This window comes from Nocardiopsis akebiae, from assembly GCF_018316795.1.
GTDB classification, from domain to species: domain Bacteria; phylum Actinomycetota; class Actinomycetes; order Streptosporangiales; family Streptosporangiaceae; genus Nocardiopsis; species Nocardiopsis dassonvillei.
Genome location: NZ_CP074132.1, coordinates 1492107 through 1549777, shown reverse-complemented (window position 1 = coordinate 1549777; position 57671 = coordinate 1492107). Strand labels below are relative to the sequence as shown.

The 57671-nt window shown below is 72.5% G+C and carries 42 protein-coding genes, 1 other RNA gene and 1 pseudogene (2 of these 44 cut by a window edge); 13 read left to right on the top strand and 31 right to left on the bottom strand.

Annotation, left to right across the window (positions count from 1 at the left end):
- The 7 genes from KGD83_RS06685 to KGD83_RS06655 all read right to left on the bottom strand — a co-directional run.
- Positions 1–352 carry the start of an SOS response-associated peptidase gene (locus KGD83_RS06685; protein WP_212643008.1) on the bottom strand. The gene continues 500 nt to the left of window position 1, outside the view, so 352 of the gene's 852 nt are visible here — the first part of the coding sequence; it begins with the start codon at positions 350–352; the stop codon falls past the left edge of the window.
- A 108-nt stretch (positions 353–460) separates the two neighbouring features.
- The gene (locus KGD83_RS06680; protein ID WP_212643007.1) at positions 461–1486 is read right to left on the bottom strand and encodes a DUF3068 domain-containing protein; all 1026 of its coding nucleotides are present in this window, start codon (positions 1484–1486) and stop codon (positions 461–463) included.
- A complete protein-coding gene (locus KGD83_RS06675; RefSeq protein WP_212643006.1) occupies positions 1483–6135 on the bottom strand; it encodes an alpha-(1->3)-arabinofuranosyltransferase in 4653 nt (1550 codons plus the stop codon). Before KGD83_RS06675 ends, KGD83_RS06680 begins: the two co-directional genes overlap by 4 nt.
- Positions 6132–7538: a glycosyltransferase family 4 protein gene (locus KGD83_RS06670; protein ID WP_212643005.1), complete on the bottom strand. Its 1407-nt coding sequence runs from the start codon at positions 7536–7538 to the stop codon at positions 6132–6134. The genes KGD83_RS06675 and KGD83_RS06670 overlap by 4 nt, the downstream gene beginning before the upstream one ends.
- Before the next feature lie 232 nt (positions 7539–7770).
- Positions 7771–7911: a hypothetical protein gene (locus KGD83_RS06665; RefSeq protein WP_013154713.1), complete on the bottom strand. Its 141-nt coding sequence runs from the start codon at positions 7909–7911 to the stop codon at positions 7771–7773.
- The gene (locus tag KGD83_RS06660; protein WP_249352185.1) at positions 7908–9755 is read right to left on the bottom strand and encodes a hypothetical protein; all 1848 of its coding nucleotides are present in this window, start codon (positions 9753–9755) and stop codon (positions 7908–7910) included. The genes KGD83_RS06665 and KGD83_RS06660 overlap by 4 nt, the downstream gene beginning before the upstream one ends.
- 38 nt (positions 9756–9793) lie before the next feature.
- Positions 9794–11356 carry an SGNH/GDSL hydrolase family protein gene (locus tag KGD83_RS06655; RefSeq protein WP_249352183.1) on the bottom strand — a complete coding sequence of 521 codons (1563 nt, stop codon included), beginning with the start codon at positions 11354–11356 and terminating at the stop codon, positions 9794–9796.
- Between the two features lie 435 nt (positions 11357–11791).
- Here KGD83_RS06655 and KGD83_RS06650 point away from each other — a divergent pair, with 435 nt between their 5' ends.
- Complete coding sequence (locus KGD83_RS06650) at positions 11792–12685, top strand: hypothetical protein (RefSeq protein ID WP_212643003.1); 894 nt, start codon at positions 11792–11794, stop codon at positions 12683–12685.
- A 34-nt stretch (positions 12686–12719) separates the two neighbouring features.
- On the opposite strand, the gene KGD83_RS06645 is transcribed toward KGD83_RS06650, so the two are convergent.
- On the bottom strand, positions 12720–13235 hold the full coding sequence (locus KGD83_RS06645; protein ID WP_212643002.1) for an NADPH-dependent FMN reductase: 516 nt from the start codon (positions 13233–13235) through the stop codon (positions 12720–12722).
- A gap of 578 nt (positions 13236–13813) precedes the next feature.
- On the opposite strand from KGD83_RS06645, the gene nagA reads away from it, so the two are divergent.
- The 3 genes from nagA (at position 13814) to KGD83_RS06630 (ending at position 16498) form a co-directional block, all read left to right on the top strand.
- A complete protein-coding gene (nagA, locus tag KGD83_RS06640; RefSeq protein WP_212643001.1) occupies positions 13814–14947 on the top strand; it encodes an N-acetylglucosamine-6-phosphate deacetylase in 1134 nt (377 codons plus the stop codon).
- A 104-nt stretch (positions 14948–15051) separates the two neighbouring features.
- On the top strand, positions 15052–15363 hold the full coding sequence (locus KGD83_RS06635) for a hypothetical protein (RefSeq protein ID WP_212643000.1): 312 nt from the start codon (positions 15052–15054) through the stop codon (positions 15361–15363).
- A gap of 166 nt (positions 15364–15529) precedes the next feature.
- A complete protein-coding gene (locus tag KGD83_RS06630; protein WP_212642999.1) occupies positions 15530–16498 on the top strand; it encodes an aldo/keto reductase in 969 nt (322 codons plus the stop codon).
- 51 nt (positions 16499–16549) lie between these two features.
- On the opposite strand, the gene KGD83_RS06625 is transcribed toward KGD83_RS06630, so the two are convergent.
- From KGD83_RS06625 to KGD83_RS06555, 15 genes and pseudogenes are all read right to left on the bottom strand, one after another.
- Entirely contained in the window at positions 16550–17335 is a 786-nt protein-coding gene (locus tag KGD83_RS06625) for a class I SAM-dependent methyltransferase (protein WP_212642998.1), read from the bottom strand.
- Between the two features lie 342 nt (positions 17336–17677).
- Positions 17678–18049: a transfer-messenger RNA gene (gene ssrA / locus KGD83_RS06620) on the bottom strand.
- 416 nt (positions 18050–18465) lie between these two features.
- Positions 18466–20484, bottom strand: a complete 2019-nt coding sequence (locus KGD83_RS06615) for a penicillin-binding transpeptidase domain-containing protein (protein ID WP_212642997.1) — start codon at positions 20482–20484, stop codon at positions 18466–18468.
- 23 nt (positions 20485–20507) lie between these two features.
- Positions 20508–20972 (bottom strand): SsrA-binding protein SmpB, encoded by a 465-nt coding sequence (gene smpB / locus KGD83_RS06610; protein WP_013154726.1) that lies wholly within the window; start codon positions 20970–20972, stop codon positions 20508–20510.
- A gap of 74 nt (positions 20973–21046) precedes the next feature.
- Complete coding sequence (gene ftsX, locus KGD83_RS06605; RefSeq protein WP_212642996.1) at positions 21047–21958, bottom strand: permease-like cell division protein FtsX; 912 nt, start codon at positions 21956–21958, stop codon at positions 21047–21049.
- A 57-nt stretch (positions 21959–22015) separates the two neighbouring features.
- Entirely contained in the window at positions 22016–22705 is a 690-nt protein-coding gene (gene ftsE / locus KGD83_RS06600; RefSeq protein ID WP_013154728.1) for a cell division ATP-binding protein FtsE, read from the bottom strand.
- A 480-nt stretch (positions 22706–23185) separates the two neighbouring features.
- Positions 23186–24304, bottom strand: a complete 1119-nt coding sequence (gene prfB, locus KGD83_RS06595) for a peptide chain release factor 2 (RefSeq protein WP_212642995.1) — start codon at positions 24302–24304, stop codon at positions 23186–23188.
- A 110-nt stretch (positions 24305–24414) separates the two neighbouring features.
- Positions 24415–29283 (bottom strand): NAD-glutamate dehydrogenase, encoded by a 4869-nt coding sequence (locus tag KGD83_RS06590; RefSeq protein WP_212642994.1) that lies wholly within the window; start codon positions 29281–29283, stop codon positions 24415–24417.
- Positions 29284–29611: 328 nt separating this feature from the next.
- Positions 29612–30307, bottom strand: coding sequence for an HAD family hydrolase (locus KGD83_RS06585; protein WP_212642993.1), 696 nt, complete (start codon positions 30305–30307; stop codon positions 29612–29614).
- 166 nt (positions 30308–30473) lie between these two features.
- Positions 30474–30941, bottom strand: coding sequence for a DUF6912 family protein (locus KGD83_RS06580; RefSeq protein WP_212642992.1), 468 nt, complete (start codon positions 30939–30941; stop codon positions 30474–30476).
- A gap of 55 nt (positions 30942–30996) precedes the next feature.
- A complete protein-coding gene (locus tag KGD83_RS06575; protein ID WP_212642991.1) occupies positions 30997–31671 on the bottom strand; it encodes an HAD family hydrolase in 675 nt (224 codons plus the stop codon).
- Positions 31672–31783: 112 nt separating this feature from the next.
- Positions 31784–33460 carry a glycoside hydrolase family 3 protein gene (locus tag KGD83_RS06570; RefSeq protein ID WP_212642990.1) on the bottom strand — a complete coding sequence of 559 codons (1677 nt, stop codon included), beginning with the start codon at positions 33458–33460 and terminating at the stop codon, positions 31784–31786.
- Positions 33461–33612: 152 nt separating this feature from the next.
- Positions 33613–34101, bottom strand: a complete 489-nt coding sequence (locus KGD83_RS06565) for a PTS sugar transporter subunit IIA (protein ID WP_212642989.1) — start codon at positions 34099–34101, stop codon at positions 33613–33615.
- A gap of 50 nt (positions 34102–34151) precedes the next feature.
- A pseudogene (locus KGD83_RS06560) lies at positions 34152–34397 on the bottom strand (glucose PTS transporter subunit EIIB); the annotation flags it as partial.
- 100 nt (positions 34398–34497) lie between these two features.
- Positions 34498–35538: an SIS domain-containing protein gene (locus KGD83_RS06555; RefSeq protein WP_249352181.1), complete on the bottom strand. Its 1041-nt coding sequence runs from the start codon at positions 35536–35538 to the stop codon at positions 34498–34500.
- 314 nt (positions 35539–35852) lie between these two features.
- Here KGD83_RS06555 and KGD83_RS06550 point away from each other — a divergent pair, with 314 nt between their 5' ends.
- Both KGD83_RS06550 and KGD83_RS06545 read left to right on the top strand, forming a co-directional pair.
- Positions 35853–36590 (top strand): GntR family transcriptional regulator, encoded by a 738-nt coding sequence (locus tag KGD83_RS06550; RefSeq protein ID WP_013154738.1) that lies wholly within the window; start codon positions 35853–35855, stop codon positions 36588–36590.
- Between the two features lie 42 nt (positions 36591–36632).
- Positions 36633–38108 (top strand): PTS transporter subunit EIIC, encoded by a 1476-nt coding sequence (locus tag KGD83_RS06545; RefSeq protein WP_212642987.1) that lies wholly within the window; start codon positions 36633–36635, stop codon positions 38106–38108.
- Positions 38109–38359: 251 nt separating this feature from the next.
- Here the strand turns inward: KGD83_RS06545 and KGD83_RS06540 are convergent, their stop codons facing one another.
- Positions 38360–38974 carry a LysE family translocator gene (locus KGD83_RS06540; protein ID WP_249352179.1) on the bottom strand — a complete coding sequence of 205 codons (615 nt, stop codon included), beginning with the start codon at positions 38972–38974 and terminating at the stop codon, positions 38360–38362.
- 112 nt (positions 38975–39086) lie between these two features.
- On the opposite strand from KGD83_RS06540, the gene KGD83_RS06535 reads away from it, so the two are divergent.
- A complete protein-coding gene (locus KGD83_RS06535) occupies positions 39087–39539 on the top strand; it encodes an Lrp/AsnC family transcriptional regulator (RefSeq protein WP_013154742.1) in 453 nt (150 codons plus the stop codon).
- Between the two features lie 143 nt (positions 39540–39682).
- Here the strand turns inward: KGD83_RS06535 and secA are convergent, their stop codons facing one another.
- Positions 39683–42526, bottom strand: a complete 2844-nt coding sequence (gene secA / locus KGD83_RS06530; protein ID WP_212642985.1) for a preprotein translocase subunit SecA — start codon at positions 42524–42526, stop codon at positions 39683–39685.
- Between the two features lie 458 nt (positions 42527–42984).
- On the opposite strand from secA, the gene KGD83_RS06525 reads away from it, so the two are divergent.
- Positions 42985–43509 carry a hypothetical protein gene (locus KGD83_RS06525; RefSeq protein ID WP_212642984.1) on the top strand — a complete coding sequence of 175 codons (525 nt, stop codon included), beginning with the start codon at positions 42985–42987 and terminating at the stop codon, positions 43507–43509.
- Positions 43510–43823: 314 nt separating this feature from the next.
- Here the strand turns inward: KGD83_RS06525 and hpf are convergent, their stop codons facing one another.
- From hpf to mtrA, 6 genes are all read right to left on the bottom strand, one after another.
- Entirely contained in the window at positions 43824–44501 is a 678-nt protein-coding gene (gene hpf, locus KGD83_RS06520; RefSeq protein ID WP_212642983.1) for a ribosome hibernation-promoting factor, HPF/YfiA family, read from the bottom strand.
- 748 nt (positions 44502–45249) lie between these two features.
- On the bottom strand, positions 45250–45396 hold the full coding sequence (locus KGD83_RS28475) for a hypothetical protein (RefSeq protein WP_249352407.1): 147 nt from the start codon (positions 45394–45396) through the stop codon (positions 45250–45252).
- An 826-nt stretch (positions 45397–46222) separates the two neighbouring features.
- Positions 46223–47065 carry a maleylpyruvate isomerase family mycothiol-dependent enzyme gene (locus KGD83_RS06510; RefSeq protein WP_212642982.1) on the bottom strand — a complete coding sequence of 281 codons (843 nt, stop codon included), beginning with the start codon at positions 47063–47065 and terminating at the stop codon, positions 46223–46225.
- Positions 47066–47149: 84 nt separating this feature from the next.
- Positions 47150–49024, bottom strand: coding sequence for an LpqB family beta-propeller domain-containing protein (locus tag KGD83_RS06505; protein ID WP_212642981.1), 1875 nt, complete (start codon positions 49022–49024; stop codon positions 47150–47152).
- A complete protein-coding gene (gene mtrB, locus KGD83_RS06500) occupies positions 49021–50838 on the bottom strand; it encodes an MtrAB system histidine kinase MtrB (protein ID WP_212642980.1) in 1818 nt (605 codons plus the stop codon). Before mtrB ends, KGD83_RS06505 begins: the two co-directional genes overlap by 4 nt.
- A gap of 16 nt (positions 50839–50854) precedes the next feature.
- Positions 50855–51532 (bottom strand): MtrAB system response regulator MtrA, encoded by a 678-nt coding sequence (gene mtrA / locus KGD83_RS06495; protein ID WP_013154750.1) that lies wholly within the window; start codon positions 51530–51532, stop codon positions 50855–50857.
- A 424-nt stretch (positions 51533–51956) separates the two neighbouring features.
- Here mtrA and KGD83_RS06490 point away from each other — a divergent pair, with 424 nt between their 5' ends.
- The 5 genes in view from KGD83_RS06490 to KGD83_RS06470 are tightly spaced (at most 58 nt apart) and all read left to right on the top strand, a layout consistent with a single transcriptional unit that may run on beyond the window.
- Positions 51957–53507 (top strand): glycerophosphoryl diester phosphodiesterase membrane domain-containing protein, encoded by a 1551-nt coding sequence (locus tag KGD83_RS06490; RefSeq protein ID WP_212642979.1) that lies wholly within the window; start codon positions 51957–51959, stop codon positions 53505–53507.
- Positions 53504–54127, top strand: coding sequence for a DUF4129 domain-containing protein (locus KGD83_RS06485; protein WP_212642978.1), 624 nt, complete (start codon positions 53504–53506; stop codon positions 54125–54127). The genes KGD83_RS06490 and KGD83_RS06485 overlap by 4 nt, the downstream gene beginning before the upstream one ends.
- Positions 54124–55338 carry a DUF4350 domain-containing protein gene (locus tag KGD83_RS06480; protein ID WP_212642977.1) on the top strand — a complete coding sequence of 405 codons (1215 nt, stop codon included), beginning with the start codon at positions 54124–54126 and terminating at the stop codon, positions 55336–55338. The genes KGD83_RS06485 and KGD83_RS06480 overlap by 4 nt, the downstream gene beginning before the upstream one ends.
- A 58-nt stretch (positions 55339–55396) precedes the next feature.
- Positions 55397–56380 (top strand): AAA family ATPase, encoded by a 984-nt coding sequence (locus KGD83_RS06475; RefSeq protein WP_212642976.1) that lies wholly within the window; start codon positions 55397–55399, stop codon positions 56378–56380.
- Positions 56380–57671, top strand: the 5' portion of a protein-coding gene (locus KGD83_RS06470) for a DUF58 domain-containing protein (protein ID WP_212642975.1). 13 nt of this gene lie beyond the right edge of the window; the window shows 1292 of its 1305 coding nt (coding positions 1–1292); its start codon is at positions 56380–56382; the stop codon falls past the right edge of the window. Before KGD83_RS06475 ends, KGD83_RS06470 begins: the two co-directional genes overlap by 1 nt.

Genomic DNA, 57671 nt, shown 5'->3' with positions numbered 1-57671 from the left:
GGCAGCGGCGGCGCCGGAAGGCCGTGCGGAAGGCCGGCTTGTCGGCGATGGTCTCGCTGCGGGCGTTGATCATCCGGTAGCCGATGTTGCGGTCCTTGGCCCAGGAGGGCACCAGGCCCCAGCGCATGGTGTGCAGGGAGCGGGGCCCCGGCTCACCCCGGTCCTCGGCCTGCGGGGGCGGGCCGAGCACGGCGTACACCGGCCTGCCCGGGGAGATGTTGTAGTCCGGGTCCAGCTCCTCCAGCGGCGGCCACGCACGGGGATCGGTCTCCTCGGGAAGGGCCTGCTCGGGCAGGCCGAAGGCGAGCTGCAACTGGTGCACGTTCCTGGACTGGGCATAACGACCGCACATGGGTGTGATCCTACGGTCGAAACAGCTCCTTCTCTCCCGGAACACCCGTATCCGCCGGTGTTTCCCACCCCTGGAGCACCGGGGACGGCCCGCCGGTTGCGCCGGGTATCAGCTAGGCGCCGGTGCGGCGGGCTCCTCCTCCGCACGGCCGGTGCCCCGCTCCGCTCCCCCGTCCCGCCGTGCCCGGAACAGGCCGGCCAGCACGACCAGGCCGCCGAGCGGGGCCAGCGTCCACGGAGCCCACGAGGAGAGGGCGCGCAGCAGCACCGAGCGCACGCGGGCCTGCTCGGCCCGGGCCGCGACCTGCTGCTCGGCCAGGACCAGCCGCGCGTACAGCAGGGGCGCCTCACCGCTGTCGTTCTGCGGGCGCAGGGTCTCCGCGCGGGTCTCGTGGGCGTTGACCACGATCCCGCTGACCGGCTCCACCCAGAACGTCCGGCTGACCTCCAGCCAGCGGGTGGCGGTGACCGTGCCCGTGGCCCCGGAACGGAACAGGGAGGCGGGAACCGGGCGGGCCGAGTCGGGCACCTGGGTGGACTCGATCCACTGGCTGTACCGGCGCACCCGCACCCCCGCCACCTCCTCCCACTCCTGGAACTCCAGCATCGGCGCGGACCGCACCTCTGCGTCGTAGAAGGGGTACTCGCCCTGCTCGTCGCCGGGCGGCCAGAAGTGCACCAGCCCCGCCTGCCGGACCGCCCGGTCGCCGTCGACGTGCTCACCGCAGCAGTTGACCGCCCGGCCGGTCTCCCGGTCGACGATGACGCGGCGGCTCCAGTGGTCGATCATCCGGTCGGGCACGGAGGTGTCCACCGACACCTCCCACGCCGACCAGCCGCCGCCGTGCGCGGAGGCGTCCACCCGGGTGACCCGGCTGAGCTCGGCCGACTCCACCCACGACCACGTGGAGGTGTCCAGGTAACCGGCGTCCTCGTCCAGCATTCGGATGTCGAACTCGGCCCCGGCGGGCAGCAGGGCCATCCGCTCGTACACGTGGAGCGGGAGCAGGGCGGCCAGGGTGAGCAGGAAGGCGCCCACGGCCACCAGCAGGGTGCCGCGGGGCAGGGAGCGCCCCGGTCGGCGCTCGGGGCCGACCTGGCTGGGGGCGGCCTCACCGACGCCGGGCGCGCTCATGTCCGGGCCTCCTCGGGGTCGTTCTCCCAGCGGTCCTCGTCCGGGGAACCCCCGCTGCGGGGAACGCCGTCGACCTCACCATTCACAGGGGGCGCCGAACCCCCGGCGGCGCCGTTGGCCCCAACGGCCTCGGCATCACCAGCCCCGTATCCCCCGGGAGCCGCGTCGGCACCGGCAGCCTCCACGGCCGCAGTCCCCTTCCCCTCAGGGGCCGCATGGGACCCGGAGGCCCTGCCCGCCCCGAGAACGACAGCACCATTGGCCCCACAGGCCGCATCGGTCGCACCGTCGGATGGAGCGGACCCGCCCGCCCCTCCACCACCGGCGTTCGCGGCGGCAGCCCGGGCGCGGACCGACGGCGGATCGGCGTCGGGGTCCTCACCGTCGCCCGGCTGGCCCAGGGCCAGCACGAGCCGGGCCAGCGCGGGCAGGCACAGCAGCTGGGAGACCCAGCCGCGCAGCGCTCCCCCGAGCACCTCGGTCACGTCGTGGAAGGGCATGTACAGCGCCAGGTAGGTGCCCGCGCCCATGGCGAGTCCGGCCAGCGCCAACGACACCGCCACCGGCCAGGGCCCCGCCAGGAGCGGCAGCGTCCGCCCGCCCATGGAGGGCCTTCCCGGCTTGGCGTGCCGCAGCCTCCGGGGTGCCCGACGCCCCAGCCACCACACGCACACCAGGATCACCGCGACCAGGGCGGCTCCGACCGCACCGGCCACCCACACGCCGTAGGCCAGGCCCAGCGGCAGCACGACCCGCCTTCCCAGCCACGCGGGCCCGGCGTCGGGCAGGGCGCGGGCGCCCCGAGGGGCCGCGGCCCGGGCCGCCGCTCCCCCGGGCAGCAGGCGCCTGGGCCACAGGGCGGCGACCACCAGCACCGCGGCCAGCGCGGCGCCCACGGCCAGGGCCCGGTGGTAGGCGGTGTCGGGCGCGTAGGTCAGGGTGACGGTGCCCGCGCTGCCCGCGGGCAGCACCCAGGCCTGTTTCCAGCCCTCCAGCCGGACCGGCTCCAGGACCGCGTCCGCCCCCTCCAGGCGGGCCTGCCAGCCCTCGTTGAAGTTCTCGTTGACCACCAGGAGGCTGTCCTCGGCCGCGTCCACGTCGAAGCGGCGCTCGCCCGGACCCCAGACGTGCACCTCCTCCACCTCGGCCATGGTGACCTCGGGGCGGTCCGAGACGGGGTCGGCGGACTCCACCAGGGCCGAGCGCACCTCGTAGCGGTTGCCCGGATCGACCACGATCCGGTTCTCGCCCCCGACCAGGTCCAGGTCGGTGCAGCTCTCGTAGCGCAGCGGGCGGCCGGTGAGCTGGTCGGCGAGGGTGCCCCGGCTGATCCGCGTCTCCACCCGCTGGTCGTTGACCCGCAGCGTGGGGCCCAGGCCGCAGGCGGTGGAGGCGTCGCCCTCGGGCAGCGGCTCCACCGGGTCCACCCCGGGCAGGGTGACGGTGCCGATCTCCAGGGCCTGCCCCTCGGGGCGTTCGAAGGTCACCCGCAGCGACTCCGCGGTGAACTCGGCGAAGTCCATCCGGCCGCTGCCGTCCAGCCACCCCTCGCGCACCGTGCCGCCGCCCTCGACGGTCACCCGGATCGGCCGCAGCACGCTGTCGGCGCGGGGGAACTCCACCTCCAGGTGCCCGATCTCGGCGGGCGCGCCCAGCTCGATGTCGAGCCAGGGGTTCTTCTCCTCCGGGTCCGGGTACCAGACGGTGCCCTCGTCGTCGTCCAGCGCGCCCCGGCCCATCGCGGCGGGGTGCTGCACGGCCGTGGAGGAGGCCGTCACACGCGGGTGCGGGCTGGCCCGGTTGGCGGCGTTCTCCGCCTCCCGGGGGTCGGTGAGCACGACCTCGCCCGAGACCGTGTGCGGGGCCGAGGCCGACTCCGCCGACAGCTCGAACGTGCGGTCCAGGCGGCGCGCGTCCTCGCCCTGCACTTGGAGGTCGGGGTTGCACACCCACACGTGCGAGCCCTCCATGCAGCCGGGGGCGGTGCCGGTGGAGCCGGTGAACAGCAGCGTTCCGGCGTCGGCGGGACCGGGGACCCGCAGAGTGCGGGCCGGTTCCAGGCCGGGCACGGAGATCGAGGCGACGCCCACCCGGGTGCCGAACCGGTACTCCGGTTCCCAGGCCAGCTCGTCCACGCGCACGCGCAGCGTGGTGGTCGCGCCGGGCGGGGCCGTCAGCTCCTGGGGCTCCTCGGTCTCGGCGACGGGCACCTGCGCCTCGCCGCCGTCGGTGACGAGCGTGACCCGGGAGGGCGGCGGCTCACCTGGCAGGTGCTCGAAGGCGACGCTGAGCCCGGTGAGGTCCTGGGGCTCCTCGAACTCGACCTCGATCCACTCCCCCAGCGCTCCGGTGAAGGCGCTGGACCGCCAGGAGGTGGTGAGGTCGTCGTCGAGCGCGGCGTGCGGGGCGTGCCCCGGGTCGCGGTCGGCGGCGCGCGCGCCCGCACCGCTCTCGGCGGAGGAGGCGCTCACCGAGGCGATCCCGATGTCCTCGGCGTGGGCGACGTGGTCCTCCCAGGCCGGGTCGAGGACGTCGGGGGCCGGGACGTCTCGTTCGAGCTCCTGGTCCTCGGTGAGGGTGGCCGACGCGTTGCGGCGCACGTCGGAGTAGACCACCTCGCGGCGGCGGGCGGTGTCGGTGACGATCGTGTCCCGGGCGGCGACCTCCCCGGCCCCGGGGTCGTCCCCGAGCAGGATCGGGCGGTCGTCGTCGACCACCCCCTGTTCGGCCAGGTGGAGCACGGACTCGGGGCCGCCGGTGACCCGCAGCACCTCGTCGGCGGGCACGGTGCCGACGGTGGGCGCGGCGTCCTCCACCTCGTAGACGCTCAGCGCCCGGTAGGGCTGGTCGAACCACTGGGAGGCGGACTGGTGGTCCAGCGAGCCGATGACCGGGCCGAACTCGGCGGCCGGGGCGATGCCAGGCGAGTCGGCCAGGGCCTGGTGGACGCGGGCGGGCCAGCCGCCGTTGTTGCCGGTGCGCTGGAGGTCGTTGCGTACGAGGAGGTGGGTGACGCCCATGCGCGCGAAGGTGTCGGCGAGCCCGGCGGAGCCGCGGCCCGAGGAGACGCGCTGGTCGATCTCGTGGGTGATGCGGGAGACGCCCGCCGAGCCCCACGGGATGATCTGGTGGTTGGTCCAGGCCCCCTCGAAGAGCGGTTGCAGGGGTTCGTCCATGGGGCGGCCCCACTCGTACTCGCCGCGCGCCGAACCGGGCAGGGCCATGGTCATGCCGCGCTCGTCGGCGCGCGCCTCCAGCCAGTCGGAGGCCTCGTGCCAGTAGTCGGGGATCCGCGCGAAGCCGCCCGCGGGGGCGATCCCGACGGTGCCGACGGGCACGAGGGTGACCGCGAAGACGGCGGCGGTGGCGCCCGCGACGGCGCGGCGCACGCGTCCGGGCACGGGCGTGCCCCTGCGGTCGGCCAGGTCCCGGGCCACGACCACGGGCAGGTGGGCCAGGCCCAGCACCAGGGGCAGGCGCACGAGCGCGTCGAACTTGTGCACGTTGCGGAACGGGGAGAGGAGGCCGTCGAACAGCTCGCGCACGGCCCCCGCGAGGGGGCCCGTGAGGTCGCCGGTGAAGCCCGCGACGATGACGGCGGTGCCGGTGAGGAGGCTGGCGATGAGGAAGAGCCGTTCGGGGGTGCGCCGGTTGACCAGCCCGGCCAGGCCCAGGCCCGCCACCAGCGCGGTGACCGCGATCAGCCAGGGGGTGGTGGACAGCTCCGCCCCCGAGGGCAGCGCGGTGTTGCCCTGGTCGGGCAGGAAGCCCATCCAGTTGGAGGTGCCGCGGAGCGCGTTGAGCAGCGAGGTGACGCCGGTGGTGACGGCGGCGTCCTCGGTGTAGGGCATGAACGAGAACACGTACCGCGCCATGAGGAGCAGCGGCGCGACGTACCAGAACGAGGCGAGGACCAGCGCGGCCGTCCACCAGGCGATCAGGCGCCACTTGCGCGGACCGTTCGCCCGGGTGAGCAGGTAGAGCCCCGGGACGACCAGGACGGCCAGTTCGGAGGCGGCGTTGGTGCCGCCGCACAGCAGGAAGGCCAGACCCGAGAGCATGGCCATGCGGGCGGGCGAACGGCCGTGCCGGGCCCCGAGCACGAGCGGCAGCAGGATCCACGGCATGAGCAGCATGGGCTGCAACTCGGCGGAGTTGTAGGACAGCAGCGTCAGCACGCGGGGGGCCAGCGCGTAGGCGACCCCGGCCAGGATGCGGGTGTTGACGGTGCCGACGCCCAACGCCCCGGCGACCTTGTACACGCCGGTGAACGCGGCGACGAGCAGAGCGGCCATCCACAGGCGCTGGATGAGCCAGTCGGGCATGCCGAGCAGGTCGAACAGCAGGTGGAAGGGACCGTTGGGGAAGAAGTACCCGTAGGCCTGGTTCTGGATCTGGCCGAAGTAGGAGGCGTCCCACAGGTGCAGGGCGCGCTCCATGAACCCCAGGGGGTCGGCCGTCAGGTCGAGCTTGGTGTCGCTGACGACTCTGCCGGGGTCGATGCTGGCGGCCAGCGCTCCCAGGAGCAGGCACACCGTGAGGACCTTGAGCCGGGCCAGGAGGCGGGGATCGGCGCCGCCGGGGCCGGTGGAAGGTGGTGTGCGGGAATCCTCCGGTTCGCGCCTGGCGGTGGATTCCGTCGGTGTCACGTCTTCGCTTTCCTGCCTGCTGCCGTGTTCCGGACGGCGGGGGCGCCCGGGTGGTCGGAGGTGAGGGGGTCGGGGGCGGGGGCGCCCGGCGCGGGGGCGTCCGGTTCCGCGGCGCCGGGCAGGCCCAACTCCCTGGCGACGAGCCGGGTCATCCGCGCGCCGCTGGCCTCCCACGTGAACCGGGACGCCCACGCGCGGCAGGCGCGGCGGACGGCTTCGGCCCGGCGGGGGTCGGACAGCTCCTCCAGGGCGCGCGCGACCACGTCGGCGAGTTCCTCGCCCTCGCGCACGAGCCACCCGGTCTCGCCGTCGCGGACCGAGTCGCGCAGTCCGTCCACATCGTAGGCCACGGTGGGCACGCCGAGGCGGGCCGCCTCGATGACGGTCAGGCCCCACCCCTCGAACTCGGAGGCGGTGACGTGGAGGTGGCACGAGGCCAGGACGCTGTTCTTGTCCTGCTCGGGCAGGAAGCCGTGCAGGCGCACGCGGTCGCCCGTGCCGTCGCGCGCGACCTGCTCCGCCAGGGATTCGCCCTCGGGGCCGCGGCCGATGATGTGCACCTTCAGGTCGGGGTGCTCCTCGCGCAGCGCGCGGGCGAGGCCGACCACCCGCGAGACGCGCTTCTGGACGACCAGGCGGCCCAGGCTGACCACGGCCGGGCGGCCCATGTCGGCGGGGGCGGGCGCGTCGTCGAGGGGCTTCTGCGGCCCGGGGAGTCCGCCGTTGTGGATGATCTCGATCGGCGCGCGCCAGCCCAGCTTCTCGCGCATGGCCCGGCGGGAGGACTCCGAGACGGTGACGGTGGTGCAGCGGCGGTAGACGCGCGAGGCCACGGCCGACTCCAGCGTGCGGCCCAGCCAGGCGACGGGCGCCGGGAAGTAGGCGTTGAACTGGAGGTCGTGGACGTGGTGGACGACGCTGACCACCCGCGTGCTGCGGCGCAGGACGAGGCGGCACAGGAAGGGGACGCCGTTCATGCAGTCGAAGGCGAGCTGGTACTCGCGGCGCCACAGGGCCAACCACGCCATGACGCGCGGGTAGACGGTGAATCTGCCGCCCATGCGGCGGATGACGATCCCGTCCCTGGTCTCCACGCGCGCCTGGTGGGGCTCGCGGCTGGTGAGGAAGGTGACGATGGCGCCGCGTTCGGCCAGGTGGCGGCTGATCCGCCAGGAGTACTCCTCGGCGCCCCCCGCGGCGGACTGCCAGGGGTCGCGCCAGTTGACCATGACCAGGCGGACCCCGTCCAGGCGCGGCCCGAGGTCGGCGGGGGCGTCCGGGGCGGCGGGGGCGCCCGGGCCGGTCGGAACCTGGACGGGGACGACGGCGGCCGGGGACCCGGTGACCGCGGGCAGGCCCGGCTCCGCCTCCTGGCGGATCCGGTGGACCTTCTGGAAGACCACACGCTCTCCTTCCGCGCGGTGTCCGGCCGGACCGCGTGCCGCCACCTCACGCGTGCGGGTGAACACGCACGGCGATCCCCTGAGGGAAGGGTGGAGCGCACGCCGAACGGGCCCGTGGGCCGGACGTCGGTGGTGGTGGGCGGCCGGGGGAGGGTACCCGGGGCCGCGGGAGTCGGGGGTGGGGCGCCCCGCAGGGGGCGGAGCGCCCGCGAACCTCCGCCGTACGGCCGCCCTAGCGGTCGCCGTAGTTGTAGAGGGTTTCGTTCACCGGTTCCGCGGTGGCGGTCGAGTCCGTGGCGAGGCTGGTGGCCACGAAGGTGGCGCCTCCCGCCAGGGCCGCGCCGATGACGCAGGCGGCGATTACCTTGATCACTTGGGGATCTCCTTCCGCGCGCCCGATCCCGCGCTGGGTCCGGAGCGCTGGAAAACGAGACTAGAACCTGATCTAGCCATAGACCAGATGATTGCCCCAACTGTAACTAACCCGCCGGTAACTTCCAACCCCGGAATGCCAGCTTTGTCGGCCTTTACATGCTGGTCCTGCACCCGAAGAAGCACCATGTCGGAGCCCTCCACCACCACGGATAGGCCCTCCACACCTGACCAGAACTGGTTATCGACCGGCGCGGACACCGCCACGTACCGCACCCCCAGCCCGCCCAGCGCAGCGGCGTCCAACCGCTCGGGCAGGCCCGTCGCCGGATCAGGCCCGAGCACCCCGGCGACCCGCCGCGCCCGCGCGTCCTCCCCGGTCACGACCACCTCTCCCCCGCCCGGGGTGCCCACCACCAGGTCGTCGTTCCACAGGGCGCGCCGGTCGAAGAGCTTGGTCGCCGGGTCCAGGACGACCGTGGCCCGCCCCGACCAGTCGGGGCCGCGGTAGGCGCTCCAGGGCAGCACCAGCACCGCCCCGGGCCGATCGTCGGCGGCCACCGCCTCCTGGGCCGCCAACCACTCCCCGGGGTAGTGCGCCGGGGCCAGCCGACCGCTCGCGCCCCACAACAATCCCGGAAGCACCACCACCGGCAGCAGCGCCACGAACACCGCGAGCCCCGTCCGCAGCGCGGCGCCCCGCCATCCGGCCAGCCACCGCACGCACGCGCCGAGGCCGAGCGCCTGGACCAGCGACAGCGGAGCCACGTAGAGCTGGCCGTCGCGCAGCGGCCCGAACCCCGGCCAGGCGGAGACCAGCCAGACCAGCAGCGCGCGCCCCGGTCCGGTGGCACCCAGCAGGGCGATCAGCAGCCCCAGGGCGGCGGCCGCCGACAGGCCGGGGCCGAACCCCGGCCGCTCCCGGCGCAGCAACCACACCCAGCCCGCCAACGCCAGCAGACACAGCAGCAGGCGGGCCGCGGCCGTCACCGGCTCGCCGTAGCCCGCCGGAACCGCACCGGAGTTCCACACCCCGCCCAGGAGCAGCAGGGAGCCGAGGACCCCGAACGGGGTGTCCGAACGGGCCGCGAACGCCGCCGCCCCGGCCGGGTCCGTGCCCGCCCCGCTGGCCAGGGACGGAAGCAGCCAGGGCAGGGAGACCACCACCAGCGCCAGCGCGAAGAGCGCCGCCCGCACCCACCGGCGCGGCCCGCGCGAGCGGGCGGTGAGGACGACGGGACCGGCGGTGAGGGCGGTCAGCACCACCGACGAGAACCCCCCGACCGCCGCGGGCACCAGAGCGCGCACCAGCCCGGCGAACCCCGCGCCCGGCCGCACCCGCGCCAGACGGACGGCGGCCCACACCACCCACGGCAGTCCCGCGTAACCCAGCAGCATCGCCCACTGGCCCAACAGCAGCCGCTCGGCCACGAACGGGTTCCACACGTAGGACGTCCCGGCGGCGGCCGACGCCACCAGGGCCCCGGCGCCGCCGCGGGGCAGCGCCCGCAGCGCCAGGCGCGCGGCACCGGCACCGCCCACGGCGAACACCGCCAGCAGAGCCAGCGACTGCACCGCGTCCCCGGGCAGGACCTCGGACAGCGCCGCCACCACGGCGTCGCTGGGGATCGCTCGGGGGAACCCGTCCGCGCCCCGCAGCACCGTGGCCAGCGACAGGCCGGGCACGAACACCATGTCGTAGCGCAGCACGTACCCGGGCCCCAGAGCGGGACCGAGCGCCAGCACACCGGCGAGCAGTCCCACAACCCACGGCAGCAGCCGGACGCCCCATCCTCCCCGGACGTCCCCTCCTCCCCGCGCCGTCAGCCCCGTGACCGACACCATCGACCTCCGCCCCTGGAAAGCAGTCCCTCGACCCTGCGTCAGCCCCGCGCGAGCAGAACGCTGTCGGAGTAGCCGCCCTCCACGTAGTCGCGGTAGGAGCGGACCACGAGTTCGTAGGGACCCGACACCGTCACCGACCAGCGCGGCTCCTCCCCCGCCGGGCCCAGTGTGCGCCACTCCCGCCCGTCCCCGGGGCCGAGACCGTCGCGGCGCTCGCAGTCCGGACCGGGCGCGACGGGCTCGGGTTCGGGCACGGACGGCGTGGGAGCGGGGGTCGGCGTGGGAGCGGGCCGCGGACCGGGGTCCGCGTCGGGAGCGGGGTCGGACGGTCCCCCGGTGGGCACGGGGGACTCCACGGGCGCCTCCGAGGCGCGGTCGCCGTCCGGGGACGCGGGCGCGCGCCGGTCGTCGGCGGCCCCGCAGTCCAGCGCGCGCACCCACACCTCGTAGTGGGAGGCCTCCTCGACGTCCTCCCACTCCACTGTCGCCCCGCCGTCGACCACGCGCAGCCAGGACGGCCCCGGAGGCGGATCGTCGTCCCACACCCACCGGAGGGGCTCGGACTCCGCCCCCTCGTCCCGGCCCTTGAAAGAGCGCACCGCGAACTCGTAGCGGGCTCCGCTGAAGAGCGCCTCCACCAGCACGGAACGGCTGTCCCCGTCGGCGCGCACGTCCACCGGGAGCACGGCGGCCTCGTCCGGGTCCGGCCCCACGCGCCGCTGCACCACCCGGTAGCCGGTCGCGCCGGGCACGGCGTCCCAACTGAGCACGAGGCCGTCCTCGGACTCCTCCGCCACCGGTTCGGGCGCGGTCGTCGGCCCCACCGTCGCCTCCGGCAGCGGCCGCCGGTAGGCCGCGCCGACCCCCAGCGGTTCGGCGAGCGCGTCGGCGAAGGCCGCCGCGATCCTCAGCTCGCCGCGCGCGTTGGGGTGCGCCTCGTCCCAGTTGTCACTGGCCGGGGCGTACCCGTCGGCGACCCGCGCGACCACCACGGGCGAGTCGCTGGAGGTGAGCTGCGCGGCGAGGTCGACAAGGCCCATGTTGAAACGGTCGATCTCGGCGTTGGCCCGGGGGTCCTCCACCGGCGGAAGCTCCCCGAGGACGAACCGGGTCTGCCCCCGCACGACGCGCACCGTGGACACCGTCTCGCCCACCCCCTCCAGCGCGCTGTCGGCGTCCCCGCCCGACAGGATGTCCTCGGTACCGGCCAGGAGGAGCAGGTAGTGCGGCCGGTACTCGGCGGCCATCAGCGCGGCCCCGGTGGACAGGTCCTGCGCGGTGGTGCCCCAGCGGGCGGCGTGGTCGGTGTCGAAGTCGGGGTCGGCGTAGTCCTGGTTGCCGAACTCCCGGTCCGCCAGACCGTACATGCCGTCGTAGGGGCCGACGAAGTCCACCTCCACCCCGGCCCCCCGCAGGTGGGACCACAGGCGGTAGCGCCAGGTGTAGTCGCCGCTGCTGCCCTGGGAGAGCGAGTCGCCGACGACCATGACGCGCAGTTCGCCGTCCGGCGGCCCCGGCACGGTGACGGGCTCCTCGGCGCGCCCCTCCTGCGCGGCTCCTCCCCCGGAACCGCTCTGGACCAGCAGCAGGGTGACCGCCATCGCCGAGAGCATGACGCCGAGCAGCCCGAGGGGCCCGGGTTCGAAACGGGAATGGCTGTCCCAGCGGGGCCGGAGCAGCGGGAGGCGGAGCCGTCGGGGCCACCGGTCCAGGAGCGACGCCCAACGCGGCGGTCGCGGGTGCTCCGGCCCCGGTTCGCCGGGCCGAGCCCCGCCCGGACGGGGCAAGCGGAACCCAAGCCTGCCGAAGCGGTGGGCCACGCGCGACCACCACACGGAGCGTTCGTCGGATCCGCGCACCGCGCCCCCTGCGTTCCCAGAACGGGTTCTACCCCCCACAGGGGGTTCGTCAGACAAGACTAGAACTGGTTATATATAATTCGTCAACTCGTTGCGGCCGAGCGGAACCGCCTACACCGACGTTAGCGGCCGCCCCCGCGCTCTCGACTCCGCGCCCCGACGGAAAGCAGGACCCCCGTGACCGGACTCCTGGTGGCCCTGCTGTCCGCGGTGGTCTACACCGTCGGCCTGACCGTGGAACAGCGCGCCCTGCACGGCGCGGAGTCGATCTCGATCAACCGCCCCCTCCACCTGGCCCGGGTCCTGCTCACCAACCCCCGCTGGGTGCTCGGCTGCCTCTTCGCCGCCCTGGGCAGCGTCGGCCTGATCGTCTCCCTCGGCCTCGCACCCGTGTCCGTGGCCCAGCCCGCCTTCGCCGCCGGGGTCGCGTGCGGCATCCTCGCCATCACCCTCGTCCTGGGCGAGCGCGTCACGCGGGGCGAGTACGCGGCCCTCGGCGTCATGCCGGTGGCGCTCGGCCTGCTCAGCCTGTCCACCGCCGGGGGCGCCGAGACCGGGACCACCGCCGACACGCCGCTGCTCATCACCGTCAGCCTGCTCACCGTGGCGGCGTGCCTGGTCGTCGTGGGCCTGGTCGGCGGCCGCGGTCGCTACGTGTCCGCCGCCGCCCTGGGCGCGGCCGCGGGCTTCGCCCAGGGCAGCGCGGGCCTCCAGGGCAAGGGGCTGGGCGGCCTGCTGGCCGACCACGGCCTGTGGGACGCGGTCGTCCCCGCGCTGCTCTCGCCCTACCCCTACCTGTACGCGGTGGGCTGGGCGGTGGGCATCGTCCTCTTCCAGACCTCGCTCCAGCGCTCGCGGGCCTCCATCACCGCCCCGGTGTCCAACGTCGTGGGCAACGTGTTCATGGTCGTCATGGGCACGATCCTGTTCGGCGAGCGCCTGCCCGACGACCCGGTCATGCTGGCCCTGCGCGTGGGCGGGTTCGCGCTCACCCTCGTCGTGGTCGTCCTGGTCCGCGGCAACGTGGCCGCCGCCGAGGCGGAGACGAGCCGCAGACGCGCCCACGCGTAGCGCGCACGCGGCGGGACCGCCCCGGCGGGCCCGGTCAGACGGCCACCGACACGGCCTCGCGCAGGCCCGGGGCGGCGACGTCGGCCCATGCCCGCACCACGCTGTCGGGCTGGCCGGTCTCCCCCTCCGCCAGGATCAGGCCGGGCTCGGCCACCCAGGCGCCCAGGTCGGCCAGCAGGATACGCAGGTCCTCCTCGATGCCCCGGCTGTTGCGCAGGTCCTCCACGACCGCCAGCGGAACCGCGACCGTGTGGCCCAGCCCCAGCTCGGGCAGGCGGTCGAGGAAGACCTTCAACAGCCCGGTGTAGGTGCCGTGCGCCTGCGGGGAGGCCACGAGGAGCACGTCGCTCTCGCGCACCTTCGCCAGCGCCGCGTCGACGGCGGCGGAGGACTCCGAGAGCAGCTCGGCGCCCAGTTCGGCGATGTCGATGACGTCGGGACGGGAATCGACACCCGCGCGGGTGGCGACCTCGGAGGCCGCGCGCAGGGCGGCGTCGCGGACGGAGGAGCGGATTCGGGGGGCGGCGACGAGCACGGTGAAGCGGGTCATGCGAGAACTCCTGGGTTCGAACAGAGCGAGCCGGGATCGGAGGAGACACCAGCCGGAGAGGACGGCGGGGTGGTTGACACCGGAAGGAGGGGTGACGAACGTCCTGGGACTCTCGCGGTTCCCCGCATCCGACACTGGGGCGGACCACGCTGTCCGAGAACCGCCTGTGTCGGGCCTGGCAGGTCTGCTTCGGCGACCGCGGGGCGGTCCCCACAGAACCCAGGGGAGGAGATGAGCGTCCGGTGTCTGCGACAGGGCACGTGCGACGGGGCACGAGGGGCGCGGGGCGAAACCCCGCAGGGCGCTAGCTACGACAGAGCGCGCTCGCCTGCTGTCTCAGATCGACATGCAGGCGCTGGACAAGCAGCTCACCGGCGGACATGTCTCCATCATGAAGCGCCCCGGCCGTTATCGTCAATGCGTGCGCGCGCCACGGTGGGCGGTCCACCCCTCGGACAGCCGTCCCAGGAAGCGGGATCACCCAGCTCCGCAGGCAATACGGAAGCCCGCGGTGACGGCCCCGAAGGCCTGTGTAATGTGCGACACACACCGACGAGACGACACGAGGAACCCCTCACATGGCCCACACCCCCGTCACACTCACCAACGCGCGCGTCGTGACCCCCGACGGGGTCCACGAAGGATGGCTGAGGATCGAGAACGGCCGTGTGGCCGCGCTCGGATCGGACGGACCCGTCCCCGACGGCCGCGACCTCGGCGGCGCCTGGGTCGTCCCCGGCATGGTGGACACCCACATCCACGGCGGCGCGGGGCACGCGTTCACCGAGACCGACCCCGAGGCCGTCCGCAAGACGATCGCGTTCAACCGCTCCCGGGGCGTGACCGCGCTGGTGGGCGGTCTCGTGGCGGCCACCCCGGAGGACACCCTGCGCCAGGTGGCGGCGCTGGCCGAACTTTGCGACGCGGGCGAACTGGCGGGCATCTACCTGGAGGGCCCCTTCATCTCCCGGGCAAGGTGCGGGGCGCACGACCCCGGACTGCTCCGCGACCCCGACACCGCCGAGTTCGACCGCTGGCTCAAGGCCGGGCGGGGGCACGTGCGCATGGTCACGGTGGCCCCGGAGCTGCCCGGGGCGCTGGACCTGATCGGCGCGGCGGCCTCCTCCGGCGTGGTGGCGGCGGTGGGGCACACCGAGGCCACCTACGAGCAGACGCTGGCGGCCTTCGACGCGGGGGCGTCGGTGGCCACCCACCTGTACAACGCGATGCGCCCGCTGGGCCACCGCGACCCGGGACCGATCGCCGCCGCGCTGGGCGACGAGCGCGTGACGGTCGAGCTGATCGTGGACAACGTGCACGTCCACCCGGGCGCGGCCGGGCTGGTCTTCGACGCCGCGGGCGCGGGCAGGGTGTCGCTGGTGACGGACGCGATGTCGGCGACGGGCCTGGGCGACGGCGAGTACACGCTGGGCGACCTGCGGGTGCGGGTGAGCGGCGGCGAGGCGCGCCTGGCGGAGAGCGGCACGATCGCCTCCAGCACGATCGTCCTGCCCCAGGCCGTGCGCAACGCCGTGCGGGGTCTGGGCGTCGGCTTGCCCGAGGCCGTTCGGTCGGCGTCGTCGGTTCCGGCCGCGGCGCTGGGGCTGGACGGGGTGGGCCGGATCGAGGTCGGAGGGCGCGCCGACCTCGTCGTGCTCGACGAGGACCTCGGGGTCCGCGAGGTGGTGTACGAAGGCGCCCGGGTGGAGTAACGGCGTGTCGTAACCGCGTTACGGACTAGTAATATAACCCTGGGTGACAATGGCGGCAGGGCATCGAGGAGAGCCACCACGCTCGACACGAAAGGATCTGCGCCATGGCCAAGTCGAGACAGACGAGGGGCGAGCAGCCGACCCGTGTGCCCTCCGAGGAGCACGAGCACCTCGGCAAACTAGCCGCGGAACTGTCCCGGTACGACGTACGGGCCGACGTGGTCGACGAACAGTCGTCGCCGCGCCTGCGCGTGCGCAACCCGTCATCCGCGTGTGCGGTCGAGGACGTGATCTGTGAGCGCCGGGAGCACGACTACGCGTTCATCGCCTCGTTCGGGGTCTACCTCGGCAGCAGTGGGAGCCTCGGCGTCACGGCCCACAAGGTCGCCTGGCTCGTGGGGGCCACCGAGGCGTGACGGCCGCGCGGGACGGGTGCGGTACCACCGGTACCGCACCCGTCCGTGTATCGTCCCGCCGCCCCCACGGAGCTTTACGGCGTAGATTCCTGGAGGGCGTGCGGTGAGCCCGCGGCCCGGCACCCTAGAGTCGTGCCGATCCCACCCCTCGACGGAAGGCGAGCCCGTGGACTACGTCAAGCTGGGCCGGACCGGACTGGACGTCTCCCGCGTCACCCTCGGCTGCATGAGTTACGGAGACCCCGCCAGGGGCACCCACGACTGGACCCTGGACGAGGAGGCCAGCAGGCCCTTCATCCGCCAGGCGGTCGAGGCGGGCGTCAACTTCTTCGACACCGCCAACACCTACTCGGACGGCAGCAGCGAGGAGATCGTGGGCCGCGCCCTGGCCGAGTACGCCGACCGCGACGAGATCGTGCTGGCCACCAAGGTGTTCGGCCGCGCCCGGCCGGGCCCCAACGGCGGCGGGCTCTCGCGCAAGGCGATCCTCGCCGAGATCGACCACAGTCTGAGGCGCCTGGGCACCGACTACGTTGACCTGTACCAGATCCACCGCTGGGATCCCACCACGCCGATCGAGGAGACCGTCGAGGCCCTGCACGACGTGGTCAGGGCGGGCAAGGCGCGCTACGTGGGCGCCTCATCGATGCACGCCTGGCAGTTCGCCAAGGCGCTGCGGGTCGCCGACGTCAACGGCTGGACCCGGTTCGCCACCATGCAGAACCACTACAACCTGCTCTACCGCGAGGAGGAGCGGGAGATGCTGCCCCTGTGCGCGGACGAGGGCATCGGGGTCATCCCGTGGAGCCCCCTGGCCCGCGGTCGGCTCACCCGCGCGTGGGATGAGGAGACGGCGCGCAGCCGCGGCGACGCGTTCGGCGCACGGCTGTACGCGGAGGCGGACCGGTCGATCGCGGACGCCGTCGGCGCGATCGCCCGGAGGCGCGGGGTCCCCCGCGCACGGATCGCCCTGGCCTGGGTGTCGCGCAACCCCGCGGTGACCTCGCCGATCATCGGCGCCACCAGACCGCACCACCTGGACGACGCGATCGCGTCGCTGTCCCTGGAGCTGACCGACGACGAGGTGGAGGAACTGGAGCGCCACTACACGCCGCGCCCGGTCGCGGGTTTCTGAGACCGCCCCGCGCGGGGCCGTCCGCGGCCCCGCGCCCGCGCAGGCAACCGGTCAGCCGCGCGCGGTGACGCGGATCTTGGACTGGCCGTGCGGGCGCTCCTCCCAGTCCTGCATGAACCGGGCCGACAGCCCGTGCTTCTCCGCGAGGGTGATCAGCGTTTCGGTCCGGTAGTAGAAGTCCTCCCGCAGCACCTGGTGCTCGACCCCCTCGGTCCGGTCGTAGGTGAAGTCGAAGAACCCGCCCGGCGCCAGGACCCGCTCGACGTTGGCCAGGCACTCGTCGATCACCTCGATGGGCGAGTGCGAGAACACGCTGTGCGCGTGGACGACGTCGAAGTACCCCTCCGGCAGGAAGGAGAAGGTCAGGTCCCGCGTGATGGTCAGGTGCGGCAGCTTCTCCTGCAACCCGCGCTCGGCCAGCACGCCCTTGGCGGCGATGAGGATGTCCGGGGAGATGTCGATCCCGTAGTAGCCGCCCGGGTCGAGGTAGTCGATCAGCCGCCACCCGGCGCGCAGGTTCCCGCAGCCGATGTCGAGCATCCGGTGCTCCGGTCTGAGACCGTGCTCTACCAGGTAGTCGAACTGCATCCGCCCCAGCGCCAACCAGCGCTCCTGGCTCCGGCTGCCCACCGCCGACCTGGGGTCGCGGGCGGCGTCGGAGGCCATCACCGCCCGGTAGTAGTCCACGTGGTCGCGGTGGGCCAGGCGCAGCCGCAGGTCGCGGGCGGAGCGGCGCACGAACGGCACCACCTTGCCGGGGTTGCGCAGCGCGTAGCGCACCTTGTGGACGAGGGAGGATCGGTTGGCGTTGAGGGAGGCGGCTGTCTTCTTCGGCATCGGAAGGCTTTCGGTCGAAGGCTCTCGCTCACCCGCGGACACGGGGTCGGGGGGCAAAGAGGATAACGCTTTCGTCGCGGCCCCGGTTCACCGCCTCGGGTCCGACCGTATCCGGAAAGTCACCGTGAGCGCGGTACCCCGCCCTTGCGAAGCGACCGGTTGCCGCCGCTCCGAGCCAAGAGGCCAAGCCCCGCGTCGTCAGGGGCCGCCGCGCCAACCCCGCCGAGCGGCACGACCCAAACCGCAGGGGGGTACCTCGGGGGGTTCGGGGGGTCTGCCCCCGGAAAGCAACGCGGGCTGCGGCGAGCCGGTCGAAGACCGGCGAGCAGCAGCCCGCGCGACATGTGGAGGTGGCGGGAATCGAACCCGCGTCCTTCAGCACCGAGCCAGGGCTTCTCCGGGTGCAGTCCGCGCTGTCGTTCTACTCGGCCTCAGCGCTTGCACGGACACATCGCTGACAGGCCCAGCCACGAAGATGTCCCGCTCAGGCCCCGTGGCCTGATCTGAGCGGTAAGTCATCTAGCTGATGCCGGGATCTGGGCCGATGACGAGCCCAGGCCGACAGAGACGCTATCGCTTAGGCAGCGAGAGCGAACTCAGTGCGCTTGGAATTGGCACTTGTGTTTACGCGAATGCAGGATTAACGAGGTCACAAACGCAACCCTCGACCCGCTTCCCCTGGAACGACTACCGAAGTCGAAACCGATCACCCCCTGTGGAATTTTCACGGCCTCCCCGCTGGGCGGAGCGGCCGACATGCGAGCGGCGAACGCTCGCGCGTGCGTCACTCTACCTGTTCAACGGTGCGGGGGCCAAGCTGATTCCCGGTCGCGGAGGGGAATCCGCGGGCACCGGGTCCGGACGGGGAGAAACCCCCGCGGGCGCGGACGCAAGAGGTGGTCGACGCGGCCCGCGGGGGCGGTCGGCAGGGTCGGGCCGACCTTGGGAAACGACAGGATCTCCCCCGAGATGAGGTCCTGCCCCTCACTGGTCCGCTACCCCCTGTCGCGGCCCAGTCATAGGGGAAGACGCGGGCGGACCCCCGGGGGGTTGCCCGGGGGTCCGCTCTTTGCCTGGTCCTGTCCTGTCCGGAGGGAGCGGTGACCGTAGCCGCCGCCGTCCGGCCGGCCCTACCAGCCGGTCTCCTCCGTGCCCGTCAGGTCGGCCTGGTTGGTCGGCCCCGTCTGCTCCGAGGGCAGGCCCACGCCCTCGGTGGTCGTGGGGCCGCCGGGCACCTGCTCGCCGGTGGCCGTCCCGGCGGGGGCCTCCTCGGGCACCCCGTTGGCCATGCCGTCGAGGAAGGAGCCCGCGGCGTTCACCGCGTGCTGCGACACCAGGGTCGTCGCCGGGTCCGCCTCGGCCAGGACGGCGAAGGCCACGTCGTCCTTGTAACCGACGAACCAGTGCAGCGAGGTGTCGCCCTGCTCCACGCGGGCCGCCTGCCCGTGGACCTCTCCCCCGGTGGCGAGCAGCTCGGGCATGCGGTTGAGCACCGCGTCGCGCAGCCCGGTGCGGACCACCTCCAGGTGGGCGTCGTCCAGGGTGGTGGCCCCGATCGGGTTGGGCCCCTCCTCCGGTACCAGGGTCGGCGCGTTCCACGTGCCGTCCGCGACCGCGGCGGCGATCAGGGCCATGGACAGTGGGCTGACCCGCACTCCGTGCTCGCCGATCATGGCCGCGGCCACGTTCTCCTCGCCGTCCTCCACGGCGACCGAACCCGAGGAGGCCGGGACGGGCAGCTGCCAGTCGGCGCCGACGCCCATCCGCACGGCGGTCTCGGCGATGGCCTCCGGCCCCACCTCGGCGCCCAGGCCCGCGAAGCCGACGTCGCAGCTGAAGGTGATGTTGCGGGCCAGGGTGGCCTGGTCGAGCAGTGCCCCGCCGCCCGGGTTGACGAAGGTGCGTCCGCCGATCTCCGCGGAGTAGCCGCAGGGCACCTCGCTCTCGGGCGTGGCCGCGCCCGACTCCAGGGCGGCCAGGGCGGTGACCATGCCGAAGGTGCTGCCCGGCAGGTAGGAGCCGGTGAAGGCGTTGTCGTCCGCGGTGCTGCCCGAGGCGCTGGCCGCGGCCAGGACCTCGCCGCTGCCGGTGTCGACCGCCACCAGGTAGCCGTTGCCCGGTACCGTCGTCAGCGCGTTCTCGGCGGCCCGCTGCACCTCCAGGTCCAGGGTGGTGTCGATGGCCCCGCTGAGCGAACCCTCCCACGCCTCCAGGACGTCGGTGACCTGTCCGTCCTGGTCCAGGGAGACCACCTGGGTGGTGCCCGAACCGGCCAGCTCGTGCTGGAAGATGTTCTGGAGGCCGTTCAGGCCGACGGTGTCGCCCGCCTGGTAGGAGCCGGGCACGCGGGAGGAGACCCGGTGCTCGGCGGTCCCGGCGACCTCGCCGAGCAGGAACGGCGACACCGAGGGCGTCAGGTTGACCTGGACCTCCTGGGTGTCCACCCCGGAGATCCGCGAGGCCTCGCCCAGCAGCGTCCCGTCCACGCTGGAGCCGCGCATGAGCACCAGCGGCTGGAACTGTTCGGGCGGCGCGGAGCGCACCCGGTTCAGGAGCGGGTCGGGGTCCTCGTCGAGGAGTTCGGCGAGCTGGGTGACCCCGGTCTCCTTGTCCTCCATGTCCGCGGGGTAGACGCCGAAGGCCGTCACGCTGTCCGCGGTGACCAGCGGCTGCCCCTCGCGGTCGAGGATCTGGCCGCGCTCCTGGCTCTCGTAGCTGACCGCGAGGCGCTCCTCCTCGCTCAGGTCGGGGTGCAGCACGCTCGTGGACCAGGAGATGCGCCAGCCGTCGGGGCCCCACTCCAGGGGCATGCGGCCGGTGTAGTTCCAGGTCGGGTCGCCGATGCCGAGGTCGGCGTTGACGCCGAACTCGGCCTCGGCCGAATCTCCCTCGCGGGAGATGGGTCCGAGCTGGAACCGCAGGGAGGCGAGGTCGAGCTGCTCGCGCATGTCCGTGAGGGCCGCGGACACCTGTGCTGGGTCGCCGTCGGTGTAGGCGGCGGCGGTCTCGTGGTCACCGTCCTGCCAGGCGAGCAGGAAGGACCTGACCGCCACCTCGGGACTGGGGTGCGGTGTGCACGCGACCAGGGCTGCGGCGAGGAGCAGGCCGCTGCCGGCGGCCGTGAACCGGCCGAGGGGACGGGGGGACACCGTGTGTGTTCCTTTCGGCTGCCTCATCGACGGCGGCGCAGGGCGCGTTCCATGTCGCGTTTCGCCTCGCGCTCGGCGATGTCGTGGCGCTTGTCGTACTCACGCTTACCGCGGGCCAGAGCGATCTCCACCTTGGCGCGCCCGTCACTGAAGTACAGGGACAGCGGGACGAGCGTGAAGCCGGGTTCCCGGGTCTTGCCGATCAGCCGTGAGATCTGCTCGCGGTGCAGGAGTAGCTTACGCGATCGTCGGGCGGCGTGGTTTGTCCACGTTCCCTGGGAGTACTCGGGGATGTGGACGTTCTCCAGCCACACCTCGCCGTCGTTGATGTGCGCGAAGCCGTCCACCAGGGAGGCGCGGCCCTGCCGCAGCGACTTGACCTCGGTACCGGTGAGGACGAGGCCCGCCTCGTAGGTCTCGTCGATGTGGTAGTCGTGCCGGGCCCGGCGGTTCTGCGCGATGAGCTTGCGCCCGGTCTCCCGTGCCACAGGTGTGTCCCTTCATACGTCCGGGGGGCACGAGGCCCCCCGGTGTCGAATCCTCCCCGCCCCAGGCGGCCGCGTCAGATCTTGAGGTAGCGGCGCAGGGTGAGGAACGAGGTGATGGTGCACAGCAGGATGCCGAGGATCATCGAGACGCCGATGACGTACATCAGCGAACCCGCGCCCAGGGCCACGTCGAACTGGAACCAGTCCTCGATCTGCGTGAGCAGGGTGTAGCGGGTGGCCACGATGAAGCCGGAGGCGATCAGACCGCCGATGAGGCCGGCGACCGCGCCCTCCAGCAGGAACGGCAGCTGGATGTAGAAGTTCGACGCGCCGACCAGCCGCATGATGCCGGTCTCCCGGCGGCGGCTGTAGGCCGACAGCCGGATGGTGTTGCCGATCAGCAGCGCGGCGGCGGCCAGCTGGACCCCCGCGAGCACGAGGGCGGCCGCGCGCAGACCGTCCAGCAGCCCGAAGAACTGCTCCAGCACGATCTCGTCGTCGGAGATGCTGTCGACGCCCGGGGCGCCCTCCACCGCGGAGCGCACGGTCTGGTAATGGGAGGGGTCGGTGAGCTGCACCCGGTAGTTGTCCGGGATGTCACCCTCCTGCGCGGCGTTGGCCAGCGCCTCGTTGGAGGGGCCCAGCCGGTCCTGGAAGTCCTGCCAGGCCTCGGCCGAGGTGAGGTAGGTGTACTCCTGTACCTGGGCCAGTCCGTCGAGGGTCTGCTCCACTGCCTGGCGGTCCTCGTCGGTGGCCGGACCGTTCTCCTGGCAGGCCGTGGTGGGCGAGATCTCGGTGCACATGTAGACGGTGAGCGTGATCCGCTCGTCCCAGTAACTGCGCATCTCGGAGACCTGCTGGTTGACCAGTAGACCGGCGCCGAAAAGAGTCAGTGAGATGGCCACCGTCGTGATGACCGCGATGGTCATCGTCAGGTTTCGGCGAAGGCCGATCCACGTCTCGGAGAGAACGAATTGTGCTCGCATGATCTGTTAAAGGTCCATCCTTCGGGGCTTCGCCGCGCCGGTCCTCGCAGCGGGAGGTCAGTACGCCTGGCCGTAGACGCCGCGCGTCTGGTCGCGCACTACCAAGCCCTCTTCAAGCTCGATCACGCGCTTGCGCATCGAGTCGACGATGGCGGCGTCGTGGGTCGCCATGACGACGGTGGTGCCCGTGCGGTTGATTCGGTCCAGCACCTTCATGATGCCGATGGAGGTCGCGGGGTCGATGTTGCCCGTGGGCTCGTCGGCCAGCAGGATCTGGGGGCGGTTGACGAACGCGCGGGCGATGGCCACGCGCTGCTGCTCGCCGCCGGAGAGTTCGTTGGGCATCCGCCCGGCCTTGCCCTCCAGGCCGACGAGTTCGACGACCTCGGGGACGACCTTGCGGATGAAGCGGCGGGGCTTGCCGATGACCTCCAGCGCGAAGGCGACGTTCTCGAAGACGTTCTTGTTCGGCAGCAGGCGAAAGTCCTGGAAGACGCAGCCGATACGGCGGCGCAGGTGGGGGACCTTCCAGTTGGACAGGCGCGCCAGGTCCTTGCCGGCGACGTGCACACGTCCCTTGTCGGGCTTCTCCTCCTTGAGGACCAAGCGGAGGAAGGTCGACTTGCCGGAGCCGGACGGGCCGACCAGGAAGACGAACTCGCCCTTGTCTACGTCAATGGAAACGCCGTCGAGCGCGGGGCGCTTCTGGGTCGGGTAGACCTTGGTGACGTTATCGAAGTGGATCACAGGCGCATCACAAGGTTCTCGAAGGTATGGGCACCCGCAGTGGAGGGCACTCCGCGCGGGATCGTACCGGCCACATGGCCAACCGACAGTGTAGAGGGGGGAGCGGCCCGGATTGTCCCGGTCGCCTCGCACCCGATAGATCAGTGCACCATCGGACAACAGCCTCGAGCATATCGGAGGCGTCAACCGATGATAACGTTCACATATAGCAGTTTCGGTAAAACTGCGGAGACGTGATCATCACCATTGGGACACAACAACCACATCTGTCCCACCGGCTGACCCGGGGTGCCGCCGCTGCCACCGGGCGTGTCCGCGCCCCTCGCCGGAACGGGTCCGGCGGAGGAAGGCCCCGGCGCCCGAGGGCTCCGGGGCTCGCGTTCCGCTCGCCGGGTGTGGCGCCCCCCGGGGCCGCGCGGTGGCCGCCCCGCGGCGCGCGCGTGCGGGAGCACCGCCTCGGGGCCGCCGGGGAGGGCGCCGCTAGGCGTCCTCGGAGCGCTCCCGGCTGCGCATCCAGCGGATCTCGGCGTCGATGAACTCGTCGATGTCCCCGTCCAGCACACCCGAGGTGTTGCCGGTCTCGGCGCCGGTGCGCACGTCCTTGACGCTCTGGTAGGGGTGCAGGACGTAGTTGCGCATCTGCGTGCCCCAACTGCTCACCGAGTCGCCGCGGATCTCGTCCAGCGCCGCCTGCTCCTCCTCGCGCTTGCGCGCCAGCAGCTTGGCCTGGAGCATCGACATGGCCGTGGCCTTGTTCTGCAGCTGCGACCGCTCGTTCTGGCAGGACACCACGATGCCGGTCGGCAGGTGGGTGATGCGCACCGCCGAGTCGGTGGTGTTGACGCCCTGGCCGCCGGGGCCGCTGGAGCGGTACACGTCCACCCGCAGGTCGCCGTCGTCGATCTCGATGTGGTCGCTCTGCTCCACCACCGGGACGACGTCCACGCCGGCGAACGAGGTCTGGCGCCGGTTCTGGTTGTCGAACGGCGAGATGCGCACCAGGCGGTGCGTGCCGTGCTCGCCGCGCAGGGTGCCGTAGGCGAACGGGGTCTTGACGGCGAAGGAGGTTGACTTGATGCCCGCCTCCTCGGCGTAGGAGGTCTCGTAGACGTCGGTGGGGTAGCCGTGCCGCTCGGCCCAGCGCAGGTACATGCGCTGGAGCATCTGCGCCCAGTCCGCGGCGTCCACGCCGCCCGCCTGGGAGTTGATCGTGACGATGGCCTCGCGCTCGTCGTGCGGCCCGTTGAGGAGGGTGCGCACCTCCAGCTCGCCGATCTCCTTGCGCAGCTGGTCGAGCTCGCGGTCGGCCTCGGCCCTGGTGTCGGCGTCGTCCTCGGCCTCGGCCAGCTCGTAGAGCACGCCGAGGTCGTCGAGCCGCTGGCCGATGCCGTTGACCTTGTTGACCATGGACTCCAGGCTGGAGAGCTGGCGCGTCACCTTCTGCGCGTTGTCCTGGTCGGCCCACAGCTCGGGGTCCGCGGACTGCTCGCGCAGCTCGGCGATCTGCGTGTGCATGGCCTCCAGGTCCAACACGGCGCTGACGCTCGCCAGGGTCGCCGCGAGGTCCTTGATCTTCTCTGCTGGGTCCAGTTCTGCCACGGACCCCAGTGTAGGCCCCAAACGGGGGCGGGCTCCCCGCGCGCGCCGGCGCGGGGAGCCCGTCGGGACCGGACCGGGGGTGGGCCCGGGCGGGCCTGACCCCCCGGACCCTAGCCCACCAGGCCGCGGAAGGACCGCAGCGCCACGGACAGCGTGGCCAGGTCGAAGCGCTCGTTCTCCTGGATCTCCGACAGCGTGATCCCGGCGCGCTGCACCCGGTCGCCGTTCTGTTCGATCCACGCGGCGATCAGCTCGGAGGGCTCCTGCCCCGGACCGCTCTCCAGCACCCGAGCGGTCAGGTCGGCGTGCGCCGCGTAGAGGTCGTCGCGCAGCGAGGCGCGCGCCGTCGTCACCCACCGGTCGTCGCGCGGCAGGTCGATGACGCGCTCGCGCCACCAGCTGATGTTGAGCCGGTCGGCGAGCTCGAAGTAGAGCTCGGCGACCTTCTCGACCGGTCGGCCGGTGCGCTGGGCGATCTCCACCAGGTCCAGGGTGGAGTAGGCGGGCACCATCACGGCCACCCGCTCGGCCAGCTCGGTCGGCACGCCCATCGACGTGTAGCGGTCGCGGCGCTCGACGAAGGCCTCGCGGTCGCGGCCCCGCAACAGCTGGACCAGCTGCGGCAGCAGCTCGCCCACGCCCTCGGCGAAGTAGCCGATCTCACTGCTGATGTCGAAGGGGAAGGTGCGGTTGCGCAGCAGCCAGCGGGCGGAGCGCTCGGCGAGCTTGCGGGCCTCCAGCAGCAGGACGAGCTGGCTGTCCATCGAGATCTCGTGGTCCAGCTCCTCCAGCCCGCTCCAGAACCGGCGCAGCCCCAGCACGTCCTGCACCACCAGGTAGGCGCGGGCGATGTCGGCCGAGCTGGAGCCCAGCTCCTCGTTGAGCCGGAACGCGAAGGTCAGACCGGAGCGGTTGACCATCTGGTTGACGACCTGGTTGACGATGATCTCCCGGCGCAGCGGGTGGGAGTGCACGCCCTCGGCGAAGCGCTCCGAGCGCAGGGGCGTCGGGAAGTACGCCGTCAGGGTGTCGTTCAGGTAGGGGTCCTCGGCCAGGTCGGACAGGTCGAGCTGGTCCTTGAGGCTGATCTTGGTGTACGACAGCAGTGTGGCGAACTCCGGGCTGGTCAGGCCCCTGCCCGCCGCGCGCCGCTCCGCGAGCGTCTTGTCGGAGGGCAGGTCCTCCTGCTTGCGCTTGAGCACCCTGGTGCGCTCCAGGTGGCGCATGTACCGGCCGTGGACGTGCAGCATCTGGCCGTCCTGCTTGCGCGCGGCGGCCAGCACGGTGTTCTGCGCGTCGTTGTTGTCCAGGACCAGCTCCGCGACCTCGTCGGTCATGTCGATGAACAGCTGGTCGCGGTCGGCCTTGTCCAGCTTGCCCGACCGCACCTCGCGGTCCAGCATGATCTTGATGTTGACCTCGTGGTCGGAGGTGTCCACGCCGGCGGAGTTGTCGATGAAGTCGGTGTTGATCCGGCCGCCCGCGCGGGCGAACTCGATCCGCGCGTCCTGGGTCAGGCCCAGGTTGCCGCCCTCTCCGACCACCTTGACGCGCAGTTCGGTGGCGTCCACGCGCAGCTGGTCGTTGGCCTTGTCGCCCGCGTCCGCGTGCGTCTCGGTACCGGCCTTGACGTAGGTGCCGATGCCGCCGTTCCACAGCAGGTCGACGGGCGAGGTGAGCACGCACCGGATCAGCTCGTCCGGCGTGAGGCTGTGCACGCCCTCCTCGATGCCCAGCGCCTCGCGCACCTGCGGCGTGATCGGCACGGACTTGGCCGTGCGCGGGTGCACGCCGCCGCCCTCGGAGATGAGCTTGGGGTCGTAGTCCTCCCACGTGCTGCGGGGCAGGTCGAAGACGCGCTTGCGCTCCACCCAGGAGGTGTGCGGGTCGGGGTCCGGGTCCAGGAAGACGTGGCGGTGGTCGAAGGCCGCTACCAGCCGGATCTGCCGGGAGAGCAGCATGCCGTTGCCGAACACGTCGCCGGACATGTCGCCGATGCCGACGACGGTGAACGGCTCCTCCTGCACGTTCACGCCCATCTCGCGGAAGTGGAACCGGACCGACTCCCAGGCGCCGCGCGCGGTGATGCCCATGGCCTTGTGGTCGTAGCCGACCGAGCCGCCGGAGGCGAAGGCGTCGCCGAGCCAGAAGCCGCGCTCGGTGGAGATGGCGTTGGCGGTGTCGGAGAAGGTGGCGGTGCCCTTGTCCGCGGCGACCACGAGGTAGGAGTCGTCGCCGTCGTGCAGGACGGTGCGCTCGGGGTGCACGGTCTCGCCGTCCACGAGGTTGTCGGTGACGTCGAGCAGGCCGCTGATGAACTGCTTGTAGCAGGCCACGACCTCGGCCATCACCTCGTCGCGGGTGCCGTTCTGGGGCAGCCGCTTGCACACGAAGCCGCCCTTGGCGCCGCTGGGGACGATGACGGAGTTCTTGACCATCTGGGCCTTGACCAGGCCCAGGATCTCGGTGCGGAAGTCCTCGAAGCGGTCCGACCAGCGCAGTCCGCCGCGCGCGACCGCGCCGAAGCGCAGGTGCACGCCCTCCACCCGCGGGGAGTAGACGTACATCTCGAACCGGGGCCGCGGGTGCGGCAGGTCCGGGATCTGCTGCGGGTCGAGCTTGAGCACCAGGTAGGGGTGGCCCTGGTAGTGGTTGGTGCGCAGGGTGGCGCGGATGGCCGCCAGGAACGAGCGCAGGATGCGGTCGTGGTCCAGGCTGGCCACGGCCTCCAGTTCGCCCTCGACCTTGCCGACGAGGACGTCGGCGCGCTCGTCGCGGCCCTCGCCGGGCTGGTCGGGGTCGAAGCGGGTCTCGAACAGCTCGACCAGCAGGTTGGCGATCCCGACGTTGGCCACCAGCACGTCGGCCAGGTACTCGGGCGTGAACGTGGACCCGGTCTGGCGCAGGTACTTGGCGTAGGCGCGCAGCACGGTGAGCTGGCGCCAGTCGAGGCCGGCCCGCACCACCAGGGCGTTGAAGCGGTCGCTCTCGCCCAGATCGCGCCAGGAGGCCTCGAAGGCTTCCTCGAACAGGCACTTGAGCCGTTCGGGGGCCAGGTCGGACTCGGGGATGGGGCCTAGGCCGAAGTCGTAGATCCACACCCGGCCCACGTCCCGGACGGTGACGTCGTAGGGCCACTCGTCGACGACCTCCACGCCCAGGTTCTCCAGGACGGGCAGGACGCGCGAGAGCGAGATGGGCTCGCCGATCCGGTAGAGGCGGAACCGCCAGCAGCCGGGGTCGGCGTCCTCGCGCTGGTAAAGGACCGCGGAGAACTCGCCGTGGCGCCGCTCGGGGTCGGTGCGGGCCAGGAGCTTCTCCAGCTCGCGGATGTCGCCCGCCGCGGTGGCGGGGCTGTTGTCGACCTTGTAGGCCTCGGTGAGGCCGCCCGAGTAGCGCTCCTTGAACTCGGTGGCGCGCACGGGGCCGAAGGCCGCGGCGAGGGCGTCGTCCAGGTCCAGGTCCCAGGAGCGGGCCGCCTCGCGGACCTTCTCCTCCAGGGCGACCTGGTCGATGTCGGCGAGGGTGCGCCCGTGCTGGGCTCGGGCCACCAGGTACAGGCGGGCCAGCGGGGCGGAGCCGATGAGCACGTTGTGGTCCATCGTGGCGCCGTGGAAGGCCTCGGCCAGGACGTTCTGGATGTCCAGGCGCACCCGGGTGCTGTACTGGTCGCGCGGCATGTACACGAAGCAGGACATGTACCGGCCGCCGTAGGGGTCGCGGCGCATGAACAGCTTGGTGCCGCGCCGGTCTCGCAGGCGCAGGACGCCGCGGACGATGTTGTACAGCTCGCCCACGGGGATCTGGAGGAGTTCCTCGCGGGGGAAGGTCTCCAGCAGTTCGATGAGGTCCTTGCCGTCGTAGCTGTCGGCCTCGAACCCGGCCAGGGCCAGGACCTCGGCCTGCTTGCGGCGCATGATGGGGATCTGGGCGATGCTGGTGGTGCTGGCCTGGGAGGTGAACAGGCCGAGGAACCGGCGCTCGCCGACGATGTTGCCCTGGGCGTCGAACTTCTTGACGCCGATGTAGTCCAGGTACTTGGGGCGGTGGACCGTGGCGCGCGAGTTGGCCTTGGTCAGGACCAGGACGTAGGGCTCGCGGGCCTTGCCGCGGATCTCGGGGGGCAGGGCGGCGAAGCTGGTGGAGGCGGGCGAGTCCATGCGCAGGATGCCCAGGCCGGAGCCGGGCTCGGGGCGCAGGGAGTCGTCGCCGTTCTCGTCGGTGACCAGGGTGTACTCGCGGTAGCCCATGAAGGTGAAGTGTCGGCCCGCGATCCAGCGCAGGAAGTCGACGCTCTCGCCGATCTCGCGCGGGTCCACTCCCCCGGCCACGAGGCGGTCCGGGTAGGCCGCCAGCTCGTCGGCGATCCGGATGGCCCGGTCGCTCATCTTGCCGGCGTCCTCGTCCACGTAGCGCACGTCGGCCAGGACGGACTCGACGCGGGCGGTGATCTCGCGCAGGCGCTCGGGATCGGGCTGCGGGTCGATCTCGATGTGCATCCAGGACTCGTCGATCGGCAGCAGGCCCTCGCCGCCGGACTCCGGCTCCACCCGGACCAGGCGGCCCTCCAGGTCGCGGCCGACGGTCATCTGGGGGTGGATGATCAGCCGGACCCCCGCGCCGAGGTCGCTGAGGGCCATGGTGACGGAGGAGACGAGGAAGGGGGCGTTGTCGGTGACGACCTCCACGACGCCGGTCTGCTGGTCCCAGCCGTCGCGCTCGGCGTCGGGGGTGTAGACGCGGACCTTGGCCCGTCCGGCGGCGCGCCGGGCGCCGAAGGAGCGGTGGGCCTCGGCCGCGCCGCAGATCTGCTCGGCGGAGCGGCCGCTGATCTCCTCGGGGTCCGTGTGGCGGTAGTACACGGGGAGGAAGCGGCGGACGGCGTCGGCCTCCTCGGGGCTGATGCGCGCCCCGGGGGACCACTTGGCGGCCGCCTCACTGAGCAGCTTCTGGAGCTGGACGTCGGATTGCCCGGACATAGGGATCTCTCACTCCTTTGTGAGCAACGTCGCACGAGTGCTGGCAGAACAACCGGTCATACGACCTGTGAAATCCTGGGCGACTGCGTGATTCGGCGTGAACTCCCTGGGCCGCAAGGAGCCCACGACCGTGGTGGTTCGGATCGGGGTCGCGGGGCGCCGGACCTCGTTGTCCCCGCCCCGCCCGGTGCCAAGGCTACTGGCTTTCGGGCCCGGGGGCAGGTCCAACACCGTTACAGGGCTATTGCGGAGTGTTAGAAACAGATTGCGGTGATCGGTTACTGCGCACACGGGCCACCACCTACCCCCGGACAGAGGGGACATGTCGTTATCGGGCCGTCGCCTGGAGGACCGCGGTCATCACGGCCCGGGGGTCGGTCAGGTCCGGCAGGACGACGACCGCTCCGGCCTCGCGCAGCTGGCTCTCCGTGGTCGAGCCGTTGAGCACCGCGACCGGGGTCGCGCCGCCGATCACGGCGGCGCGCACGTCCGGGGCGGAGTCGGTGATGAAGACCGTCTCCTCCTCGGGGTAGACCCGGCCGCCCTCGCCCGCGGCGTGCAGGCGGATGGACTGGATGAGACTGGACTTGGGGTAGTTGACCGAGCCGTAGCCGCCGATGGCCAGGTTGAGGTAGGTGTCCAGTCCGAATGCGACCAGCTTGGCCGTGGCGTTGGCGCGGGTGCTTCCGCTGACCACGGTCTGGACGGTGTCGGGCATGGAGGCCACCGCCGCCAGCGAGGCCGCGGCGCCGGGCATGACGCGGCCCTTGGAGAGCAGCTCGTCCGAGCGGTTGCCGAAGGACTCCTCCAGGGCGTCGAGGAACTCGCCCAGGGAGCCGGTGTCGGGTTCGACGTCGACGTAGTTGCGGGCGCAGAACTCGAAGAACATCTCCGAGTCGGTCCTGCCCGCCGACGAGGTCAGGTAGACGAGGGGCTCACCGGTGACCTTCTCGAAGGCCTCCGCGTAGGCCGCCCTCGTCACCCGTCCCACGTCGAGGAGGGTGAGGTCGATGTTCCATAGCACCAGGCGGCTGATGGCGAACTCCTCGGGACGCGACGGGGGTGGGGCCCCTCCATCTTGCCGTATGGGCGCACGAGGGCGGAAACCTCCGCCCGAGTGCGGCCGGGAGGCGGGGGCCGGGGGTGTGCGTTCGCGCTCACCCCCCGGCGGCGAGGCGCCGGCCGCCGCCCTACGGCTGCGCGGTCGTGGCCTCGTCGACCAGGTAGCGCAACTCCTGGACCGCGAACCACATCAGTTCGCGGTCCTCCACCGCGCCCGAATCCGGGTCCCGCACCGACGCCGCCACGTCCGCGGCGGCGTCGGCGTCGTCCACGTGCGCCGACGCCAGCTTCTTGAACGGAACGGCCCCGGTGACCCCCACCCGGACCACGCCCCGCCCCGCGCGGCCAGCTCGCTCGACGACCCGGTCGGGCATGTCCGCGGCCAGCACCACCCGTCGCCGGGGAGCGCCGGGGTCGGCCGCCAGCAGCGCCAGCGACTCCCCCGCTGCGGCGTACATCGCCTCGTACTCCGCCTCCTCCACGTCCTCGCCCGGGCCGGGGTCGGCCGCGAACGCGGTCAGCGGCACCCCCTCCAGCCGCCCCTCCTCCAGCAGGCGAGCCAGGGCGGGGATGGTGCTGGGCAGGAAGACGTACATGCGATCGGCTCTCCAGGATGTGGGCTGAACACACCAAGTGTGCCAAACCCCGGGCTCAGGCCGCCCGCTCCCCGGGCACCGGGGGCGCGCCGTCGCCGTCAGGCGCCAGGAAGCGCTCCAGCTCCAGCCGCGTGGCGTCCACGTCGGTGTGCAGGATGCCGGTCATCCCGAGCTCCTCGGCCGTGCGGACGTTGTGCTCCAGGTCGTCGATGAACACGCAGTCCTCGGGACGCAGGCCGATCCGCTCGCAGGTGTGCAGGTAGATGCGGTGCTCGGGCTTGCGCATCCCCACCTCTCCCGAGATGACCACCTCGTCGAAGGTGGCCTCGAAGTGCTCACGGGGATAGCAGTTGCCCCAGGAGTTCGACAGCAGGGCGGTCACGGCCCCGGCGGTCCTGGCCTCGCGCAGGGCCTCGTACATGTCGTGCACGGGGTCGAACTCGCAGAACATGCGGTCGATCAGCCCCTCGGCGACCACCGGACCGCCGTGGGTGCAGCGCAGCAGGGCCGCCAGCTCGCGCTCGAACGCGCAGGTGTCGATCTCGCCCCGCTCCAGGGCGTGCACGAGGTTCTCCCCCTCGACGCTGCCGTCGAAGTAGGGGCGCATGACCTCGTGGTAGTGCTCGACGTCGATGCGGTCGGCGTGCAGCCAGGCCCGGATGCCCACGGGCAGCGGCGGTGTGAGGACACCGCCCCAGTCGCAGATGACCCCTCGCCGGGTGCCGTCCATCCGATCCCCTCCTCCGGTCGTCGGTGACCTCTCCCCCAGACGCCCGCGGGTCGGGCGGGGAAGCGTTCTTCCCGTTCCCCGCCCGTTTCAACCCCCGGCGAAACCCGGCCGGTCAGGTGGTCAGCCCGGTACCGATCTCCACGTCGGCCGCGGGGATGTCCACCGGCAGCTTCCCGGAGGGCTTCACCTGTCCGGCGACGACCCGCGCGGCGGCGGCCCGCGACACGTCCACGGACGAGTACACCGCCACGAACGCCTCCGCCTCCGGGAAGGCCGCCAGGTCGTAGGGCGTGCCCTGGGACACCACGATCACCGGCAGCCCCTCGGCGCGCGCGGCCTGGACCAGGCCGCTCTGCTCAGAGGCCCCGCTGCCGCCCCCGGTGCCCACGACCACGGCGTCGGCCCCGCTCTCCACCACGTCGACGCCGGCCTCGGTGAGCGCGGCCGAGATCTGCTCCGCGCCCACGCCCTGGACGCGGACACCGCTGCCCTCGGCCAGGGGCAGCAGGTCGCCCTCGTTGCGCAGCAGCGTCGCGGAGGCGTCCGCCACGCGCTGGGCGGCCTCGGCGTGCCCGGGGTCCTCCAGGGCCGCCGCGGCGCCCTGCGGGTCCACCGGTTCGGCCTCCAGGATCCCGCGCTTCTCCTTGAGCGCCAGGACGCGCAGCGCGGACTCGTCGACGCGTTCCTCGCTCAGGCGGCCCTGCTCGACCGCCTCGCGGATCGCGGACACCGCGGCGGCGGGGTCCGGCGGCATGAGCAGCTGGTCCACGCCCGCCTCCAGCACGCGCACGGCGATCTCGCCGTCGGAGTGGCGCTGGCGCACGCCCTCCATGTTCAGGGCGTCGGTGGTCACCACGCCGTCGTAGCCCAGTTCGCCGCGGAGGATGCCGTCGATCAGCTCCGGGGAGATGGTGGCGGGCTCGGGCTCCTCGCTCCCGTCCAGTTGCGGCATGAGCACGTGGGCGGTCATGACGGCGTCCACGTCCGCCTCGATGGCCGCCCGGAACGGCGGCAGGTGCTCGGCCTCCCACTGCTCGCGCGGCATGTCGATGACGGGCAGGCCGCTGTGGCTGTCCACGTCGGTGTCGCCGTGCCCGGGGAAGTGCTTGACCGTCGACACCACACCGGCGCCGGAGTAGGCGCCCGACTCGGCGACGGCCATCCGCGCGACCAGATCGGGGTCGGAGCCGAAGGAGCGGATGCCGATCACCGGGTTGTCGGGATCGGTGTTGACGTCGGCGTCGGGCGCGTAGTTGAGGTTGATGCCCAGGGCGGTGAGCTCCTCGGCGGTGGTGGAGGCGCGCAGCTCGGCCAGTTCGGTGTCGCGGGTGGCGCCGACGGCCATGGCGTCGGGGAAGCGGGTGCCCACGGGCAGCCGGGCCACCAGGCCCTGCTCCTGGTCGATGCCGACGAACAGCGGAACGCCCTGCCCCTGTTCGGCGGCCAGGTCCTGCACACCCGCCGACATGGTGGCGATCTGCTCGGCGTCGGTGAGGTTGGCGTCGAAGTAGATGAGGCCGCCGGGCCGGTAGGCCTCGATCTGGGCGGCGTTCTCGGCGGCCGAGGTGCCCTGGGCGGTCAGGACGAGGAGCTGGCCGATCTTGTCGTCCAGGTCCATCTCGGAGAGCAGCCGGGGCGCGAGCACGGGCTCGAAGGGTTCGGCCTCGGCCGACGGCTGGGTTTCGCGGTCCTCCTGCGAGGAACCCACCTCCTCTGTGGTGCATGCGGTGGCGATCAGCGCGAGTCCCACGCAGGCCGGGGCCAAGGCGTGCGGAACGGACAGTTTCATGGCGGACTTCATCTCCGGCGAAATCGTGGGTTCGCCGCCGGAGAATACCCGTTCCGGCAGGCCCGGAGGCGGAACCGCCGCCACGCGGGCGCGCGTGGCGGCGGTTCGGGGCTCCGTCGAGCGGTGTGCGCGGGTCCGGGTCCGCGCACCCCTCAGGCCCAGGTGAAGAGGGTGTCACCCCGGTCGACCGACCCGCTGACCACCTCACCCAGCGCGTCGGGCGAGGCGTCCAGGGCGACCACCGGGACCACCGACGGCCTCCCCTGCGCGGCCACCGAACCCGGCGACCAGCGCACCACCGGTGTGCCCGGCTCGACCCGGTCGCCCTCGGCGGCCAGGAGGGTGAACCCCTCCCCCGCCATCTGGACGGTGTCGATGCCCAGGTGGACGAGCACGCCACGGCGGTGGTCGGGCGCCATCACCACGAACGCGTGGTGGTGCAGCTTGACCAGGGTCCCCGCGATCGGGGACACGGCGTCCTGGACGCCCTCCTGCCCGCCCTCCTGACCGGGCTCGGGGTGGACGGCGACCCCGGGGCCGACCATCGACTGGGAGAAGACGGGGTCGGGCACCGTTTCGAGGGACAGAGCCGTTCCGGGCACGGGGGAGAGTACGCGCAGCGTACCGATCACATCTGACATGGGGGGTGTCTTCCCTCCCTGGAGGGTTTGATCCTTCCTGGCGGGGCCTGTTAGAGCAGGTCCCGAATATCGTCGGTGAGGGCGTCGGCCTCGGGACCGACCACCACCTGGACGACGTTGCCCGAGACCAGCACGCCGTGGGCTCCGGAGGCCTGGAGGGCCTTCTCGTCCACGAGACCGGGGTCGGCCACCTCGGTGCGCAACCGGGTGATGCAGGCCTCGATGTCCTCGATGTTGTCCGCGCCGCCCAGACCGGCGACGATCGCCGCTGCCTTGTCCGCCATGTGTCCTCCGTGTTCTGCCGTGGAACGGGGTGTACCCGAAACCTGAGGGCGAGCTTAGGGGCGGGGCACCGCGCGCACCAGGGTCGGGGCCGGACGGGGTGTTGTCCTCGGCTCAGGAGGTCTGGGTGACCTTGTTCAGGCCGCGCGGGACGTCGGGGTTGTAGCCCAGGCGGCGGGCCAGGCGCTCGGTGAGCAGCTGGGCGGGGACGATGAGGTTCATCGGGGACACCCACTCGGGCACGTCGGGGACCGGCACGGACACGTCGCTGGCGGCGGCCAGGGCGTCGCCGCCGCCGAAGCCGAAGACCGGCGCCCCGGCGGAGCGGACGCGCTCGGCGAGGGAGACCGTGCCCTGGAGGGTAGGGCCGGTGGGCGCGGCCACCAGCAGGGCGGGGGTGCGCGGGTCCACCACGGCGATGGGTCCGTGCAGCAGGTCGGCGTAGGACAGGCCCATGGCGTGGAGGTAGCAGGCCTCCTTGAGCTTGAGGGCGGCCTCCAGCGCGGTGGAGAAGGCCAGGCCGCGGCCGGAGATGACCGCTCCCTGCACGGCGACCATCCGTTCGACGATCTCCTCCAGGGCGTCCGAGGGCGCCGCGAGGGTCTCCTCGATGGCCTCGCAGACGCGGGTGAGGTCGCCGGGGTCCAGGTCCGCGCCCAGGCCCAGGGCCAGGACGGCGAGTGCGGCGAGCTGGGTGCTGTAGGTCTTGGTGGCGGGCACCGCGACCTCGCTCCCGGCCCGGGTGACCAGGGCGACGTCGGCCTCGCGGGCCAGCGGGGACTCCGCGCCGTTGGTGACGCCGACGGTGCGCGCGCCGCAGTCGGCGGCCCATCGCATGGTCTCCACGATCTCCTCGGTCTTGCCCGACTGGGAGATCGCGACGGCCAGGACGTCGGACAGGTCGATCCGCGCCCCGTAGGTGGTGGCGATGGACGGCGAGCCCAGGGTGGCCAGGCGGCCGGTGTGCGCCTGGAGGAGGTAGCTGCCGTAGACCGCGGCGTTGTCCGAGGAGCCTCGGGCGATGAACAGCACGTGTTTGGTGCGGCGGCCCAGGGCCTCGATCTGGGGGCGCAGCGGCAGGAGTTCGGCGAAGGTGCGGCGCAGCGCATCGGGCTGCTCGGCGATCTCGGAACGCATCACGCTCGTGGTGGTCATGGAGGGCCTTTCCTGTGGGTGGCGCGGGCGGTGGACGCGGCGGAGCGCGTGTCGGGTCTGGCGGACGGCGGGCAGGGGTGCGGCGCGGGCGGACCGGACTCCCGGACGGGCCCCGGTCCGCCCCGGTAACAGGTGCGAACCGCCTGCCCTTGGGTGGATTGACACGCGATCGGAGCTGTGGTCTAGTCCGGACTATACCAGTCATGTCCGAATCGTCCCGGAGGTACCCGGGCCGGGTGCGCCGGACACGCAGGGTCCGTCCGCGCTAAGGTCTGACGCCAACCCACCCGCCGACCGAGAAGGCCGCCCGCTCCATGTCGATCGACCCCAGCAACCCGCTGCCCAAGTACAGCCAACTGCGCGACCTGCTCCTGGACTGGATCACCGCGGCGGGGCTGGGCGTGGACGACATGATCCCCTCCGAGCGAGAGCTCAGCGCCACCTACGGGCTCTCGCGGATGACCGTCCGCCAGACCATCGACCTGCTGGTGGCCGAGGGGCGGCTGTACCGGGTCCCCGGCAAGGGGACCTTCATCGCCCGTCCCAAGATCGAGATGTCCCTGGTGCTGGCCTCCTTCAGCGAGGACATGCGCGCACGCGGCTTCGAACCGGGAGCACGCGAGCTGATCCGCCAGGTCATCCCGGCGAGCGGGCACACCGCGCGCATGCTCGACATCGCACCGGGCACGCTGGTGCACCACATCGAGCGCATGCGTACCGCCGACGACGAGCCGATGGCCGTGGAGCGCTCCAACATCCCCGCCGCCATGGTCCCGGGCCTGGAGGACTACGACCTCGCCGAACGGTCCCTCTACGAGGTGCTGGAAAACGAGTTCGACATCCTGTTGGATTCCGGGGAACAGACCATCGAGGCCGGGATCTGCGACTCGGCCGACTCCCGACTACTCGGCCTGCCAGCTGGGAGCCCGGTGCTGGTGATGCAGCGCCGGAGCTTCGCCAACGGACAGTGCGTGGAACTGGCGCTGTCCACCTACCGAGCCGACCGCTACCAGCTGCACTCCCGGCTGGACCCCCGGCGTCACGGCGACTGAAGTCCCGCGCCCACGAGGCGCGTGTCCGAGGAAGGACCCCCCATGAGTTCGGACCAGACCCCGACACCGACCGCCTCGCAGCCCCCGGGCGGGGCGGGCCGGTCCAAGCGCGGCTCGTCCACGCTCGCCGTCCTGCAAAGGCTCGGCCGCAGCCTGATGATGCCCATCGCGGTCCTGCCCGCCGCCGCGATCCTGCTCCGCCTGGGCCAGCCCGACCTGCTCGGCGCGGACGGCCTGGCCGGGCTTTCCGGGATGGGCTGGATGGAGCCGGTCGCGGGAGCCGTCGGCATGGCGGGCGACGCGGTCTTCCAGGCCCTGCCGCTGCTGTTCGCGATCGGTGTGGCGATCGGGTTCGCCAAGCGCGCCGACGGTTCGACGGCCCTGGCCGCGGTCGTGGGCTACCTGGTGTTCGACCGGGTGGCCACGTGGACGATGGTGACCTTCGACGGTGCCACGGGCGACCTGGGGTCGCGGCTGACCACGTACCCGCTGGCGGTGGACCCGGTGACCCGCCAGCCCGTCACCGACCCCGAGGCCGTCAACGCGGTCATGCCGGTGATCAACCACGCGGTGAAGAACCCGACCGACGTGCTCGGCGGCATCGCGGTGGGCCTGGTGGCGGCCGTGCTGTGGCAGCGCTACCACCGGATCAAGCTGCCCACCTGGCTGGGCTTCTTCGGCGGCCGCAGGTTCGTGCCGATCGTGACGGCGCTGGCCGGTCTGCTGATGGGCGTGGCCCTCGGCCTCATCTGGCCGGTCGTGGGCGGATGGATCCAGGACCTGGGCGAGGGCATCATCGGCGCGGGCGCGGTGGGAGCCGGAGCCTACGGGGTGATCAACCGCCTGCTGCTGCCGCTGGGCCTGCACCACGTGGTGAACTCGTTCATCTGGTTCGTGTCGGGCACCTACACCGCTCCCGACGGCGCCGTGACGCACGGCGAGATCACCCGCTACTTCGCCGGAGACCCGGACGCGGGCGGTCTGCTGTCCGGGTTCTTCCCGGTGCTGATGTTCGGCCTGCCCGGCGCGGCGCTGGCGATGTGGCTGGCCACGCCCAAGGCCCGGCGGACGCAGATCGGGTCGATCATGATCCCCGCGGCGCTGACGGCGTTCGCGACGGGCATCACCGAGCCGGTGGAGTTCGCGTTCATCTTCGTGGCCCCGGCGCTGTTCGCGGTGCACGTGGTATTGACCGGCGTCTCGATGGCGGTGCTCAACGCGGTGGACGCCCAGTTGGGCTTCGGGTTCTCGGCGGGCCTGATCGACATGCTGTTGAACGCCACGAAGGACAACACCCAGGGGCTGGGGTTGATCCTGTTGCTGGGCCTGGTGTACTTCGCGGCCTACTTCGGGATCTTCTACCTGCTCATCACCCGCTTGAACCTGCCCACACCGGGCCGCGAGCGCGACCCGGACGAGCCGGGCGAGACCGTGCGGGCGCACACCGAGGCCAACACCGGCGAGGACCCGCCGGAGTCCGGGGGTTCATCGAAGGGCGGGACGGGTTCCTCCGGCTGATCCGCCGGGGTTTTCCACAGGCCGGAGTCGGCTCTGGCGGCGCGGGGTTCCCCTTGGGACGCTGAAGGAAAAAGGCTGAGCAGGGGGCCTCGCGCCCCCTCCCTCGGGGTGCCCCGCCCCCGGTCCGACCTCTCCGGCGGGCGGGGCGCTCCTTCGCCCACCGACCGGAGCGGGCGCGCTGGTCCGGCCCGGGGTCTTCCCGGAGCGAACGCCTCGGTCCGCACCCGTCCCGGGGCGGTTGGCGACCGTGATCAGAGGAGGCGTTCGGCCATCAGGCCCGCGCCGATCACGATCATGGCCGCCCCCGAGAAGCGGCTGACGGCGCGCGCGGCGGCGGGGCGGGTTCCCAGCACCGTGCGGGCGAGCACGCCCACGCACAGGTAGACCGCCCCGCAGCTGGCCGTGTGCACCAGGCCCAGGGTGCCGATCTGCGCGGCCATCGGCCACCCGCCAGCGGGGTCGGTGAACTGCGGCAGCAGTGCCAGGAACAGCAGAAGCGCCTTGGGGTTGAGACCGCTGACGCCGGTACCGGTCAGCACGCGCGAGCCCCAGGAGGAGGGCACCGCGGCTCCGCCCGCGCCGGGCACCGCGGGACGGGCCAGGGTGGCCGCTCCGAGCCACACCAGGTAGGCGGCTCCCGCCAGGGTCAGGCCGGTGAGCACGGCCGGTGTGCTGGCCACCAGCGCCGCGACCCCGCCCGCGACGACCCCGGTGAGGGCGACGTAGCCCAGCAGCAGTCCGGACACCGCCGGGAGCACCGAGCGGTCCCTCAGCCCGGCGGAGATGGTGTAGGCCCAGTCCGCCCCCGGCACCAGGATCAGCAGGACCGACACCGTCCAGAACGCGGCGACCGAAGCCGGTTCCACGGCCACTCCTCTCCTCGAAACTCCTGTCCAGAGGGGAAGAGTAGTCATAAAACGCCCGAAAATGGTTCCACTTCTTGCGGCCGAAAACGCTATTGGTGGAAGAATCTCCTCCATGGACAACGTCGACCGGAAGATTCTTGCCGAGCTCCAGGAGGACGGCCGTCTGAGCGTCACCGAACTGGCCCACCGCGTCGGGCTCAGCGTCTCCCCGTGCCACCGCAGACTGCGCGAACTCGAACGCGCCGGGGTGGTCAGCGGGTACCGCGCGGTCGTGGACGCCGAGGCGGTGGGGCTGGGCTTCCAGGCTCTGGTCTTCGTCACCATGCGCCAGGAGGACCGGGACACCGTCGCGGCCTTCGAACGGGCGGTCGAGGACATCCCCCAGGTCGTGCAGGCCGAGCGCCTGTTCGGCGACCCCGACTACCTGCTGCGCGTGGTCAGCGCCGACCTGGCCGCCTTCCGCGTGCTCTACGACGAGTCCCTGGCCACCCTGCCCGGCGTCCAGCACCTGAGTTCGACGCTGGTGATGAAGCACGTCGTACGGGAGCGGCCCCTGCCCGCCTGAGTCCGGGCCCCGTCTCCGGGCGGCGGTCCGCGGGCGCCCGGACGCGCCCGCGGAGCGGACGGCGAACGCGCTCGGGCGCGGCTCCCGTGGGAGCCGCGCCCGAGCGCGTCGTGTTCCGGCTGCCGCCGGGGCCTACCGCCCGCCTACTTGGCGGCCGGGTCGCCGTGGCACTTCTTGTACTTCTTGCCGGAGCCGCACGGGCAGGGCGCGTTGCGCGCCGTGCCGGAGTACTCGTCGGCCGTCTCGCTGTGGCGCTCGACGGTGCCGTCCTCACTCGGCGCGGAGTACTGGAGCCGGTTGGGCTGGCCCTCGCCGAAGCCGGGGACGACCACGTCCTCGGCGGGCTCGGCCTCCTCCACCGGGGAGGCGGCGTCCTGGACCTCCTCGTCCTCCTCCACGGCGGTCGCGACGGCGGTCGCGCTGGCGGAGCCGCCGACGGCCGCGGCGGTCTTGGCCGCGGCGGCCGTGGTGAGGGCGGGCTCCTCCTTCTTGCGGACCTGCACCTCGACGTTGAAGAGGTAGCCGACGGACTCCTCCTTGATGGCCTCCAGCATCTGCTGGAACATGTCGAATCCCTCGCGCTGGAACTCGATCAGCGGGTTGCGCTGCGCCATGGCGCGCAGCCCGATGCCCTCCTGGAGGTAGTCCATCTCGTAGAGGTGCTCACGCCACTTGCGGTCCATGACCTGGAGGATGACCCTGCGCTCGACCTCGCGCATGGCCTCCTCGCCCAGCTCGGCCTCGCGGGCCTCGTAGGCGGTGTTGGCGTCCTCCACCACGCGCTCCGAGATCACCTCGGTGGTCAGCGTGTGCAGGTCGCCGTTCTCCTCGATGAACTCGTCGACGGTGAAACTGATCGGGTAGACCTGCTTGAACGCCCGCCAGAGCTTGTCGAGGTCCCAGTCGCTGGGGTCGCCGTTGGCGGTCTCCTCCACGACGTAGCCGCGCAGGACCTCCTCCAGCATGCTCATGACCTGGTCGCGCAGGTCCTGGCCCTCCAGGACCTTGCGGCGCTCGGCGTAGATGACCTTGCGCTGGCGGTTGAGGACCTCGTCGTACTTGAGGACGTTCTTGCGGATCTCGAAGTTCTGCGTCTCGACCTGGCCCTGCGCGGAGGCGATCGCCTTGCTGACCATGCCGGACTCGATGGGCTGGTCGTCCGGGATGTTCAGCTGGTTCATGAACGCCTCCAGACGGCTGCTGTTGAACAGGCGCAGCAGGTCGTCCTGGAGGGAGAGGTAGAAGCGGGAGATGCCGGGGTCGCCCTGGCGGCCGGAGCGGCCGCGGAGCTGGTTGTCGATACGCCGCGACTCGTGGCGCTCGGTGCCGAGCACGTACAGGCCGCCGGCCTCGACGACCTTCTCGTGCTCCTCCTCGTAGTCGGCCTTGGCCTTCTCCAGCGCCTCGGGCCAGGCGGCCTCGTACTCCTCGGGGGTCTCCAGCGGGCTCAGGCCGCGGCCCTGGAGCTCCTCGTCGGCGAGGAAGTCGGGGTTGCCGCCCAGCATGATGTCGGTACCGCGACCGGCCATGTTGGTGGCGACGGTGACCGCGCCGAGCTTGCCCGCGCGGGCGATGATCGCGGCCTCACGGGCGTGGTTCTTGGCGTTGAGGACCTCGTGGGGCACGCCCTCGCGCTTGAGCATCCGGGACAGCAGTTCGGACTTCTCGACGCTGGTGGTGCCGACCAGGACGGGCTGCCCGGCCTCGTGGCGCTCGGCGATGTCCTCGGCGAGCGCCTGGAACTTGGCGTCCTCGTGCTTGTAGACGACGTCCTTGACGTCCTGACGGACCATCGGCTTGTTGGTGGGGATGGGCACCACGCCGACGTTGTAGGTCTGGGTGAACTCCGCCGCCTCGGTCTGGGCGGTACCGGTCATGCCGGCGAGCTTCTCGTAGAGGCGGAAGTAGTTCTGGAGGGTGACCTTGGCGAGAGTCTGGTTCTCGTCCTTGATCTTGACGCGCTCCTTGGCCTCGATGGCCTGGTGCATGCCCTCGTTGTAGCGGCGGCCCGCCAGGACGCGGCCGGTGAACTCGTCGACGATGAGGACCTCACCGTCCTTGACGATGTACTCCTTGTCCCGCTTGTACAGCTCCTTGGCCTTGAGCGAGTTGTTGAGGAAGCTGATGAGCGGGGTGTTGACGGCCTCGTAGAGGTTGTCGATGCCCAGCCAGTCCTCGACCTTGGCCACGCCGGACTCGGTGATGCCGACGGTGCGCTTCTTCTCGTCGACCTCGTAGTCCTCCTCGCGCTTGAGGCGCGGGGCGATCTTGGCGAACTCGGCGTACCACCGGGAGTTCTGCTCCGAGGGGCCGCTGATGATCAGCGGGGTGCGGGCCTCGTCGATGAGGATGGAGTCGACCTCGTCGACCAGGGCGAAGTAGTGCTCGCGCTGGACGGTGTCCTTGAGCGAGAGCGCCATGTTGTCGCGCAGGTAGTCGAAGCCGAACTCGTTGTTCGTGCCGTAGGTGATGTCGGCCTGGTAGGCGCTGCGGCGGTCGGCCGCGGTCATCTGCGGTCCGACGACGCCGACTTCGAGGCCGAGGAAGTGGTAGATGCGGCCCATGTTCTGGGCGTCGCGCTTGGCCAGGTAGTCGTTGGTCGTGATGACGTGGACGCCCTTGCCCGCGAGGGCGTTGAGGTAGACCGCGAGGGTGCCGGTCAGGGTCTTGCCCTCACCGGTCTTCATCTCGGCGATGTTGCCCAGGTGCAGCGCGGCGCCGCCCATGATCTGGACGTCGAAGTGGCGCTGGCCCAGGGTGCGCTTGGCCGCCTCCCGGACGGTGGCGAAGGCCTCGGGGAGCAGGTCGTCCAGGGACTCCCCGTCCTCGTAGCGCTCCTTGTACTCCCCGGTGAGGTCGCGCAGCTCCTCGTCGGTGAGGTCGACGTAGTCTTCCTCGAGCGAGTTGACCTGGTCCTTCAGTTTGTTGAGTCGGCGCAGGATCTTTCCCTCACCCGCGCGCAGGAGCTTGTCGAGTATCCCTGGCACTTCCTATGCGCTCCTCGCAGATCGCGGTTGGCTCCACCCACGTGGAGTTCAGATCTAGGCCCGCTGACCGCTTTCCCGTGGCCGCGGAGGACGGCGGGGGTTCCTGGGCCCTCGGCCCTACATCCTAGAGGACACGAACCCTACGCCCACCCTCTCAGGTGGCGCGGCCCGACCGCACGTTTCCCTGTGCGCAACGAAGAAAACCAACCGATATGTTCCCGCATGTCACAGACCTGACAGCGGGCTCGGAAGGTTTTTCGCGACGCCCCGGTACCAGGGGGGATCGGATACCGGCGCGGACGGGGCGCAGGTCGCGTACGCCGACCGCCTCCCCCACGCTTTCGGCGCGGGCACCGGTGGGTCGCGGCTTTCGTGGGTAGGCACGTGGTAGGAGGTCGCACCGCGGCCGAACGGCCGCGGACGGACCGGACGCGAACGTGTTCCCAGGGGGGATCACCATGCGAACGAACCGAGACAAGAAGGGCCGCGGGACACGGGACGGCGGGGGCCGCGAGGCGAGGGACCCGTCGACGCCCTCCCCGCGTTCTCCCGACGACGCGGCCAAGGAGATCGTCGGGGAGTCGCCCGTCCTGCGGCGCGAACCGGTGGCCGACGACCCCGCGCTGGCCTGGGAGAAGGAGCATCCCGACGGCGACAGCCGCTTCGGGCGCATCCGGGGGTTCCAGCACCAGGGCGGCAGTCTCGCGCCGAGCAACAGCCATCGCGGGCGCGTGTCGTCGTGGGCGGCGGTCCTGCTGGCGTGCGCCGGGTTCGGCGTGGGCGGGGTCGGCGTCGCCATGGGGATGTCCGTGGTCCTGCTGGTGATCGCGGCGGTCCTGCTGGTGTCGGCGGCCGTGGTGGCCCTGGTCTTCGACCTGATGAGCGACGTCGTCCTCGACACGCCCCGGGCCGAGTCGGAGGAGCCGCACGACACCCCGCTGCACCGGATCAAGCAGGAGGACGCCGAGTACCGGCCCGAGTAGGCACGGGCCGACGGCCCGACCGGCGGAGACGGAGGCCGGGCACGGGGAGGGGAGCGCACACGCCGCGGCGGGTCCGGATGGACCCGCCGCGGCTTCGTGCGGGGGGATCCGTCGAGGGCGGTCGCGGACGTCTAAGGTCTGTTTTTTGAACCGGTCTCAGCTTGTGGGGGTCGGTTCGGGCGCCCACGGGGTTCTGGAGGCGCCGGAGACGGGTTCGCGAGGAACGAGCGAACCCGTCGCAGGCGCCGAAGCTTCCCGTTCTCCGGGTGCCCGAACACGGTCCGAAGCGGAGCGGAGGTCCAAAAAGACACTGCCTAGTCGACCAGTCGGAGGACGCCGTAGTTGAAGCCCTTGCGCCGGTAGACGACGCTCGGGGCGTCCTTGACCTCGTCGTGGAAGAGGTAGAAGTCGTGGCCCACGAGTTCCATCTCCATGAGCGCCTGGTCGATGCTCATGGGCTTGGCCCGGTGGAACTTCTCCCGCACGACGACGGGAGCGTCCCCCTGGGTGTCGAGTTCGACGAACTCGTCGGAGAACCTCCCGTCCACCTCGGTGCCGTTGACGTCCTCCTCGCCGCTGCTCCGCTGCGCGGGGGGAGCCTGCGTCGCGGTGGCGGTGGCGGACGAGGGCAGGTCTCCGGGGAGGTCGGCGGTGGCCGACGCGACGGAGACGGGGGCGTGGTTGCCCCGGTGGACCTTGCGCCGGTCCGCGGACTTGCGCAGGCGTGCCTCGATCTTGTCGAGGGCGAGGTCGAGGGCGCCGTACCGGTCCGAGGCGGCGGCCTCGCTGCGAATGACCGGACCGTTGGTCCGGATGGTCAGCTCAACCCGCTCGCAGACGTCGGCGAGCTTGGGGTTGCGCTCTTTGGACACCTCCACGTCGACGGTCATGCCCTTCTTCTCCCACTTGGAGAGCCTGTCGAGCTTGTTGTCGACGTGCTGACGGAACTTCTCACTCACACCGGTGCGTCGACCCTTGACGATGATGTCCATAGGACCCCCTTCATCGCGTGGCCGTCGGAAGACGACGGCCAGGCTGGCTCTGCGTCCCTTCCGCCGTCAGGGGGGCGGGAGGGGTGTCGCGCTAGCCCCCTTCCGCTGGTGCCCCTGTCCTGTAGGGGGCACGGCTCGGTTGGAGATGCGTATACCCACCAGCGGGGGTGTCATCACGCGCAGCAGGGGCGTGATTGGCGAAGACCGCCGCGGTGGAGGAGAGGACTCCCGGGACTGTCGGGTCTGACGGGACGGGCCGCCCCTCGATTGACCGCAGGTCGCCCGGGGCCGCGCCGGGACGCACGCGGCGGGGACGCGGGGGATCGTCTCCGGGGGTTCGCCGTTGGCGAACCCCCGGACGATGGGATGCCACCCGTCCGGCCGACCTGGTCTTCGTCCCCACATCCGCCTGCTGAGAGTGTCGCCGCTCTTGTACGCGACTACTGCTCTTCTCCCTGTCATGAGGGACATCTGGACCCTCCGCGGGGCAGGGCTTACCTCTAAGGCGCACCGTGATCGGTCGACGAAAAGTCGCCTTACGTGGGCCGTTTCGCCTGCGCCTGGCATCGGCTTGCCGGAGTGGCCCCCCGGTGTTCCCGGGAGCTCACAGTCTCCGACGCAACCACGGACCCGGACGGGTGCCATACCGTGACCGTAACCTGTCCTGGCGAGGATGTCAGGTAGCAGCCACCCTCCCAACTCATCGGTAACTGCCTCAAACCCCTTCGTACATGGACTTTTCACCTGTTCACGAGGGTTCGTAAAACCTTCTTGCACCACCCGCCTCCTTCTCCCGGGAAGGACCTCCGCCAGAGCCGGGCAGGCGCTCGAGGAGGACCACCGCGCCCGCAACCGGAATCCCGCGGGCCCGCAGGGCGCGGGTCGCCTCGGCCACCGTGGCGCCCGTGGTGAGGACGTCGTCCACCACGACCGCGGCTCCGCCGGCTTCCGAGCCGGGCCGCGCGCCGGGGGCCGCGTCGAGGGCCCGGGGAAGCGGACGGTCCGCGACCAGGCTGCCCGCCCGGTTGGCCAGGCGCTCGTGCCGCCCCAGACCGGCCTGGCGCCGGGGACGGCCCCGATAGCGCAGCAGGGCGCCAGCCGCCCGGCGCCCGCTCCGCCCGCCTGCGCCAGGCAGGCGCGCGCCAGCCGGGTGACCGGCGCCCGGGGTCGCCCGGCGGGCCCCGCCCGGGCACGGGGACGAGCAGGGTGTCCGGGCGGGCCAGGCCGGACGCGGTGTGGGCGGCGGCCAGCCACCCGCCCAGGGGCGCGGCCAGGGCGTCGGCACCGCCCTCCTTGTAGGTGAGCAGCACCCCGCGGTGGCGCCCGGCGTAGGGTCCGACCGCCCAGACGGGCGGGCAGCCGGGCCTGGGCGCGCAGCGGTGGGGGCGGCGCCGCAGCGCGGTGAGGCAGTGCGCGCACAGCGGCCCAGAGGGTCCCGCGCACGCCGCGCAGGGCTGGGGCAGGAGCAGGTCGAGCAGCGCGCCGAGTATCCACCGCAGCACGCCCGCGGGGTGTGTCCGTTCGTCCATACCTCAAGGTTGGGCGTCCGCGACGGCCCCCGCCAGCCCCTCCTCGGACCTGTGGACAACGGTCCCGAAGACCTCCTCCGCGCCCCTCACCGGCTCCCGCTCCGGTCCCGGCACCGCGGTTCCGCCCCCGGGAACGGCCCGTACCGACCGGTCGCCGCCGACCGCCGCCCGGGCCGCGGCCGGACCGCGCGGTCAGCGGATGATCGACACGATGCGGCAGCAGGCCCGGGCCAGGCCGGGGTCGCCCGAGAGGACGCCCCTGGCCTCGGCCTCCTCGGGTTCGATCCCCCGCACGCACAGCCGCCAGGCGGTCTCGAAGTCCCAGCGCACGGCCGCCGCGGGCGGGCCGGAGTCCCCCGCGGCGCCGGGGGCCAGCGACCACCCGGCCCCGGTGCGGGTGACGGTCCACTCGCCGCCGTCCGGGCCGTCCACGGCCACGCTCACCCGAGTTCCGGTCCGCGCCGGGGCGTCGCGCAGGGTGTGCGGCAGCGCGCGCATGAAGGTGTCAAGCACCAGGGAGCCCGCGGGCCCGGGGTCGGTGGCCCGCCCGGCGGCGTGCCGGATCTGCTGCCGGTGGGCCCAGTTCTCGGTGAGTTCACGGGCGCAGTCCAGCCAGACCGGCGCCGGGTCGGCGCCCGCCCAGGAGACGGCGACTCCCGGGGCGTGCGGATCGGCGGAGCGCCAGAGCCGCGCGAGCTCGCGTCCGGTCATCTCCAGCGTCTGGACCAGCGCCTGCGGGCTGATCCTGGCGGTGGCCCGCACCCAGTCCTGGTTGTTGCGGTGGATGAACGCCGCCAGCGGCTCCCCGGGCGCCGGAGCCGGGGCAGCCCGGTAGCGGTCGCGCATCCCCGCGATGCGCCAGTAGTCGTCGCCGAGCAGGTGGGCGGCCACGTCGCGCGCGCTCCACCCGGTCACGGCCCCGGCCTGCCACTCGTCGGGGGTGAGGCCGCGCAGGAGCGCGAGGAGGTCCTCCCGCTCCCCGGAGAAGTGGGGGCGTGCGTCGATCGGCGTACCCAGCCGGGTCAGGTCTTCCATGGCGCCACCCTTCCAGGCCTCCCCGCCGGGCGCACCCCTGTTTCGTCGCGGGCGCGGCCGGGGTCCGGCCGCGCCCGCGACGCCTCAGCCCGGGAAGGCCGGTGAGCCGCCCTCCACGACGCTCTGCCAGTTCAGCGGGTCGCTGGACACCCAGATGTTGCCGTCGTCCGAACCGGCCACCAGGGGCTGGCCGGGGGCTCCGGAGACGGTCACCATGCTGGCGACGGGGGTTCCGGCGCTGGCGGGCGGCGTACCGCCGTCCAGCGACACCAGGAGGGCCTGGCTGGTACCGCCCTCGCGGGTGCCGAGCACGACCAGCTGGTCGCCCGAGCGCCAGGAGAGGTCGGTGACGTCCTCCAGCTCGCGGGCCAGGGTCATGAACGACTCGACGGAGACCTGACCGTCGGCGTCCTCCACCACGCGCCCCACCTGGAGCGAGCGGCGCCCGTCCACCTCGGTGACCACCGCGGCGCGGGTGCCGTCCCGGGAGATCTGGAACTGCACGAGCGGCCTGTCGCGCAGGTCGGACACGTCCACGCGGACCACCTCGTGGCCGTCGCGCAGCAGCCACAGCTGTGTCGGGCCCGGGGAGGGCGGCGGCCCGTTGAGGTTGGGGCTCTCGGCGTCGGAGTCCTCACGCGCGTCCTCGTCCTCCCCAGCGTCCTCCTCGTCGACCTCCTCGACCACCCACAGGTCGCCGTTGACGTCCCAGGACAGCTCTGTGAAGACCCCGTCGGCCAGGACCTCCCGGACGGCGGCGCCCGGGGTGGCCTCGCTCGTGACGACCCTGCGGCCGCCCGTGGTGACCCCGGCGACGGTCTGCTCGTCCAGCGACACCGCGAACCTGCCCAGGGGTACCTCGCCCGACCCCAGGGGGCCGGGCACCGGCTCACCGCTGCCGAAGGTGTCGGTGTCCCAGTCCGAGGCCGCCCACAGCTGGCCCTCGTGGGAGTAGTAGACGTGGACGCCGGGCGAGGTCGCGCCGGGGCTGACCTCCGACCAGTAGGCGCTGCCCGGACGCGGCCGGTCGGCGCTCTCGCCCTCGGCCCCGGGGAAGTCCACCTCGTTGCCGTTCACCCGGAGCGTGAACTCCTGGATCTCCGGCAGCTGGCGCAGGGTCCAGGCGATCTGGGCGCCCATGCCGAACTCGTCGGCCTGGCCGGGGGCGGTCACGCTGACGGTGACCCGGTCCTCGTCCACCTCGACCTCGGGATCGGCGTCCTCGGGGAAGGAGGAGTGCACGGAGGGGTCCAGCCAGGCGCTGGGGCCGCGGACGAGCCTGTGCAGCAGGCGCTCGGTGAGCTCGTCGTTGCTGACGGGCAGGTAGACCGGGTCCGGGACCAGGGCGTTCTCGTCGGGGTTGAAGTAGTACAGGTTGAACGGGCGGTGGGTGCGCTCCAGGTCGAGCTGGCTGAGGACGAGCTCGTCCGGCAGGCTCTGGATGCGCCACTCGCCCTCGGGGTCCTCGTTCTCCCGGGCCAGGACGAAGGTCTCGTCGAGCAGGCGGCCGGAGTCGCCGGAGACGTACCTGCCGTCCTCGTCGATCGTGGCCACCAGTGAGCTGCGCATCCGCACGGTGGCGGTGAGCCCGTCTCCGCTGATCGTGGTGTCGAGGTCGACGGTGTCGTGGCCGGGGAAGACCTTGACCGTCCCGTCCGGGTTCCACGACTCGTCCGTGCTCGACAGCATGTAGCTGCGGGCGGCCTCGTAGTCCTGCTCGAAGCTGCCCATGTCCTTCAGGAAGTCGCTGACCAGGCCCTCGGGCGCCACGCCCTCCTGGGGTCCGGCGGGCAGCAGGCGCACGTAGCCGCTGTAGGGGTCGCCCTCGGACTCGTTGCCGTCGCTGGCCACGACCGGGCCGGTGGTGGGGACGGTCGCGCAGGCCGCCATGGACACGGCCGCCACGGCCGCGGCCAGGCAGGCGCGCGCGGCGCGGCCGAACCGGTGCGAAGTCCTCACAGCTTCTCCTCGCCCTCGCGCTGCTCGGCGCGGACGGCGGCCGCGCCCTCCTCCGTGGTGTCCGCGCCGTTCCTGATCGGCACCTTCTCTGAGCGGACGGCGCCGTTGCCGTTCTCGGCCTTGTCGGCGAAGGCGGTGTAGGTGCGGCCCAGCGCGAACTCCGGCGGCACGAGCGGCAGGGGGGAGCCTCGCAGCTCGCTGCCGGAGCGGCGGGGCAGGGACAGGCGGAACTGGGAGCCCTGGCCGGGCTGCCCCCACGCCTGGAGCCAGCCGCCGTGCAGGGTGGCGTCCTCCTTGGCGATGGAGAGTCCGAGGCCGGTGCCGCCGGTGGTGCGGACCCGGGCCGGGTCGGCGCGCCAGAAGCGGTCGAAGCACAGGTGCTCCTCCCCCTCCTTGAGGCCCACCCCGTAGTCGCGCACGGCCACGGCGACCGCGTCGCGGTCGCACGCTGCGGTGACCACCACGTCGCGGCCCTCGCTGTGCTCGATGGCGTTGACCACGAGGTTGCGCAGGATGCGGTTGATGCGGCGGCCGTCGTACTCGGCGGTGCAGGGGTCGGTGGGCAGGCGCAGCACGACCTTGATGCCGCGCCGCTCGGCGATCTGCTCGGCGTCGCCGACGGCCTTCATGACGGCGTCGCGGATGTCGAGCGACTCGGTGCCGAGGGTGGCGGCCCCGGCGTCGTGGCGGCTGATCTCCAGCAGGTCGGAGAGGAGTTCCTCGAACCGCTCCACCTGGCTCTGCAGCAGCTCCACCGAGCGGCGCATGGTGGGGTCGAGCTCCTCGCGCTCGTCGAAGAGCACGTCCCCGGCCATCTTGATGGTGGTCAGCGGGGTGCGCAGCTCGTGGGAGACGTCGGAGACGAACTGGCGCTGGAGCTTGGACAGCTCCTCCAGCTCCTGGATCTTCTCCTGGAGGTTGCCCGCCATGTCGTTGAAGGACAGGGCCAGCCGGGCGAGGTCGTCCTCGCCGTGCACGGCCATGCGTTCGGTGAGGTCGCCCGAGGAGAGGCGTTCGGCGGACTGGGCGGCCGAACGGACCGGGCTGACCACCTGCCGGGTGATGACGAAGGCGATCAGGCCCAGGAGGATGACCAGCAGCACGCCCACCAGGCCGACCGTGCCCTGGACCAGGTCGAGGATCTGCTGCTCGTGCTGGAGCGGGAAGATGTAGTACAGCTCGTAGGCGCGCGTGAGCTGCGCGCCGACCACCAGCGCGGGCTCCTCGCCCTGGTCGGTGGTGATGCGCGTGTAGGTGTGGTACTGCTGCTCGTCCACCTCCGACTCGTGGACCTGGTTGATGAGCCGCTGCGGGACGCTGCCCTCGCCGGTGGCCCAGCCGACCTCGCCGCCCACCGAGGGCAGGATGACCACGCTGTACAGCCCGGTGTCGCCGCTGCGGCTGGTGAGCTCGTTGGCGAGGTTGTACATGAGCCGGTTGCGGTCGCCCGACTCGTTCTCCTGGAGTTCGGCCGACGCGTAGTTGAGCCCGGCGCGGTGGTCGGTGACGGCCGTGGAGATCTTGGCGTCGAGCAGGCCGCCGCGCACCTGGGAGATGAGCACGTATCCCAGGCCCACCATGACCACCAGGGACAGCACCAGGGTGGTGGAGATGACCCGCAGGTGCAGCGAGCGGCGCCAGTTGCTGTGGACGCCGCGCACCAGGGCGCGGGCGGCGCGCTGGGCGAGCGCGTAGGAGCGGGTGAGCCCGGTGCCGCCGTCGCGCCAGCGGCCTCGGGCCGCGGGCTGCCCGGAGGGCGGGGGCTGCGTGTCGGAGGCGGTCCCCCGCTCCTCCTCTGGTGTGGCTGCGGTCATGTGCGGCTCGGGAGGATCAGGCGGTTCCGGCCTTGTAGCCGACGCCGCGGACGGTCACGACGACCTCGGGGTGCTCCGGGTCCTTCTCGATCTTGGCGCGCAGGCGCTGGACGTGGACGTTGACCAGGCGGGTGTCGGCGGCGTGCCGGTAACCCCAGACCTGCTCCAGGAGCACCTCGCGGGTGAAGACCTGGCGCGGCTTGCGTGCCAGGGCGACCAGGAGGTCGAACTCCAGCGGGGTGAGGCTGATCTGCTCGCCGTCGCGGCGCACGGCGTGCCCGGCGACGTCGATGGTGATGTCCCCGATCTGGAGCACCTCGGGCGCGGGCTCCTCGGTGCGGCGCAGGCGCACGCGGACGCGGGCGACGAGCTCCTTGGGCTTGAAGGGCTTGACGATGTAGTCGTCGGCGCCCGACTCCAGCCCGAGGACGATGTCGATGGTGTCGCTCTTGGCGGTGAGCATCACGATGGGCACGCCGGACTCGGCGCGGATCTGACGGCAGACGTCGATCCCGTCGGCGCCGGGGAGCATCAGGTCGAGGAGGACCAGGTCGGGCTTGGTCTCGCGGAAGGCCTCCAGGGCCTTGTCCCCGTCGTGCACGAACGAGGGCTCGAACCCCTCTCCGCGCAGAACGATGCCCAGCATCTCAGCGAGGGCGAGGTCGTCGTCGACAACCAGTACACGTCCCTTCATCGGTGCGTCCGGCGCCGGGCGTCGGACCCGCGCGCGGGCGGGTACGGCGGCGCCTACTCCTCTCTCTGAAAACACTCAAGCGGCGTGAACGTTCGGTGCGCCCCGAGACGCGGGGAACTGCTTCGTCCTCCCCCCACCTTGCCACCTTCGGGCGGTATCGGGAGAGCGGTCGGTGTTTTTCGGTCCGTGGGAACCGTTTCGGCCTGCGGCGCGTCGACCCTGGTGACCTGGCACGCGAACCTTCGCGACTCGGCCCGTTGGTAACAGAAAGCATACAAAAGGAATGAAGTGGGTCGGTTGCGCCTGCATACGCCCGAACATCGCGGGCACCGGTGGAACCGGCGGGTAGGTTGGTTGACCAGAGGCCGAAAACCGCGTAAGCGTGCTCGCGCAGCGTAACCGAACCCCATGGAGGGCGGGGCAGATGACCCAGGAGGACGACCACCGGGACACGTCGGGGAACCCCCCGGGCGGACCGGACGGCGGCGGGGCTTCCGAGGCCGCTCCCCCGCCCGCGTCCGGCGGATGGGCCGCCCCCGGTCAGGAGGGCCCGTCCTCCGCCTCCTCCGCGCCCGCCGGTGCAGGGCCGGGCTCCGCGTCGGCCGACCAGGCGCCCCAGGGGCAGCCGGGCTTCGCCCCTCCCGAACAGGCTCCCGGGTACGGGCAGCAGCAGTACGGGCAGGCGCCCTCCGGGCAGCAGCCCGGATACGGACAGTACGGCCAGCACGCCTCCGGCCAGCAGCCGTCCCACGGCGGCGGTTACGGACAGCAGCCCGCGTACGGGCAGCCGCCGGGTCACGGGCAGTACGGCCAGGGCCAGCAGGCGCAGTGGCAGCAGTCCGGATACGGTCAGCAGCCGGGCTACGGACAGTACGGGCAGCACCCCGGTTACGGACAGCCCGGATACGGGGCACCGGCCGGATACGGCCAACAGCCCCCGTACGGACAGCCGCGAGCGCTCAAGCCGGGCGTGGTCGCGCTCAGGCCGATGACGCTGGGGGACATCCTCAACGGCGCGTTCAGCCTCATCCGCAACAACCCCAAGACCACCGTCGGGCTCTCGCTGATCGTCATGGCGGTCGCGAGCATCATCAGCTCGGTCGGCTTCAGCGGATACATGTCCGACTACGGGGCCTTCCTCGACCAGGTGATGGCCGACCCCGCGTCGCTCGACCCCAACGCCCCGTTCCCGTTCAGCGGCTGGTCCCTCGTGGCCCTGTACGGCGGCGGCCTGCTGACCCAGGCCGGGATCATCCTCGTCACCGGCCTGCTCACGGCGGTGGTCGGCATGGCGGTCCTCGGCCGCAAGCTCAGCCCGGCGCAGGCCTGGGCCGCCGTGCGCGACCGGATCTGGTCCGTCGTGGGCCTGGCCGTGCTGCAACTGCTGATCTTCTTCGGCCTCTCCGTGGTCGTCTTCACCGTGGGGCTCCTCGGGCTGTTCCTGGGCATCTTCCTGGCCGTCTCGGGCAGTCAGGGCGTCGGCGTCACCATCATCGTCGTGTCGCTGGTGCTGGGGTTCGGCGGCGGCATCGCGCTGGCGGCCTGGATCTACATCCGCATCTACTTCGCCATGCCGGTCGTGGTACTCGAACGCCTCGGAGCGGGCGCCGCCCTCGCCCGCTCCTGGCGGCTGACGCGGGGCAGATGGTGGCGGACCTTCGGCATCGCACTCCTGGCCATGGTCCTCATGGGCTTGGTGAGCAGCCTGCTGAGCATGCCCTTCAGCATCGTGTCGGTGGTCCCCGCCTTCGTGGGGCCCGGTGAGACCTGGGCCGCGGTCGCGGCGGGCGCCGTCGTCTACGTGGGCAACGTCGTGGTGTACGCGCTCACCACTCCCTTCACCGTGGGCGTGACCACCCTGCTCTACGTGGACGCCCGGATGCGCAGCGAGGGTCTGGACCTGAAGCTGCACCAGGTGGCCCAGGCGGGCTACGAGCCGGGCCCGGAGATCTACCTGCCGGAGCCGCGGACGTGAGTGCGCCCGCCGTCGGGGAGGTGACCCGTGAGGAGGGGCGGCGGCGCGCCGTCGAGGAGCTGAGCGACCCCCTGTACGGGGAACGGGAGCCCTCGCTGTGGGACCGCCTCCTCTCCTGGCTCGACGAGCTCCTCGGAGACCTGGTCTCCCGGGCGCCGGACGCCCTCGGCGGCTGGACGGTCCTCGGACCGCTGCTGGTGGTCGTCGCGGTCCTGCTGGTCTGGCTGGTGTTCTGGCTGCGCCCGACCCGCGGCCGCCGGGCGGGCGCGCCCGTGCACGAGGGCGCGCCGCTGGACGCGGCCGACCACCGGGCCGCCGCCGACCGGCACGAGGGGGCCGGTGAGTTCGCCGCCGCCGTCACGGAGAGGCTGAGGGCCATCAGCGTGGACCTGGAGGAGCGGGCGGTCATCACGCCGCGCGCTGGGCGCACCGCGACCGAGCTGGCCGCGGAGGCCTCCGCCGTGCTGACCGCCGAGGCCGAGGGGCTGAGCGAGGGCGCGCGGATCTTCAACGACGTGGCCTACGGCGACCGCCCGGCCACCGCCGACTCCGCGCGCCTCCTGCGCGAGCTGGACACGCGGCTCAGGGCCGCCCGGCCCGTCGGGGAGGCGGGCCGATGACTGCCGACGCTCCCCCGGCCGCGCCCCCGCGCTCCCCCGGCCGCGCGCCGTCCCGGGAGGACTCGCGCGTCCTGCGGGTGTGGCGCTCGGTCCGGGTTCCGGCAGCCGTGGTGGCCGCGCTCGTCACGGTCTCGGTGCTGCTGTCGCTGGGCAGCGAGCAGTTCCCCACCGGCCACCTGGAGCCCGGTTCCATCGACCCGGACGGCACCCGGGCGCTGGTGAACGTGCTGGAGGAGGACCGCGACGTGCACGTGGTGCGCTCCGCCGCCGCCGCCGAGGAGGCCGTGGCCGACGCCGGGGACGACGCCGTGCTCGCGGTCTTCCTGGACCACCGCCTGCTCCCCGAGGAGCTGGACTCGCTGGCCGCGCTCGACGTGGACACCGTCCTGGTGCGGCCGTCCACGCGGTCCCTGGAGGCGTTCGCCCCCGGAGTGGCCATGACCGGCCGGGAGGAGCCGGAGGGGTTCCCGAACCCGGAGACCCCCTACGCCCCCGAGTGCGGGCTGTCGGCCGCCGAGGCCGCGGGCGAGGCCTACGTCGCCGGTGAGCTGTACACGGCCGGTTCCGGCGCGGACGCCGTGGGCTGCTACCCGGGCGGGAGCGGCGACGCCCTGGTCCGGGTGGAGCGGGACGGGGCCGCCACGACCGTGCTGGGCACCGGCGGGCCGCTGACCAACACCGCGCTCTCCGCAGGGGGCAACGCCGCGCTGGCGATGAACCTCCTGGCCGCCGAGGACGTGGTGTGGCTGCGTCCCGACCCGCCCCAGCAGGAGGGCGGCTCCGGTCTGTGGCAGCTGCTGCCGCTGGGCCTGCGCTGGTCGCTGGTTCCGCTGGTGGCCGCGCTCGCGCTGCTCGCCCTGTGGCGGGGGCGCCGGATGGGCGCCCTGGTTCCCGAGTCGCTGCCCGTGGTGGTGCGCGCCTCGGAGACCACCGAGGGGCGTGCGGGGCTGTACCGGTCGCGCAGGGCCCGGGACCGGGCCGCGGCCGCGCTGCGGTCGGGGTTCCTGGACCGGGTCGCGCCCAAGCTCGGGCTGGGCGCCGACGCCGCGCCCGACGCGGTCGTGGCGGCGGTCGCCTCGCGGACCGGTGACGACCCCGCCCACCTGCGGGCCCTGCTCCGCCCCGGGGACCCCGACCCGTACGCGGGCGACGACGACGCGCTGGTCAGGCTCGCCGAAGAACTCGACGAGCGCGCCCGGAGGCTCCGGTGACCCTGAGCCGCGGGGACCAGCGACCGACCACTGAGGTATCGAGAGAGGTAGACGGCACGTGAGCGCCTTCACACCCGAGGCACTGCCATCAGCCGACGAGGCGCGCGCGGCCCTGGTCGCCCTGCGCCGCGAGGTGGCCAAGGCGGTCGTGGGCCAGGACGAGACGGTGACCGCGATGGTCGTGGCGCTGCTGTGCCGCGGCCACGTGCTGATGGAGGGCGTGCCCGGCGTCGCCAAGACGCTGCTGGTGCGCACCCTCGCGGCGGCGCTGTCCCTGGACCACAAGCGGGTGCAGTTCACCCCGGACCTGATGCCGGGCGACGTGACGGGCTCGCTGGTCTACGACCAGCACACCGCGAAGTTCGAGTTCATGGAGGGGCCGGTCTTCACCAACCTGCTGCTCGCGGACGAGATCAACCGGACCCCGCCCAAGACCCAGGCCTCGCTGCTGGAGGCGATGGAGGAGCGCCAGGTGACCGTGGAGGGCAGGCCGTCCGCGCTGCCCGACCCGTTCATGGTGGCCGCCACCCAGAACCCGGTGGAGTACGAGGGCACCTATCCGCTGCCCGAGGCCCAGCTGGACCGGTTCCTGCTCAAGGTGACCGTCCCGCTGCCCGAGCGGGCGGCCGAGGTGGAGATGCTGGGCCGCCACGCGGCCGGTTTCGACCCGGGCGACCTGGCCGCGGCCGGGGTCAGCGCGGTGGCGGGCGCGGCGGAGCTGCGCGCGGCCCGGCTGGCCGTGGAGCGCGTGCGGGTGGCGCCCGAGGTCCTGGGCTACATCGTGGACCTGTGCCGGGCCACCCGGCAGTCGCCGTCCCTCCAGCTGGGCGCGTCCCCGCGCGGCGCCACCGCGCTGCTGCGCACCAGCCGGGCGTGGTCGTGGCTGTCGGGCCGCGACTACGTCACCCCCGACGACGTGAAGGCGCTGGCCAAGGGCACGCTGAGGCACCGGATCTCGCTGCGGCCCGAGGCCGAGCTGGAGGGGGCGACCACCGACGGAATCCTGGACGGTGTGCTCGCCTCCGTCCCGGTGCCGCGCTGATGGTGGTCACCGGCCGGGCGGTGCTGCTGGCGCTGGCGGCCACGGTCGCGGTGGCGCTGTCCGGCCTGATCGGCGCCGGGGCCGCGGCCGCGGCCCTGGGAGTGCTGGCGGCGCTGCTCGCCCTGGACGTCGTGCTGGCGGCGAGCCCCAAGGCGGTGCTGCTGTCCCGGGAGGGCGACACGTCGCTGCGCCTGGGCGACCCGGCGACGGTGTACGTGACCGTCGCCAACCCCACGCGGCGGGGACTGCGGGGGTCGGTGCGCGACGCCTGGCCGCCGAGCTCGCACGCCGCCCCGCGCAGCCAGCCGCTGCGGGTACCGGCCGGGGAGCGGCGCCGGGTGAGGACCGTCCTGACCCCGACGCGGCGCGGCGACGCCCGGGCCGCGGGCGTGACCGTGCGCAGCCTGGGGCCGCTGGGGCTGGCGGGCAGGCAGCGGACGCTGCCCGCGCCGTGGACGGTGCGCACGCTGCCGCCCTTCCACAGCAGGCGCCACCTGCCGGGCAAGCTGTCCCGGCTGCGCGAGCTGGAGGGGCAGCACACGGCGATGGTGCGCGGGCAGGGCAGCGAGTTCGACTCCCTGCGCGACTACGTGCCCGGCGACGACGTGCGCTCGATCGACTGGCGGGCCACGGCCCGCGGCGACGGGGTGGTGGTGCGCACGTGGCGGCCCGAGAGGGACCGGCGCATCCTCATCGTGCTGGACACCGGGCGCACGTCGGCCGGGCGGGTGGGCGACACCCCGCGCCTGGACCACGCCATGGACGCCGCGCTGCTGCTGGCCGCCCTGGCGGGCAGGGCGGGAGACCGGGTGGACTTCCTGGCCTACGACCGGCGCACGCGCGCGCAGGTGCGCTCGTCGGGCAAGGGCGGCCAGCAGGTGGGCCGGATCGTGGAGGCCATGGCCCCGCTGGAGGCGGAGCTGGTGGAGTCCGACCCGGCGGGCCTGGTGGGGACCGTCCTGGGCACGCAGGGGCGGGCCCGGCGGCTGGTGGTGCTGCTGACCGACCTGAACGCGGCGTCGCTGGAGGAGGGGCTGCTGCCGAGGCTGCCCGTGCTCACCTCCCGGCACCTGCTGCTGGTCGCCGCGGTCAACGATCCGGCGGTGGAGCTGATGGCCGCCGAGCGGGGCAGCGCGGACGCGCTGTACCGGGCGGCGGCCGCGGAGCGGACGCTGGGCGAGCGGCGCCGGGTGACCGCCGAGCTGCGCCGGATGGGCGTGGAGGTGGTCGACGCCGACCCCGAGCACATCGCGCCCGCTTTGGCGGACGCCTACATCAACCTCAAGGCGCA

Bases quoted from the DNA above. Each gene is read 5' to 3' on its own strand.
- KGD83_RS06660 (WP_249352185.1), bottom strand. From the start codon at position 9,755: ATGGTGTCGGTCACGGGGCTGACGGCGCGGGGAGGAGGGGACGTCCGG.
- mtrB (WP_212642980.1), bottom strand. From the start codon at position 50,838: ATGACCGCAGCCACACCAGAGGAGGAGCGGGGGACCGCCTCCGACACG.
- KGD83_RS06565 (WP_212642989.1), bottom strand. From the start codon at position 34,101: ATGTCAGATGTGATCGGTACGCTGCGCGTACTCTCCCCCGTGCCCGGA.
- KGD83_RS06635 (WP_212643000.1), top strand. From the start codon at position 15,052: ATGGCCAAGTCGAGACAGACGAGGGGCGAGCAGCCGACCCGTGTGCCC.
- KGD83_RS06480 (WP_212642977.1), top strand. From the start codon at position 54,124: ATGACTGCCGACGCTCCCCCGGCCGCGCCCCCGCGCTCCCCCGGCCGC.
- KGD83_RS06575 (WP_212642991.1), bottom strand. From the start codon at position 31,671: ATGGACGGCACCCGGCGAGGGGTCATCTGCGACTGGGGCGGTGTCCTC.
- KGD83_RS06570 (WP_212642990.1), bottom strand. From the start codon at position 33,460: ATGAAACTGTCCGTTCCGCACGCCTTGGCCCCGGCCTGCGTGGGACTC.
- KGD83_RS06525 (WP_212642984.1), top strand. From the start codon at position 42,985: ATGCGAACGAACCGAGACAAGAAGGGCCGCGGGACACGGGACGGCGGG.
- KGD83_RS06510 (WP_212642982.1), bottom strand. From the start codon at position 47,065: ATGGAAGACCTGACCCGGCTGGGTACGCCGATCGACGCACGCCCCCAC.
- KGD83_RS06550 (WP_013154738.1), top strand. From the start codon at position 35,853: ATGTCGATCGACCCCAGCAACCCGCTGCCCAAGTACAGCCAACTGCGC.
- KGD83_RS06580 (WP_212642992.1), bottom strand. From the start codon at position 30,941: ATGTACGTCTTCCTGCCCAGCACCATCCCCGCCCTGGCTCGCCTGCTG.
- KGD83_RS06545 (WP_212642987.1), top strand. From the start codon at position 36,633: ATGAGTTCGGACCAGACCCCGACACCGACCGCCTCGCAGCCCCCGGGC.
- KGD83_RS06535 (WP_013154742.1), top strand. From the start codon at position 39,087: ATGGACAACGTCGACCGGAAGATTCTTGCCGAGCTCCAGGAGGACGGC.
- KGD83_RS06625 (WP_212642998.1), bottom strand. From the start codon at position 17,335: ATGCCGAAGAAGACAGCCGCCTCCCTCAACGCCAACCGATCCTCCCTC.
- KGD83_RS06490 (WP_212642979.1), top strand. From the start codon at position 51,957: ATGACCCAGGAGGACGACCACCGGGACACGTCGGGGAACCCCCCGGGC.
- KGD83_RS06680 (WP_212643007.1), bottom strand. From the start codon at position 1,486: ATGAGCGCGCCCGGCGTCGGTGAGGCCGCCCCCAGCCAGGTCGGCCCC.
- hpf (WP_212642983.1), bottom strand. From the start codon at position 44,501: ATGGACATCATCGTCAAGGGTCGACGCACCGGTGTGAGTGAGAAGTTC.
- KGD83_RS06590 (WP_212642994.1), bottom strand. From the start codon at position 29,283: ATGTCCGGGCAATCCGACGTCCAGCTCCAGAAGCTGCTCAGTGAGGCG.
- ftsX (WP_212642996.1), bottom strand. From the start codon at position 21,958: ATGCGAGCACAATTCGTTCTCTCCGAGACGTGGATCGGCCTTCGCCGA.
- nagA (WP_212643001.1), top strand. From the start codon at position 13,814: ATGGCCCACACCCCCGTCACACTCACCAACGCGCGCGTCGTGACCCCC.
- KGD83_RS06555 (WP_249352181.1), bottom strand. From the start codon at position 35,538: ATGACCACCACGAGCGTGATGCGTTCCGAGATCGCCGAGCAGCCCGAT.
- mtrA (WP_013154750.1), bottom strand. From the start codon at position 51,532: ATGAAGGGACGTGTACTGGTTGTCGACGACGACCTCGCCCTCGCTGAG.
- KGD83_RS06655 (WP_249352183.1), bottom strand. From the start codon at position 11,356: ATGGCGGTCACCCTGCTGCTGGTCCAGAGCGGTTCCGGGGGAGGAGCC.
- KGD83_RS06645 (WP_212643002.1), bottom strand. From the start codon at position 13,235: ATGACCCGCTTCACCGTGCTCGTCGCCGCCCCCCGAATCCGCTCCTCC.